The following is a 56,196-nucleotide window of genomic DNA, read 5'->3' as shown; positions in this document are numbered from 1 at the left end:
ATTCTCATTCCCCCATCGATTCCGATGGTTCTTTTCGCCGTCTCCACCAACACCTCCGTCGGCAAGCTGTTCATCGCCGGCATTGTGCCGGGAATGGTGCTCGCCATGCTGCTCGGCGCCACGACGTTCTATCGAGCCTGGCGTAACGACTATCCGAGGATGCCGAAAGCAACCCTCTACGAGCGCTTCGATGCGCTCCGCAAGTCGATCTGGGGTATCCTGCTGATCGTGATCGTGATCGGCGGCATCTACAGCGGCCTGTTCACACCGACCGAAGCTGCCGCCGTCAGCGCGGTGTACGCCTTCATCGTCGCAGTTTTCATCTACAAGGATTTGAAGCTGCGAGACGTGCCGCGCGTGCTGCTGTCGTCGGCAAATCTTTCGGCGATGCTGCTCTACATCATCACCAACGCCGTCTTGTTCTCGTTCCTGATGACTTACGAGAACGTGCCGCAAGCGCTGGCGCAATGGATGATCGACCAGGGCCTCGGCTGGATCGGCTTCCTGCTCGTCGTCAATCTCCTGCTGCTATTGGCCGGCAACGTGATGGAGCCGTCCTCGATCATCCTGATCATGGCGCCGATCCTGTTTCCGGTTGCGATCAAGCTCGGCATCGATCCGATCCATTTCGGCATCCTGATGACGGTCAACATGGAAGTCGGGCTGTGCCATCCGCCGGTCGGCCTCAATCTCTACGTCGCCTCAGGCATCGCCAAGATGGGCATCACCGAGCTCACGGTTGCGGTGTGGCCATGGCTGCTGACAATGCTGGGATTCCTGGTGGTCGTGACATACTGGCCCGGTCTGTCGCTGTGGCTGCCGAGGCTGCTCGGCATGTAGCCGAGCTCAGGCGATGCATGGCTAACGCGCGGTAAATCCGCTCGTTCAAATGCCACCGCTGTGCGATGCACACATTTTTACAGATGTGCGGTAGGACCATGCGAGCGGATGAGGCTGGCATGTTGTTCAATAGAATGGAATCCGGACGGGCGTCGATTTCCGATGCCGTCTACATGGAAGTGATCACGGGCCTGCACGGCACGACGATCCCTACTATTCTCGCCGCCGTCTGCCAGGTGATGGTCGGCGCGATCACAACCTACGAGACCGGTGACGCGGTCACGGCAGCCCTTACGGTCGCCGGTGTCGTCGTGGCCATGATCCGTCTGTCCGAAATCGCTGCGTTCCGCCGTCGCCTCACGCAGCCGTCGCGGCTGGATCGGGCCGAGGCCGCGCGCTGGGAACGGCGGTACATTGCCGGCACCGTCATCACCGCCTTGGTACTGGGCGTGTTTGCCGCGCGCAGCATCGTGCTCGGCGACGCGCTCTGCTGCGTGATGGCGGTCGGCATCGGTTTCGGCTTCGGTGCCGGCGTGGTGGCGCGGCTGGCACTGCGCCCGGTCGCAGCACTGCTCGATCAGGTCGCGATCGCCGCGCCCGCCGCGATCGTGACGTTCATGCAGCCCGATCTGCGCCATGTCGGGCTCGGGCTCCTCATCCTGAAGTATGTGGCCGCCAGCTTCGAGATGGTGCGGCTGAGCTTCAATGCCTCGATCAGCCAGATCACGCTCAAGCGACAGTTCGAGCGGCTCGCGCGCTCGGACTCGATGACCGGCGTCTTTAACCGCTCGGTGCTGGCGGAGGATCTGCCGCGAATGCTGGCGGACGGAAATTCCAGCATGATCGCCGTCCACGCGCTCGATCTCGACCGCTTCAAGGAGGCCAATGACCGGTTCGGCCATCCAGTCGGCGACGCGCTGCTCAAGTAGGTGGCCGGGCGGCTCAAGGCGCTTGCCGCAGCTCATGATCTCGTGGTCCGGATGGGCGGCGACGAGTTCATCCTGGTGCAGCGCGCGGCGACCGATGCGGAAGCGATGGCACGGCGGATCGTGCAATCGCTCAGCGCGCCCTATCATGTCGACGGGCAGGTGATCGGGCTCGGCGTCAGCGTCGGCGTTGCCGTCGCGCCGCAGGATGGGCGCACGGTGGAGGGGCTGTTGTCGCGCTCCGACCGGGCGATGTACCGCGCCAAGCAGGACGGCGGCGGCTACGTGCTGGCGCGGGAGCTGCGGACGGCGGACATGCGCGCCTCCGGTAAGCCGGTGGCCGGAGGTTTGGCTGCGTAAGGACTTGTTGGAACCGCAATCGAGATGCGGTTAGATGCCTCCCAAGGGACGAGCCGGGAGGGCAGTATGAGCAGCATCGAAGCCAGCAACGGGCCGAAGGGCGCAACGCCGTTCGTCATCGCGCAGCAAACAGCGATGCTGAACGCGCTGCCGTTCTCCGATACGCGGGATTTCGACGACGCCGCGCGCGGCTTCCTCGGCACGATCGAGAACGCGGAGATCACCAATCCGCAAGGGCGGACGGTCTGGAGCCTCGAGCCTTACGGCTTTCTCTCCGCCGAGCAGGCGCCGGCCACGGTCAATCCGAGCCTGTGGCGGCAGTCGCGGCTCAACATGCAACACGGCCTGTTCGAGGTCGTGCCCGGAATCTACCAGGTGCGTGGGCTCGACATCGCCAACATGACGCTGATCGAAGGCGACAGCGGCGTCATCGTCGTCGACACCCTGACCTCGATCGAGGGGGCGCGCGCCGCGCTCGATCTCTACTACAAGCATCGCGGCCAGCGACCGGTCGCGGCCGTGATCTTCACCCATACTCACACCGACCATTGGGGCGGCGCGCGCGGCGTGCTGGAGGAGGATGCGCTCGCGAGCGGCCGCGTCCCGATCATCGCGCCGAACTTGTTCATGGAGCATGCCGTCTCCGAGAACATCATCGCAGGACCTGCGATGCTGCGCCGGGCGCAATACCAGTTCGGGCCGCTCCTCGCCAAGGGCGTGCGCGGGCAGGTCGATTGCGGCCTCGGCAAGTCGATGGCGGCAGGTTCGGTGGCGCTGCTGCGGCCGACCGATTTGATCATGGCGACCGGCGACCGTCGCGTGATCGACGGTGTCGAATTCGAATTCCAGATGGCGCCGAACAGCGAAGCGCCGGCGGAGATGCATTTCTTCATCCCGCGTTACAAGCTGTTGAACCTCGCCGAGAACTGCACCCACAATTTCCACAATCTGCTGCCGTTTCGCGGCGCCGACGTGCGCGACGCGCTGGCCTGGTCGAAATATCTGGGCGAGGCCTTGCAGCTCTGGGACGGCAAGGCGGAAGCGATGTGCGGCCAGCATCACTGGCCGGTGTGGGGGCACGAACGCATCGGCACGATGATCCGGCAGCAGCGCGACCTCTATAAGTTCGCGCATGACCAGACCATCCGCCTGATGAACCACGGCCTCACCGCGGCCGAGATTGCCGAAACGATCCAGCTGCCCAACAGCCTGGAGGGCGCGTGGCACGGCCGCGGCTATTACGGCCACATCCGGCATAATGTGAAGGCGATCTATCAAAAATACCTGGGCTGGTACGACGCCAATCCGGTCAATCTCGATCCGTTGCCCCCGGTTGAGTCGGGCAAGAAATATGTCGAGTACATGGGCGGCGCCGACGCCATCCTCGCGCGGGCGCGTGTCGATTTCGACAAGGGCGCATTCCGCTTCGTGGCGCAGGCGCTCGGCCATCTCGTCTTTGCCGAGCCGGACAATCAGGCTGCGCGTGCGTTGCTGGCGGATACGCTGGAGCAGCTCGGCTATGCCGCCGAAAGCGCGACCTGGCGCAATGCCTATCTGTTCGGCGCGCAGGAATTGCGCCAGGGCATGCCGAAGGTGCCGGCGCGCCCGCCGATGCCGCGCGAGACGCTGTCGGCGCTGCGCACCTCACAGCTCTGGGACGTGCTCGGCATCCGCCTCAACGGACCCAAGGCGGAAGGAAAACACATCGTGCTGAACTGGAGCTTTTCCGACACGGGCGAGACGTTCGTGCTCAATCTGGAGAACTGCGCGCTCACCTACACAGAGGGCATGCAGGCGGACAATGCCGATGCCAGCTTCACGCTCGCGCGGTCGACGCTCGATGAGGTGATCGCAAAACTGACCAGCTTCCCGGAGGCCGTGGCCGCCGGCAAGGTCAAATTCGCCGGCAACCCGATGCGTCTTGCGGAGCTGATGGGCCTGATGGACGAATTCCCGCGCATGTTCGAGATCGTCGAGCCGAAGCGGGCGGTGGTGAGGTAGCGCAGCCGTCACCGCGTTCCCACTGTCATCGTCCGGCTTGACCGGACGATCCAGTACTCCGCGGCGGGAGTTGCGTGAACAAACTGCTGCCGCGGCGTACTGGATGCCCCGCCAGCGCGGGGCATGACAGGTTACTCCGCGCTGCTCACCAGCTTGATCCGCGGCGCCTGTTCCTCGCCAAGGCTGCGATAGGCCGCGAGATAATCCAGCGCCATGCGCCGCGCCGTGAAGCGCGTCTCGAACTGCTTGCGGATGACGGAGCGGTCGAGTTGCGGCAGGCGACCGACGACGCCGGCTGCGCTGAGGACGTCCTCGACGACGAAGCCGGTGAGGCCCTCGTCGATGATCTCCGGCACCGAGCCGCGATTGAAGGCGATGACCGGCGTTCCGCAGGCCATCGCTTCGATCATCACCAGGCCGAACGGCTCGGGCCAGTCGATCGGCAACAAGAGGCCGAGCGCGCCGCTCAAAAAGTCCGACTTCTCGTGATCGCTGATCTCGCCGATGAATTCCACCAGCGGATTGTTCTCGATCATCGGCCGGATCAGCTCGTCATAGTAATCCTGGTCGGCTCGATCGACTTTGGCGGCGATCTTGAGCGGAATGCCGCAATGCGTCGCGATCTTGATGGCGCGGTCGACGCCCTTTTCCGGCGCGATGCGGCCGAGCACGGCGAGGTATTCCTGTTTCGCCGGCTTCGGCGTCAGCAGGTTCTCGGGCAGGCCGTGGTGGATCGTCCTCACCCAATTCGCCTGCGGCACCGGCCGGCGCTGCGCGTTCGAGATCGAGATGACGGGGACCTTCGAGAAGGTGTTGAAGACCGGCTGATGCTCCGGCAGGTCGAGCCGGCCGTGCAGCGTGGTCAGGAACGGCGTCGGCTGCCGGTAGAACAGCGACCACGGATAATAATCGAGATGGAAGTGGAGGAAGTCGAACTCCTCGTCGTCACATTTCTGCCGCACCCGCTCCAGCATCACCATGTGCAGCGCATTGGGATCGCGCACGGAACCATCGAGGCGGAGCGCCCGCGGCCACAGCGCATCCAGCTTTGCCGAGGTTTGCGAGTCGCCGCTGGCGAACAGCGTCACATCGTGCCCAAGGGCCACCAGCTCTTCCGTCAACCAATGCACCACCCGCTCGGTGCCGCCATACAGCTTGGGTGGAACAGCCTCCGTCAACGGAGCTACCTGCGCGATGCGCATCTCACCATCTCCTCTGTGCGATCATGATTGTAGAAAGCCCCCGCCTGTTCAGCACCGGCACGCCAGACAAGGGAACGTTCCCGCACTTGCGAAGTTCCTCCTTCCGAACGTTACTTATTCGACACGTCGGATGCCCGTCGCGATGCTGCCATCACATCTTCGCAGAACGCCCGCATCCGCATGTCGTGATGAGTGTGCCCGGGAACCGAGGCGAAGTGGTCGATGTTCAGTCGGCTAACAACAAAAGTTTGAATCATCACGACGGGGTCAATAGTCACATGGATCATCTTTCTGGGTATGCGCACCGGCCGTTTGCCTTTGTTTTGCGCTATCTTCGGCGTCGGCTCGCGTCGCACCTCGTGATCCTGACGGCTGTGGTGGCGGCCGTTGCCTGCTCCGTAGGCACGCAGTACGGCGTCAAATCCCTCGTCGACAGTCTGTCGGCCGGCGCTTCGCATGGTGGGAACGTATGGCTGGCATTCATTTTCCTCATGGCGCTGATCGCCGCCGACAATTTCCTTTGGCGGATCGCGAGCTGGACGGCCAGCTTCACCTTCGTCCGTGTCACGGGTGATTTACGTCGTGACATATTTCGTCATCTGACCGGCCACGCGCCGAGCTACTTCTCCGACCGCATGCCCGGCATGCTGACGAGCCGCATCACGGCGACGTCGAATGCGGTGTTCACGGTCGAAAACATGTTCGTCTGGAATGTGTTGCCGCCGTGCATCGCGACGGTTGCGGCCATCGCGCTGATTGGAACCGTCAGCCCTTACATGGCACTCGGCCTGATGGTGATTGCCGGCGGTATGGTGCTTGCGATGTTCCGCCTTGCGGCCGCAGGGAAACCGCTGCATGACGACTTCGCCGACAAGGCCGCCGTCGTGGACGGCGAGATGATCGACGTCATCAGCAACATGCCGCTGGTGCGCGCGTTCTGCGGCATCGGGCACGAGCATGAGCGGTTCGACGCGACTGTGAACCGGGAGCTCACCGCCCGCGGCCGCAGCCTGCGCTATCTGGAGAAGCTGCGGCTTATCCATGCCGGCGTCACTGTCGTGCTCACGATTGCCCTGATGGCCTGGGCGATCATGCTCTGGCAGGATGGCCGGGCGACCACGGGCGACGTCGTGCTGGTCTGCACCCTCGGTCTCTCAATTCTGAACGCGACGCGCGATCTCGCGGTGGCGCTGGTCGACGTCACCCAGCACGTTGCGCGGCTGACCGAGGCGATCGCCACGCTGCTGGTGCCGCATGAATTGCGCGACCACCCCGAGGCCGAACCGCTGGTGAAGAGCGGCGCCGCGATCGCGTTCAACAATGTCACCTTCGGCTATCCCGGCGGCGAAAAGATCTTCGAGCGCTTCAGCCTGCGCCTGCAACCCGGCCAGCGCGTCGGCCTGGTCGGCCAGTCCGGCGGCGGCAAGTCGACGCTGTTCACGCTGCTCCAGCGCTTCTACGATACCGACGAGGGCAGCATCACCATCGACGGCCAGGACATTTCCAAGGTGACGCAGCAGAGTCTGCGCGAGGCGATCTCCGTCGTGCCGCAGGACATCTCGCTGTTCCACCGCTCGATTCGCGAGAACATCCGCTATGGTCGCCCGAACGCGACCGACGACGAGGTGCTGCGTGCCGCGATTGCGGCGCGCTGCGATTTCGTCGAAAGCCTGCCTGGCGGTCTCGACACCATGGTCGGCGACCGCGGTGTCAAGATGTCCGGCGGTCAGCGCCAGCGCATCGCGATCGCGCGCGCCTTCCTGAAGGACGCGCCGATCCTGCTGCTGGACGAGGCGACCGCCGCGCTCGACAGCGAATCCGAGGAGGCGATCCGTGAGGCGTTGTCGCGGCTGATGCGCGGCCGCACGGTCATCGCGATCGCCCATCGCCTCGCGACCCTGCGCAATTTCGATCGCGTGGTCGTGTTGAGGGGTGGTAAGATCATCGAGGACGGGTCGCCCGAGCGTCTGATGCAGGGCCACGGTCCCTATCGTGAGCTGGTCACGCAGGAAATGAGCCGGCTCGCCCAAGCCGCCGCGTAAACCAACAGTCGCGTTCGAGTCGGTTGCGTGTCGAAACAAGCGCAGGGGAGCTGCTGATGTCGGCTGAAGCCGTTACCCAATTCGTCTCCGTGACGCGGACCGTGGACCAGGTCGCGGAGCAGCCTTTCTATATTCCGATGACGGGACCGTCGGCGCGGCCGCGGCGTTCGCTCAAGCACGACGACACCTTTATCGTGCTCGACAGCCATGGCGACATCGGCGCTTCGGCCGGCGGGCCCGATGGCCTGTTCCATCACGACACGCGCTACCTTGCGAGGCTCGAGCTCGTGCTCGACGATCTCCAGCCGTTGCTGCTGGGCTCGAACCTGCGCGACGACAATTCAGCCCTGACCGTCGATCTCACCAATCCGGACATCTACCGGCAGGGCAGCCTCGTGCTGCAAAAGGACCTGCTGCACATCGTGCGCACGATCTTCCTGTGGCGCGGCACCGCCTATCAGCGCATCGGCGTGCAGAACCACGGCGACCGCCCGGCCGGCTTCGCGCTGACGCTGCTGTTCGATAACGACTTCGCCGATCTGTTCGAAGTCCGCGGCGAGCGGCGCCCGCGCCGCGGCATCGGCTCGAGCCGGCTGTTGGCACCGACCGACGTGCTGTTCGACTACCGCGGTCTTGATGACGCCGAGCGCACCACGGGCCTGCATTTCGATCCGCGCCCGACCAAGTTGTCGGTGAACGCCGCGACCTGGCAGCTCGAACTCGACCCGCATGAGTCGAAATCCCTGTTCGTGGCCGTGTCCTGCAACCGGCCGGTCGCCGAGAAGCCGGCGCGCTTTTTCAGAAGCCTGCTCGCCCACCGCCGCGAGATGCGCCGGTCGACGATGGGCGCTGCCAGCATCGAGACCTCCAACAACATCTTCAACGAGGTGCTGTGCCAGGCCATGGCCGACCTCAACATGCTGATGACGGAGACGCCGCAAGGCCGCTATCCCTATGCGGGGATTCCCTGGTACTCGACGACGTTCGGCCGCGACGGGCTGATCACCGCGTTGCAGATGCTGTGGGTCGATCCGCGGATCGCCAAGGGCGTGCTGCGGCGGCTCGCCCATTTCCAGGCCAAGGCAGTCGATCCGCTCGCCGACGCCGCGCCGGGAAAGATCCTGCATGAGATGCGCGGCGGCGAGATGGCGGCGCTGCGGGAGGTACCGTTCGCGCAATATTACGGTAGCGTCGATTCCACGGCCTTGTTCGTCCTGCTGGCAGGAAGCTATTTCGAACGCACCGGCGACGAGAAGACATTGACCGAGCTGTGGCCGGCCATCGAAGCGGGGTTGGCCTGGATCGACGGCCCCGGTGACCCCGACAAGGACGGCTTCGTCGAATATCAGCGCGCCACGGAAAAGGGCCTCGCCAACCAGGGCTGGAAGGATTCCTACGACGCGATCTTCCATGCCGATGGCCAGCTTGCGGAAGGCAATCTCGCGCTGGCCGAAGTGCAAGGTTACGTCTTTGCCGCCAAGCGGCTCGCCGCGCGCTGCGCGCTCCGGCTCGGCAAGCCTGATCTCGCCAGGAAGCTCGAGGCCGAAGCCAAGGCGCTGGCCGAGCGTTTCGAGACCGCGTTCTGGTGCGAGGAGCTCGGCACCTATGCGCTTGCGCTCGATGGCAAGAAGCGGCCTTGCAAGGTGCGGACCTCGAATGCCGGCCAGATCCTGTTCAGCGGCATGATTCGCGAGGACCGCGCGCGGCTCGTCGCCGCCGATTTGATGCGGCCGCATTTCTTCTCGGGCTGGGGCATCCGCACCGTCGCTGTCGGCGAGGTGCGATACAACCCGATGTCCTATCATGACGGGTCGATCTGGCCGCACGACAATGCGCTGATCGCGCTCGGGCTCGCGCGCTACGGGCTCAAGCATTCGGTCGCGCATGTCTTCAAGGGACTGTTCGACGCCGCGACCTACATGGACCTGCGCCGCTTGCCCGAATTGTTCTGCGGCTTCCGGCGCGAAAAGCGGCGCGGCCCGACGCTCTATCCGGTCGCCTGCGCGCCGCAGGCCTGGGCCAGCGCAACGGCGTTCACGCTATTGGAGGCGGCGCTGGGCATCGAGTTCGACGTTGCGCGCGGCGAGATCCGGCTGCGCAATCCGCATCTGCCGGCGTTTCTGCACGAGGTGATCTTGCGCGATCTGCGCCTGGGCGAATCCAGCGTGGACCTGCGCGTCAGCCGCCATGGCGACGACGTGGCGCTGGAAGTGTTGCGCACGCGTGGCCAGATCCAGGTCTCGATCGTGCTGGCGCGCTAGCGGCGCGCCGGGAGGAGGGTGCATGCGTACCGCCGGATGGTTGGCCCTGGGCGTCGTGATCGTCTGCGGGATGACGCTCGCCGTGTCACGTGCCGCGGAGGAGTCGCCCGCACCCGCGACTGAAGCGAATGCACCGCCGACGGCGCAGCCGCCGGCGTCATCGGTCCCCGTCACGCCCAAGAATGCCGCGCCACCACCGTCGGTCACGATCATCGGCGCGAGCGATGCGCACGGTGTGCTTGGCCGTGACGTGCTCAGCGCGGCGAACGAGGACATGGGCCGCATCGTCGACGTCATCGTCGATCGGAGCGGGCACGTGCGCGCCGCCGTGATCGATTTCGGCGGCTTCCTCGGCGTCGGCAGCCGCAAGATCGTGGTGGACTGGAACGCGATGCGGTTCGGCAAGATCGTCAACAAGAAGGACAGCATCACGCTGGAATTGACCAAGGCACAGGTCGCAGCCGCGCCGGAATACAAGGAGGACACGCCGATGGTGGTGCTCGGCGCGTCCGGCAGCCTGCAGCCGCTGCAAGCTGTTCAGTGAGGCGCGGGGAGGGATGGCCGCCGGTGCTGTTGTCAAGGAAGCCGAATCATGCGGATCGCAAGGACCGCGTTGAGCAGGACAACGTTTCCACGCCGTCGCCTGCCGGCATTCCGGCGCCGTCGCGCCAGAGCCTGCGCGGCCTCGACTGGTTCATCTTCTTCCTCGCCGACGTGCAGACCGGATTCGGGCCGTTCATCGCGGTCTATTTGACGACCCAGAAATGGACCCAGGTCGAGATCGGCCTCGTGCTGTCGATCGGCGGCATCGTTGCCCTGATCGGCCAGATGCCGGGCGGCGCCATCATCGATGCTGCGAAATCCGAGCGTCTGGTCGCCGGCCTCGCCATCGCCACCATCGGCTGCTGCGCGCTCGCCTATGCGGCGATGCCGATCTTCCCCGTGGTGGTGGCTGCGGCCACCTTGCACGCCGCCGCGAGCTGCGTGCTCGGACCGGCGATCGCGGCAATCAGTCTCGGTCTGGTCGGCCCGCTCGCGATCGGCGAGCGTCTCGGCCGCAACGCGCGCTTTGCCTCGCTTGGCAACGGTGTTGCGGCCGCGGTGATGGGAACGGCCGGCTATCTGCTGTCGAGCCGCTCGGTGTTCCTGGTCACCTTCCTGCTCGCAATCCCCACCTTGATCGCCCTCTCTCGCATCCGCGAGCACGAGGTCGACATCGCACGCTGTCACGGCGAGATGCCGCGCGAGGCGGAGGATCGCGGCGACACCAATATCTGGCACTTGATCCGGCAGCGGCCGCTCATTGTCTTCGCGCTCAGCGTGCTCTTGTTGCAGCTCGCGAACGCCTCGATGATGCCGCTGATGGCAAGCGCGGTGACGGCGCGATCGAGCGAGTGGGCGACGGTGCTCGTCGCGTTTTGCATCGTCGTGCCGCAGGCGATCGTGGCGCTGCTGTCGCCGAGCGTAGGGCGCAAGGCGCAAGCATGGGGCCGCAGGCCGCTGCTGCTGATCGGATTCGCGGCGCTGACGATTCGCGGTCTCTTGTTCGCGACCGTGCGCGATCCGTATCTGCTGGTGCTGGTGCAGGTGTTCGACGGCCTCACCGCGGCGGTGTTCGCGGTGATGATCCCGTTGATCGTGGCCGACGTCGCCTTCGGCAGCGGCCATTTCAACCTCGCGCAGGGCATCGTCGGCACGGCGATGGGCATCGGCGCGTCGATGAGCACCGCGCTTGGCGGCTATGTCAGCGATAAATTCGGCAATGCCATGGCGTTCACCGGATTGTCCGGCGTCGCGGCGACGGGACTTCTGCTTATTCTGCTTGTGATGCCGGAGACGCGGCGCAAGGGCATGATCGCAGCAAAAGAAATGGCCGGCTGAACCAATTCAGCCGGCCATGAGCGGGTGGGAGAGGGGAGATCAGGCGTCGAGATTGTGCAGGCGTGCGCGGTTGCGCAACACGATCTGGCGGGCGCCGGAGAAGCCGAGAATGCCTTGGGCGTGAAGCTGTGACAGCGCGCGCGAGACGGTCTCGAGCGTGAGACCGAGATAGTCGCCGATGTCGCGGCGGCACATCGGCAGCGCCATCATGCCGGCAACCGCGAGGCGGCGGTCCATTTCGAGCAGGAAGGTTGCGACGCGCTCCATCGCGGTCTTGCGGCCCAGCAGCAGCATGTGGTCTTCGGCGTGGCGAAGCTCACCGGCGGTCATGGCCCAGAGCTTGCGGGCGACCTGGACGTCGGTGGCTGCGGCCTTCTCGAGGCTCGCGCGCTTCACGAGGCGCACCGTGGTGTCGATGATAGCTTCAGCAGCGAGGCGGTGGGTGGTGCCGGATTCGAGGCCGAATACGTCGCCGGGAAGGTGGAAGGAGCCGATCTGGCGGCGGCCATCGGAGAGAAGCTTGTAGCTGCGCACGGCGCCGGTGACGACCTGATAGACATACTCGGCCGGCTCGTCCTCGCCATAGATCTCCTCTTCCTTGCGGTAGGAGAACTCGGTGGCAACGAGGCCGACATGGCCGGCAATCGCACCGAACTGGTCGGAGACGGGATGGCCCGGGGCGATCTTGCTGCCGTTGATCTGGGTCTTGATCGCCTGGGTGTTGATCGTCTGGGTCAGCATCTGCGCCATCTCCGTTGTGATGACGCTTTGGTACGCGGTATCGGGTGCCTCGAAAATTTCGCGAGATATCTTAAGGGGGGCGCCTTACGTAGAATCCCGTAGGTCAGCTATGGACCCGGTTCTGGATGGCGTGGCGAATGCGTTTGACCAGGTTTTCGTCCAGAAGCGGCTTCAGAATTACCTCGTTCACGCCTGCGGCCGCCGCCCGGGCCGAGATATTCGGGTCGGGATAGCCGGTGATCAGGATCACCGGGGTACCGCCTTCGGAAAGGCGCAGCCGCCCGGCCAGCTCGATACCGTTGATATCGGGCATCTTGTAGTCGATCACGTAACAGTCTGCACCGGACGGGCTCGCCGCATTGAGCAGCGCCGTGGCGTTCCTGAAGGTCCGCACGGCAAAGCCGTCGGTTTCCAACAGGAAGCGCAGGGAGCCCAGCACGGCAGCGTCGTCGTCCACCACATAGACGGTTGGTTTCGCGGGTGACGACATCGGGAGCCGCTCAGGATGGGAGCTGATCGCAATCATTCCGATCTGGTAGCACAGGGCGAGCGACCGGTTTTGACTTGCCTCAATCCTGGTGACTTCAATCGTTGAGCATTCCGGCGCGCATCGCCAGCCGGACCAGCTCCGACAGGCTGTTGGCCTGCATCTTGGTCATCACGTTGGCCCGGTAGACCTCGATGGTGCGCGGGCTGATGTCGTACTCGCGGGCGATCAGCTTGTTGGAGAGGCCTGCGATCAGCCCCTCCATGACCTGGCGCTCCCTGGGGCTTAGGGAAGCGACGCGAGCGGCGAGGTCCTGAGCCACGGCCTCGTTCCTGGCCGCCGGCTCGCCCTCGCGGATCGCGGATTCGATCATGGCGACGAGGCGGTCATCTTCGAACGGCTTTTCCAGGAAATCCATGGCACCGAGTTTCATCGCCTCGACCGCGAGCGGCACGTCGCCATGTCCGGTCATGATCAGGATTGGAAACCGGCTGCGCTGCGCCTTCAGGCGCTTGAGAAGCTCGATCCCGTCGATACCGGGCATCCGCACGTCGGAGACGACGCAGCCGAAGGCGAGGCCGGGCAGGGCGTCGAGAAAACTCTGCGCGTTGTCGAACAGTGTGACGCCGAAGCCAGCTGAATCCAGCAGGAAATTCAGCGAATCCCGCATCGCCTCGTCGTCGTCAATGACGTAGATGATTCCCTTGGTCGTCATGGATCAGTTCTCGTCGGCTGCCGGCAACGTGAAGCGGAATGTCGCCCCACCCGATGCGTTGCTCTCGGCCCACATCCGGCCGCCGTGAGCCTCGATGATCGAGCGGCTGATGGACAGTCCCACGCCCATACCGGTGTCCTTGGTTGTGAAAAAGGTCTGAAACAGGTTTGGCATGACGTCGTCCTGGAAGCCGGAGCCGGTGTCGGAGACCTCGATCTCGATCATGTCGTCGGCGGCGCGGGTGTTGGTGACGACGAGCTCGCGCCGTGGCGACTGCGCCATCGCTTCCAGCGCGTTGCGGAACAGATTGACCAGCACCTGCTGGATTTGCACCCGGTCGGCGAGCACGAGATCGGCATTTGGATTGAGGCCGAAACGGAGCTGCACATCCTGCTCGCGCGCGCCTGCCAGCCCGAGGGCGCCGGCCTCTTCGATCAGTCTGGACAGACTCTCGACCCGTTTCTCCGACTCGCCGCGGGAGACGAAGTCGCGCAAGCGCCGGATGATCTGGCCGGCGCGCAGCGCCTGTTCGGCGGCGCGGTCCAGCGCGCTCTCGATCTTCGGCGCATTCGGATCCTGGCTTCCGGCGAGCAACCGCCGCGACCCCTTCATGTAGTTGCTGATCGCTGCCAGCGGCTGGTTCAGCTCGTGGGCGAGCGCGGACGCCATTTCGCCCATCGCGCTCAATCGCGAGACATGGACGAGCTCGGATTGCAATTCCTGGAGCCGCGTCTGGGTTTTCTGATGCTCGGTCAGATCGCGGACGAAGCCGGTAAAATAGGGCTCGCCGCCCGACTGCATCTCGCCGATCGACAGGTGCATCGGAAAGGTCGTGCCGTCGCGGCGCTTGCCGGTCACGATGCGACCGATGCCGATGATGTGTGGGTCGCTGGTGGTCCGGTAGCGCGCGATGTAGCCGTCGTGACGTGAGCTGTCGGGCTCCGGCATCAGGATGCGGACGTTCTGCCCGATCGCCTCCGACTCGACCCAGCCGAACAGGCGCTCCGCCGCCGTGCTGAAGAGCTGGATGATGCCATGGCCGTCGATGACGATCATGGCATCGGGAATCGTCTGGAGGATCGAGCGGAGGTGACTCTCGCGGGTGCGCAGGGTTTCCTCGACCTGCTTCTCCTCATCGACGTCAAGAAAGATGCCGCTGAGATGTCGAGCGGCGCCGGCGTCGTCTCGAATCAGCCCCGCGCGGGCGCGAATCCACTGCGCTCTGCCCGACGCCCCCGCGACCCTGAACGACACGTCGAAGCTGCCGCCCCGTTCGGAGACGCGCCGGATCGCGATCTCGATCCGCTCGCGGTCGTTCGGCTCCAGCCGGGACAGGAACAGCGCGTAACTCACCGATTGGCCAGATTCGATTCCGAACAGGCTTCTGGCCGTCTCCGACCACTCCAATTCCAGTGTCGTGAGATCGAGATCCCAGGTCCCGACGCCAAATCCTTCGATTCGAACGCGGAAATGTTCGCCCCGGCCGTCATCTTGCGGATGAATCACACGGGTCGGCGCCAAACGATCACTCCCATTCTGATGCGGGGAACCGCACAGCGTTACCGTCGGCAATGTACCCAAGGAGGGGCCAGAGGCAAGTTCCGATGTCTTATACCATTGGCAGATTTCCGGCCGGCGCGGTGATCCAAGGTTTTGATCTATCTCATCCTGCCAGGCAGCGGCCGGCTTACGATCGGATCAAAGCCCATTGCTTCGGAGAATCTCGATGACATACGCGACCGTGATGGTCAGCCTGGCGCTCGATCAGCCCAACGAGGCGCGGCTTCAGGTCGCGGGCGAGCTTGCCGAACGATTTGAGGCGTCGATCATCGGCCTTGCTTCGGCGCAGTTCGCCCCGCCGCTCTATTTCAGCGATGGCACTGCAGCGCAGGCACTGATCGATGAGGGAGAAGCCTCGGTCAAGCGACGCCTGGGCGAGCTCGAGGCGCAATTCCGCGCCGCGATCCGGAATCGCGGCGGACATGTGGAATGGCGCAGCGCCATGGATTTCCCGGCGCGCTTTACGTTCACTCAGGCGCGTTGCGCCGACATCGTCGTCACCGGCGGCCAGAGCCCGGCCTTCTCCGACGCCTTCGCGCTCGCGAGCCCCAAGGATCTGGTGATGCAAGCCGGCCGGCCGATCCTGGTCGTGCCTGACGGGGTCAACTGGCTCGATCTGCGCAGCGTCCTGGTCGCGTGGAAGGATACGCCGGAAGCGCGGCGGGCGCTCGCCGATGCGCTGCCGATACTACGCAAGGCCAGGGATGTCACCGTCCTCGCAATTCCCGAAGGCGACGACGACCGCCCTGCCGCGGTCGCTGGCGTAACCGACGTGACGGCGTGGCTTGCCCGCCACGGCGTGACCGCGATCGCGCGCGTTTCCGAAGCGGCCCGGAACGAAACCGTCGCCGGGCAACTGGAGAAAATTGCCGGCGATGTCGGCGCCAGTCTGATTGTCGCCGGTGCCTACGGTCATTCGCGCTTCCGCGAACTGATCCTCGGCGGCGTCACCCAATATCTGGTCACTCAATCTGCCCGCTGCGTGCTGCTGTCGCACTGACGCGGGAGCGATGCAAGACGAATCAAAGAGGACGCGCCGTGTACAGATTCCTTGAACAGACCGTCGACGGCTACATGACGCACGACGTCAGGACGGTGAGGCGCGACCTCGACCTGCTCGCGCTCAGCGAGATGTTCGAACGCGATGATTTCAATTCCTATCCCGTCGAGGACGACGGGCAGGTCGTCGGCATCGTCACCAAGTTCGACATCCTGAAGTGCTTCGCCTTCACGCCGAGCCAGATGCTGCCGCGCTACCACGACCTGATGAGCCGCAAAATCGGCGACGTCATGACGCCCGACTTTATCTATGTCAGCCCCGACACGCGGCTGACGCGCGTGCTCCAGATCATGGTCGAGCACCGCATCAGGAGCATCATCGTGCTCGACGGCGCGCAGAAGCTGGTCGGTATCGTCGCGCGCGAGGACGTCATCACGGCACTCAAGGCGACGGCGCGGGAGTGAGAATTGTCGGCTCCATAATTACGGGAGAGTCTTTTTCTTCCCTTCTCCCCTTGTGGGAGAAGGTGGCATAGGCGGCCTTCGGCCGCCGTTCTTAAGAACGCCGAAGCGAAGCTTCGGCTATGGCGCCGGATGAGGGGTTTTTCTCCACCGAAAGAGTCTTCGTGCGGGACCAACCCCTCACCCAAGTGAGTGCGCGGCATGGTCCTCGCTGCCCTCTCCCACAAGGGGAGAGGGCACTTTAACAACCGCCTCACATTAACAGAAATCCACATAGCTTGATTTCAATCAATTCCCCGCGAGGGCGAATGTGGTTTCTGGCCCTGTGTTCTTTCAGAGAGAATCCGCATGAGCCAGCCCTCCATCTCCAAGTCCATGACGTCAGGTGAAAGCGGCCTGGCTGTCGTGTTCGCGGTCACCGCCTTCCTCTGCGTGATTGCCTCGGCCAAGGCGCTCGATGCGCCCTTCGCCTTCCATGCCGCGCTGAGCGCGGCGGCCAGCCTCGCGGCGGTCTTCTGCATCATCAACCGTTATCTCGATCGACCGGCGGCGTTGCCGCCTGCAGAGATCAGCGGCCGGCCCAATTACAACATGGGCCCCATCAAGTTCTCCTCCGTCATGGCGATGTTCTGGGGCATTGCCGGCTTTCTCGTCGGCCTCATCATCGCCTCGCAACTGGCGTGGCCGGCGCTGAACTTCGATCTGCCCTGGACCAGCTTCGGCCGCCTGCGTCCGCTGCACACGTCCGCAGTGATCTTTGCCTTCGGCGGCAACGTCCTGATCGCGACCTCCTTCTACGTCGTCCAGAAGAGCTGCCGCGTTCGGCTTGCAGGCGATCTCGCGCCATGGTTCGTCGTCGTCGGCTACAATTTCTTCATCCTGATCGCCGGCACCGGCTATCTGCTCGGCGTCACCCAGTCGAAGGAATATGCCGAGCCGGAATGGTACGCCGATCTGTGGCTGACCATCGTCTGGGTCACCTATCTGCTGGTCTTCCTTGCCACGATCATCAAGCGCAAGGAACCGCACATCTTCGTCGCGAACTGGTTCTATCTCGCTTTCATCGTGACGATTGCGGTCTTGCATCTCGGTAACAACCCGGCTCTGCCAGTTTCGGTGTTCGGCTCGAAATCCTACATCGCCTGGGGCGGCATCCAGGACGCCATGTTCCAGTGGTGGTACGGCCACAACGCGGTCGGCTTCTTCCTGACCGCCGGCTTCCTCGCCATCATGTACTACTTCATCCCCAAGCGTGCCGAGCGGCCGATCTACTCCTACCGTCTCTCGATCATCCACTTCTGGGCGCTGATCTTCCTCTACATCTGGGCCGGCCCGCACCATCTGCACTACACGGCGCTGCCAGACTGGACCCAGACGCTCGGCATGACCTTCTCGATCATGCTGTGGATGCCGTCCTGGGGCGGCATGATCAACGGCCTGATGACGCTGTCGGGCGCCTGGGACAAGCTGCGCACCGATCCCGTGCTGCGCATGCTCGTCGTCTCCGTGGCCTTCTACGGCATGTCGACCTTCGAAGGCCCGATGATGTCGATCAAGGTGGTCAACTCGCTCAGCCACTACACCGACTGGACCATCGGCCACGTGCATTCCGGCGCGCTCGGCTGGGTCGGTTTCGTCTCCTTCGGCGCGCTCTACTGCCTGGTGCCCTGGATCTGGAATCGCAAGGGCCTCTACAGCCTTAAGCTCGTCAACTGGCACTTCTGGATCGCGACGCTTGGCATCGTCCTCTACATCTCGGCGATGTGGGTGTCCGGCATCCTCCAGGGCCTGATGTGGCGCGCCTACACCTCGCTCGGCTTCCTCGAATATTCCTTCATCGAGACCGTCGAAGCGATGCATCCCTTCTACATCATCCGCGCTGCCGGCGGCGGGCTGTTCCTGATCGGCGCGTTGATCATGGCCTACAATCTCTGGATGACCGTTCGCGTCGGCGAACAGGAAGTCCAGATGCCCGTCGCTCTTCAGCCGGCGGAATGAGGAGTTTTCCATGTCGTTCTGGACACGCCACCAAATCTTCGAAAAGAACTCGATCATCCTGATCGTCGGCATCCTGCTGGTGATCGCGATCGGCGGTCTCGTCGAGATCACCCCGCTGTTCTACCTCAAGAGCACGATCGAGGCGGTCGACGGGATCAGGCCGTATACGCCGCTGGAGCTCGCCGGGCGCAACGTCTACATCCGCGAAGGCTGCTATCTCTGCCATTCGCAGATGATCCGGCCCTTGCGCGACGAGGTCGAGCGCTACGGCCATTTCTCGCTGGCCGCCGAGAGCATGTACGACCATCCGTTCCAGTGGGGCTCGAAGCGCACCGGTCCCGATCTTGCCCGCGTCGGCGCCAAATATTCCGACGACTGGCACGTCACCCATCTGACCAACCCGCGCGCAATCGTGCCGCAATCGGTGATGCCCGGCTACCCGTTCCTGAGCCAGACCGAGGTCGATCCGGACACGATCGCCGACCACATGCGCACGCTGCGGACCGTCGGCACGCCCTACACCGACGACCAGATCGCCAATGCGGGCGCCGACATGAAAGCCCAGGCCGATCCTGACAATGCCGGCTCCGACGCTTTCACCAAGCGCTACGCAAAGGCCGTGGTGCGCAACTTCGACGGCAAGGCCGGCACGCCGACCGAGATGGACGCGCTGATCGCCTATCTCCAGATGCTCGGCACGCTGGTCGACTTCAAGATCTACAACGAGAAAGCCAATCTTCGCTGAGAAGGCACAACGATGAAAGCCATCCTGACCCTCGACAATCTCGCGTCCGGTCTCGTGACCACGATCTGGACGCCGGTGTTCGTCGCGATCTTTGTCGCGATCATCGCCTACGCATTCTGGCCCCGTAACAAGGCAGCTTTCGACGAAGCGGCACACCTGCCGTTGCGGGAGGAGTAAGAGATCATGACCGATCATCATAGCGACATCGATCCCGTCTCCGGCAGGTCCACGACCGGACATGAGTGGGACGGCATCAAGGAGCTCAACACGCCGCTGCCGCGCTGGTGGGTAATCACCTTCTACCTCACCATCGTCTGGGCGGTCGGCTACTGGATCGTGTATCCGGCCTGGCCGCTGATCTCGGGCAATACCACGGGCCTGTTCGGCTACTCGACACGCGCCGACGTCGCGGTCGAGCTCGCCAACCTCGAGAAGATCCGCGGAGCCAAGATGGTTGCCTTGGGCGCGGCCTCGCTCGTCGAGATCGAGAAGGACCCGGCGCTGCTCGCGCTCGCCCGCGCCAAGGGTAAGACCGTGTTCGGCGACAATTGCGCGCCGTGTCACGGCTCAGGCGGCGCGGGTGCCAAGGGCTATCCGAACCTGAACGACGACGACTGGCTGTGGGGCGGATCGCTCGACCAGATCATGCAGACCATCCAGTTCGGCGCACGTTCCGGCCACGCCAAGACGCATGAAGGCCAGATGCTCGCATTCGGCAAGGACGGCGTGCTGAAGCCGGAGGAGATCGTCACGGCCGCCAACTATGTCCGGGCACTGTCGGGCCTTCCGACCCGCAAGGGCTATGACGCGGCCAAGGGCGAGAAGATCTTCGCGGAGAATTGCGTCGCCTGCCATGGCGACGGCGGCAAGGGCAACCCGGAGATGGGCGCCCCCAATTTGACCGACAAGATCTGGCTCTATGGTTCGGACGAGGCGACGCTGATCGAGACCATCAGCCAGGGCCGCGCGGGCGTGATGCCGGCCTGGGAAGGGCGGCTCGATCCCGCCACCATCAAGGCGATGGCAGTTTACGTCCACTCGCTGGGCGGCGGAAAATAGCCAATTGGGAACAAGCGGGGGCGAACAAAAAACGCTCCCGCTTGCGCTGGATCAACTGACGCGGCGGCGTCGGGTCTAGGTTTTATCGCACCTCCCGAAAAGCTGCAGGCGATGAACAGGACCGTGAACCCAAAAGAGCTCCCATTAGACGATGACAACGGGCCGCTCTATGTGGCCCAGAAGAAAGTCTATCCCCAGAGCATCTCCGGCACCTTCCGCCGGATCAAATGGGGCCTGATGGCGTTCTGCCTCGGCGTCTACTACTTCCTGCCGTTCGTGCGCTGGAACCGCGGCCTCGGTGCTCCGAGCCAAGCGGTGCTGATCGATCTTCCCAACAGCCGCTTCTATTTCTTCTTCATCGAGCTGTGGCCGCAGGAGGTCTACTACTTCACCGGCCTGCTGATCGTCGCCGCGGTGGCGCTATTCCTGATGAACTCGGTCGGCGGCCGCATCTGGTGCGGCTATCTCTGTCCGCAGACCGTGTGGACGGACCTGTTCTATGCGGTCGAGCGTCTGATCGAGGGCGACCGGCGCGAGCGGATGAAGAAGGACAAATCGTCCGACCCGATGAAGCTGGAGCGCATCTCCGAGATCGTGCTCAAGCATTCGATCTGGCTCTTGATCGGGTGGTGGACCGGCGGCGCATGGGTGCTCTATTTCAACGACGCACCGACGCTGGTCAGGGAACTCGTCACCTTCCAGGCGCCGATGATCGCCTATATCTGGATCGGCATTCTCACCGCGACGACCTACGTGCTCGCCGGCTTCATGCGCGAGCAGGTCTGCACCTATATGTGCCCGTGGCCGCGGATCCAGGCCGCGCTCACCGATGAATGGGCGCTCAACGTGACCTATCGTTACGATCGCGGCGAGAAGCGTACGTCGGTCAAGAAGGCGGCCGAGCTGCGCGCGCTCGGCGAGCAAGTCGGCGACTGCGTCGACTGTTATCAATGCGTCGCCGTGTGTCCGACCGGCATCGACATCCGCAATGGACCGCAGCTCGAATGCATCCAGTGCGGGCTCTGCATCGACGCCTGCGACAACGTGATGACCAAGATCGGCCGGCCGAAGCGGCTGATCGGCTACGACAACGACGTCAACATCCAGCGCCGCCAGGAAGGCAAGGCGCCGGTCTACCGCATTGTCCGGGCTCGCACCGTCGCCTACAGCGCGATCATCGCGGCGGTCGGTGGCATCATGATCTATACGCTGGCGACCCGCAGCCTGCTCGACGTCAACGTGCTGCACGACCGCAACCCGGTCGCGGTCAGGCTCAGCGACGGCTCGGTCCGCAACGCCTACACGGTGCGGTTGCTCAACAAGAGCGGCTACGACCGCGTCATTGCGATCGACGCGAGCGGTCCGGTTAATGCGACGATCCATGTCATCGGGATCGATTCCGTGACGCAGGACCGGCCGATGATCGTGGTTCCGCGCGACTCCACCAGCGAGCTGCGGGTGCTCGTGACCGCGCCGGTCGAGGGCAATCCGGAAAAGTCGATCCCGGTTCGCTTTCACGTCACCGATATCGGTCTCGGCGAAGTCGCCAGCGCCACCGACAATTTCGTCGCGCCCTAGGATCAGGAGTTCGCCATGGCAACCAAGCCGCTGACCGGAACCAAGGTGTTTCTGATGCTGGTCGCCTTCTTCGGCGTCGTGATCGGCGTCAACGTGACCATGATGAAGCTCGCGATCGCGACGCTGCCAGGCACGGACGTCGACAGCCCCTATGCCGCGGGCCTCGCCTATGATCGCGAAATCTCGGCGGCGCAGGACCAGGCCGCGCGCAAATGGAAGGTCAACGCCCATGTCGAGCGCCGCGCCGATGGTGGCGCCGTGCTTCAGGTCGAGGCGCGCGACGCGAGCGGCCAGCCGATCGCCGGACTGAAATTTGGCGGCCGCCTGGAGCGGCCGACCGACAAGCGCGCCGATCTCGCAATCGAGCTCTCGGAGGCCGGCATCGGGCTCTATCGCGGCAATGCCGCATCGGTCGCACCGGGCCAGTGGGACCTGGTGATCGAGGGCGAGACGCGGGGAGCGCGCGTGTTCATGTCGCGCAACCGCGTGATCCTGAACTGAAGGATTTTGCCATGCACGTCTCGCGCGACTTTTCGCATTACGTCCGGACTGCGGGGGAGGGCGTCCAGCACATCGATCTCGCGGTCGAGGGCGTTCACTGCGCCGGCTGCATGGCCAAGATCGAGCGCGGGCTGTCCGCGATTCCCGACGTCACGCTGGCGCGCGTGAACCTCACCGACCGGCGCGTTGCGCTGGAATGGAAGGCGGGCACGCTCGATCCGGCACGCTTCATCGATCGCCTCGAAGAGCTCGGCTACAAGGCCTATCCTTACGAGACCGAGAGCGCGGAGGCGACCGAGGTCGCCGAATCGCGCTTCCTGCTGCGTTGCCTCGGCGTCGCCGCGTTCGCCACCATGAACGTGATGATGCTGTCGATCCCGGTGTGGTCCGGCAACGTCTCGGACATGCTGCCGGAGCAGCGCGATTTCTTCCACTGGCTGTCGGCGCTGATCGCGCTGCCGGCGGCGGCCTATGCCGGCCAGCCGTTCTTCCGCTCGGCCTGGCGCGCGCTGTCGGCCAAGACCACCAACATGGACGTGCCGATCTCGATCGGCGTGACACTGGCGCTCGGCATGTCCGTGGTTGAGACCATCAACCACGCCGAGCACGCCTATTTCGACGCGGCGATCATGCTGCTCACTTTCCTCCTGGTCGGCCGCTTTCTCGACCAGAATATGCGGCGGCGGACCCGCGCGGTCGCAGGCAATCTCGCCGCGCTCAAGGCGGAGACCGCGGCCAAGTTCGTCGGGCCTGGCGAGATATCTCAAGTGCCGGTGGCCGCGATCTATCCCGGCGACATCGTGCTGCTGCGGCCCGGCGAGCGCTGCGCGGTCGACGGCACCGTGATCGAGGGCCGTTCCGAAATCGACCAGAGCCTGATCACCGGCGAGACGCTCTACGTCACGGCAGGCCAGGGCACGCCGGTCTATGCGGGATCGATGAACATCTCGGGCAGCTTGCGGGTGCGGGTCTCGGCGGCCTCCGAGGCGACGCTGCTCGCCGAGATCACGCGGCTGCTCGACAACGCGCTGCAGGCGCGCTCGCGCTACATGCGGCTCGCAGACCGCGCCTCGCGACTCTATGCGCCCGTGGTGCATGCCACCGCGCTCGTCACCATCCTCGGCTGGGTCATCGCGGGCGCCGGCTGGCATGATGCGATCGTGACCGGCGTCGCGGTGCTGATCATCACCTGTCCCTGCGCGCTCGGGCTCGCCATTCCGACGGTGCAGACGATCGCCTCGGGCGCAATGTTCAGATCGGGCGTACTGCTCAATTCGGGCGATGCCATCGAGCGTCTCGCAGAAGCCGATCACGTCATCTTCGACAAGACCGGGACGCTGACGCTGCCCGATCTCGACGTGATGAACGCCGCCGATATCCCCGCTGATGTCTTCGAGCTTGCCGGACGGCTCGCGCTGTCGAGCCATCATCCGGTCGCCGCCGCCGTCGCGCAGGCCTCCGACGCCAGATCGCCGATCGTCAGCGCGGTAGAGGAAGCCGGCCAGGGCGTGCGCGCTGTGGTCGATGGCATCGAGATTCGCCTTGGCCGTCCGTCCTTCTGCGGCGCCGAGACGCTGGTGTCCGACGTGACAAATCTCGATCCCGAAGCCTCCGTCGTGGCTTTCAGCAAGGGCGGCGATAAATTCATCCTCTCTGTGCGCCAGGGCCTCCGTCCCGATGCGCAGGCTGTGATCGCAGCGCTGAAGGCGCGCAATATCGGCATCGAGATTCTCTCCGGCGACCGTGAACCGGCGGTGATCGCGGCGGCCCACGCGCTGGGCATCTCGGAATGGCGCGCCGGGGTGACCCCAGCCGACAAGATCGCGCGGATCGAGGTCTTGAAGCAGAGGGGCATGAAGGTCCTGATGGTCGGCGACGGCATGAACGATGCGCCCTCGCTGGCGGCAGCGCACGTCTCGATGTCGCCGATCTCGGCCGCGCATTTGAGCCAGGCGACCGCCGATCTCGTCTTCCTCGGCCGGCCGCTGGCCCCGGTCGTCGCCGCCATCGACGCTTCGCGCAAGGCGCTGCACTTGATGCGGCAAAATCTCTGGCTTGCGATCGGCTACAATGTCCTCGCGGTGCCGGTGGCGATCAGCGGCGTCGTGACGCCCCTGATCGCGGCTGCCGCCATGAGCGGATCGTCGATCCTGGTGATGGTGAATTCGCTGCGCGCGCGCGGCGCCTCGCGGGAGATCGCGTGATGGAAATCCTGGTCATCCTGGTGCCGCTGGCGCTGATGCTCGGTCTCGCCGGTCTCGCCGCCTTCCTCTGGTCGCTCCGGAGCGGCCAGTACGACGATCTCGACGGCGCCGCCTGGCGCGCCATCGCCGACGACGAGCCGCCGCAGGAAGCGCCGGCCAAGCGCTAGCGCTTCAAGGCGAGCGTCAGCAGGGCCGCGACCGCGAGCGCCAGGCCCACCCCGGCCACGCAGGCATGCCAGCCATACGCGTCGAACAGCCGGCCGAGGACGGCGGTGCCGATGAGCCCGCCGCAGAAATAGCAGGCGAGATAGGTGCCGCTGGCGATGCCGCGGTTTTCAGCCGCAGCCTGTCCGACGAATCCTGTCGCAGCCGCTTGCGCGGAAAAGGTGCCGATTCCGACCAGAACCATCCCGGCGAGGACCGCGCCCAGGTGTGGGGCCAGCATCAGCGGCAAGCCGATCCCGGCGGTCGCGAGCGAGCCCCAGATCGTCGGACGCGTTCCGAGGTGCGACGCCACTTTGCCGGCCAGCAACGTCGTGACCACCGAAGGCAGGAAGACGAAGTAAACGAAGCCGAGGTCCATCATGCCCAGCGACAGCGGTGGCCGAACCAGAACGAAATTGACGAATGTGAAAGTGCCGATGAATGCGAACAGGATGCAGAAGCCGATGCCGTAGGCGGCACGCAGCCGTGAATCCCGCCACTGCGCGATCGTCGCGCCAAGCGGCGACGCCTTCGGCGTCGTTGCACGCGTCGGCTGTACGCGCGCAATGGTGAAATAGACCAGTGCGGCGCCGGCCAGATTAAGGGCTGCAAAGAAATAGAAATTCCATGCCAGGCCAAGGCTATCGGCGATCGCGGCCGAGACCAGCCGGCCGACGAGATTGCTGGCGACGTTTCCCGTGATGTAGGCGGCAAAGGCGCCGCCGGAATCCATTGCGCTGCATTGCTCGCCGAGATGAGCCAATGTCAATGCGAAGGCGGATGCCATGCAGAGGCCCTGTGCCACCCGCAGGCCCGTGAAGATGGCAAGATTGGGCGCAGTCGCCAGCAGGCTCGTCGGAATCGCGAGCAGGGTCAGGCTGAGCAGGATGCCGATCCGCCTGTCGATGTGCGGGCTGAGAAAGCCGACGACGAGGCCTGCGACGGCCATGCCGAACGTGCTGGCGTTGACCGCCAGGCTCATCGCCGCTGGTGCGACACCGTAGTGACGTGTCAGCGAAGGCAGGATTGCCTGTGTCGCGAACAGGTCGACGACGGTGAGGAAGGCAGTGAGGCCGATCACGAGGGAGCGAAGCGCGAGACCTGGTGAATGCGCGTCCATCGTCATCGCGGTCGGTTTGATCGGCGCGGAAAGATCGGTCATGGCAGGCCTTCCTTGTGATGAATGTGGCGCCCGCATGCGGGGCAGCATGCGGATCCCGGGCGCCACATTCCGTCACGCGTGCGCTGGGGTCGCGCACCCGTTACATGTTGTGGTCGTGCGGGTCCTTGCGGACGTCGCCGACATAGAGAATGACCGTTTCCTTGCCGAGGTTCTTCCACCAGTGCGAGGTGCCGTAGACCTCGGGGCGGATGTCGCCGGCCTTGTGCACGATCGGATCGACGCAGTTGGACGCGTGTTCGACGATCTCGCCCTGCTGCACGAAGATCAGGGCAGGGCGGTCGTCATGGCTGTGCCAGGGCACGATGCCGCCGGGCTCGATGGTCAGCTTGCGGAAGCGCAGCTCGCGGCCTTCGATATGCGCCGGCTGTTTGCCGAGGTCGATGGCGCCGAGCGTGACGTCGGTGACGCCGACCGGCTTGTAGTCGACCATCTGCTGCGCGTTCGGCTTGATCTTGTCGGCCGGGCATTCGCCGGCGGAGACTGGCTGCGCCGAGAGTGTCAATACGCCGAGGATGGCAAGGCCGGGCCAGACCGCGCGCGACAAGGTGTGATGCTTGAACATCGGGACGTCTCCTGTGTTGGCCGCAACCGCAATGGTCGCCGGCTATGTCGGGACTTTCGTCGAAAGAGTGCTCGTTCTGAAATGCTCTTTCGCTCTCGCTGCGATAGACCGGCGCTATCGGGCCCGATACGCGCTCGCTATCGAACCGATTGGGGATCGGCATTTCCGCTTTCCCAGCGATTGGCGTTCGATGGCAGGGCGCCCGATTGGCGGGCGTTCACGTCAATCCGGAGAAGCATCTCATGACGACATTGTCCAAGACCTTGATTGCCACGGCTGCGTTCGCGGTCATCGCCACATCGGCCTTCTCGGAGGCCACATGGGACTTCAAGGCCGGCATGGCCTACATGTATGGCGGACCCGGCAAGATGTCGGCGATGGCCATGGCCCCGGCGGAGAAGAACCACGAGGCCATGATGAAGAGCGCCAAGAAGGTTCCCGACAACACCGTCTTCTTCATGGACAACGGATCGCTGTATTCCACCTCGGGGCGGTTGGACCCGACCGGCAATTTCTACGTGAACTGATCGCGTGCGCATGACGGCCGCCCCTTGCGGGCGGCCGGATCGGGCACCTAATATTCGTCCCCTGAACGCTGGAGCGCAAGATGACCTCTCTCTCGCCGGCCGATGCCGAGCGGCTCAAACTCGCCTTCCAGCGCTGCCGTGACATGGATGGCACGCTGAACGAGCAGCTCCGCGCCTATGCCGACGCCAGCCGCGACGTGTTCCCGGCCTATGGCGAGGCAGTCGATCATCTGGTGACCAGGTTGAATGGAAACGGCGGCGGCGACACCGCGCCGCGTCCGGGCGAGGCGATGCCGCCGTTCATGTTGCCGGACGAAAGCGGGCGTCTCGTCGCGCTGTCCTCGCTGCTGGAGAGCGGCCCGGTCGCCGTGATGTTCTTCCGCGGCCATTGGTGCCCCTATTGCCGGCTGAATGTTCGCGCGGTGGTCCAGGCGCTTGATCGCATCGAGTCCATGGGTGCGCGAATCGTCGCGGTCATGCCGGAGACGCAGGAATATACCCAGCAGCTCAAAGCGGAAGCTGATGCGCCATTTCCGATCCTGACCGACCTCGACAACGGCTATGCGCTGTCGCTCAATCTCGCGATCTGGCTAGGTGCCGAGATCCAGAGCCTGTTGTCCTACCAGGACATGGCGAAATTCCACGGCAATGATGGCTGGATGCTGCCGATCCCGGCCGTGTTTGTCGTTGGTCGCGACGGTCTCGTGAAAGCCCGCTTCGTCGATCCGGACTTCCGCAAGCGGATGGAGATCGATGATCTGCTTGAGGCGTTGGAAGGCGCGAGCAGGGAAGCCTAAAAGGGTCGGCAGCGAGCGTCGCCGCTAACCCGCAATCTCCCGCCAATCCGCACCGCGCAGCATGCGCATCACGGCGTTGGCCACCGCCGTACGCTGCCGGCCGGCCACCCCGTAGAGGCTGACGGTGCGACGGGCGTCCAGCCCGGCGACCGCAGCGCGCGTCAGCGTCTCCGGAACGGGCGAGGTGTGCGGCACCATGGCGATGCCGATGTCGGCCTCGACCAGCTCGATCAGGTCGCGCTCGTTCGAGATTTCGTGACCCTGTTCGACCGCGATGCCGTGCTCGCGCAGGCTCGCCGAGATACGGGCGGAATGCTCGCAAAACGTCCGGCTCAGCAGCTGCTCCGCGCGCAAATCGTCCAATTCGATGCGGCTGCGGCCTGCGAGCCGGTGTCCGTCGCTGACCACGAGCTCGAAGCTCTCGGTGAACAGCGGCCAGACATCGAGCCGCTCCCAGGCCTCGTCGATGTCGGCGGCAATCCCGAGCTCGGCCTCGCCCTTCTTCAGCAAGTCGGCCACTTCACGACTCGAGCCGCGCAGGAAGCGGAATTCGAGCCGGTTGAACTGCCGTTTGATCTGGTTGAGATGCGGGATGAGGAGCGAAAGATCGATCGAATGCGTCAGCGCGACGCGAAGCGCGCCGATCTCGCCGCTGCGGAAAGAGGAGGCCAGCGAGCGTGCGCCGGTGGCCGCATCAAAACACTGCTTCAGCAGCGGATGCATGCGCTGGCCGAGCTCGGTCAATTGTGCCGCAGGCCGTTCGCGGCGAAACAGATCGCCGCCGAGTTCGGCCTCGAGCTGCTTGATCGCGCGCGTCAGCGAAGGCTGCGTCACGTTGCAGTCCTCGGCGGCACGCGTGAAGTTCAAGAGCTGCGCCACCGCGAGGAAATAGCGGACCTGGTGCATTTCCATGGATCGGCTCTCCAGGAAGACTAGGCGGAGGCTAACCGATCGGGGCGGAGAATGACATCCCGGCCGCAATAGCGCACGGGCATGGTTTCGGAAGCCAACGGGCATTTCCGTCTAACCGGGCGATGCTTCACAGTCGGCTTAACACCAGTCGTCATGTCGGAGGATTTGCCAGTGAATATGTCCGTCAAGCCGCAGACGTCCGCCGCCCGGGCGCTCGCCGGCAAGGTTGCCCTGGTCACGGGCTCAACCAGTGGCATTGGCCTCGGTATCGCGCGGGCACTTGCCGCGGCCGGCGCCGACATCGTGCTGAACGGTCTTGGTGTGGCGGCCGAGCTCGATCGGACGCGCGAGCAGATCGCGACGGAGTTCGGCGTCAAGGCAAGCTTTTCGCCGGCCGACATGACCAGGCCGAATTCGATCGCCGAGATGATCACGGCGACGGTTGCGCAGGCCGGCCGGCTGGATATCTTGATCAACAATGCCGGCATCCAGCACGTTGCGCCGCTGGAGCAGTTTCCGGTCGAGAAATGGGACCAGATCCTCGCGATCAATCTGTCGTCGGCCTTCCACACCACGCGGCTCGCGCTGCCCGCAATGCGACAGAACGGGTTCGGGCGGATCATCAACATCGCCTCCGCGCACGGCCTGGTCGGCTCACCGTTCAAGGCGGCCTATGTCGCGGCCAAGCACGGCATCGTCGGGCTCACCAAGGTGACTGCGCTGGAGACAGCAGAAGAGGGCATCACCTGCAACGCGATCTGTCCCGGGTATGTCTATACGCCGCTGGTCGAGGCGCAGATCGACGGACAGGCCAAGGCGCACGGGATCTCGCGCGACCAGGTGATCCGCGACGTGCTGCTGGCGCAACAGCCGAACAAGCGCTTCTCGACCGTCGAGGAGCTCGGTGCGCTCAGCGTATTCCTGTCGACCGACGCGGCGGCCACGATCACCGGGATTGCGTTGCCCGTCGACGGAGGCTGGACCGCGCATTGAAGGCGAGCGCGTAACAAAACATCGCGAGGAACGAACATGGCAAGGATACGGGCTCTCAGGGAGCAGGATATGAACGGCGTAAAGCGCGATACCAGCGTGTCGAAGGATCTGCCCGGCCAGGTGGTGCTGGTGCTTCAGGGCGGCGGTGCGCTCGGGTCCTATCAGGCCGGGGTGTACCAGGCGCTGCACGAGGCCGGCATCGAGCCGGACTGGATCATCGGCACCTCGATCGGCGCCATCAATGCCTTCCTTATTGCGGGCAACGCGCCCGACCAGCGGCTGCAGCGCCTGAAGGAGTTCTGGAAACGAATGGAGCAGAATCCGGTCTGGAATCTGCGCACCGCGTTTCCCGACTTCAACGAAAAGCTCGCCTATTGGTCGACCGTGACCCACGGCATTCCCGGCTTCTTCCGTCCGAATCCATTGGCGCATGCGGGCGATTCCTATCCGCTGGGAGCCGATCACGCCGGCTTCTATTCGACGGCCCCGCTGGAGCGGACGCTGCTCGAGCTCGTCGATTTCGGCCGGATCAATCGCTGTGCGCCACGGTTGACGGTCGGCGCCGCTCACGTCCGCAACAGCCAGATGCGCTATTTCGACAGCCGCGACGGTGAGCTGACGGTGAAGCATGTCATGGCGTCAGGCGCGCTGCCGCCGGCGTTTCCGGCCGTGCGGATCGATGGCGAGCTCTATTGGGACGGCGGTATTTTGTCGAACACGCCGACCGAGGCGGTCTTTGATGATAATCCGCGTAAAAATTCGCTGATCTTCGCCGTGCATTTGTGGAATCCCGTCGGCGCCGAGCCAACCACGATGGCGGAGGTCTTGAACCGGCACAAGGACGTGCAGTATTCCAGCCGCATCGCGAGCCAGATCACGCGCCAGCAGCAAGCCCATCGCCTGCGCCATGTCATCAACCAGCTCGCCGCGCGACTGCCCGAGAGCGAGCGCAGCGATCCGGCGGTTCGTGAATTGGCGAGCTATGGTTGCCCGACACGCATGCATGTCGTGCGCCTGCTTGCGCCGCAGCTCGATCGCGAGAACCACACCAAGGATATCGACTTCAGTCCGTCCGGCATCATGCGGCGCTGGGATGCCGGCTATTCGCACACAAAGTCCGTGCTGGAGCGAAGGCCCTGGGTTGGCGAGTTCGATCCGCTTGCGGGCGTGGTGCTGCACGAACATATGGACGTCATGCCGATTGCGGCGGAGTGAGGGCTCGGTCCGTCATTGTTTCTCGCAGTGACGATTTCACGGGAAGGCCGTCCGGGTTATTGTCGCCCGCTGTCTTCGTCGCGAGGCCTTGCAATTGGTCGCTGAGAGAGATCTGGAATCTGCCCTCGATCAGGTTCGTGCTGATATGGCGGGACCGGTTGCTGGTGTGTTCGGCCCTGACACGATGACCTGGCAGATCGACCGCGAGGCCGTGATCTTTCTCGGCGCCGGTCGTGCGCTGTTGCTGCAGCTGGCGCATCCCTGGGTCGCTGCTGCCATCGCCGAGCATTCGAAAACCTTGGCCGATCCGATCGGACGATTTCATCGCACCTTCGACATCGTCTTTGCCATGGTGTTCGGCTCGCTCGACCGCGCGCTGTTGTCGTCGCGGCAACTGCACCGGCGCCACAGCATGATCGTCGGCGAGATGCCGGAGACCGTCGGTCCGTTCGCGGCAGGCTCGCGCTACTGTGCCAACGACATCCCGTCGCTGCGCTGGGTTCATGCCACGCTGGTCGAGACCGCGCTGATGTCGCATGATCTGGTTTTGCCGCCGCTTTCGGCGGAGGAACGCGAACGCTACTGGGCCGAGAGTCGGTTGTTCGGTGCCCTGTTCGGGTTGACGGCACACGATCTGCCCGCGGACTGGTCAGGCTTTGCGGCCTACACCGCGGCAATGACGCACTCGGATACGCTGACTGTCAGTCCGGCGGCGCGCGAGATCGCCGCGCAAATCTTTGGTGGCGCGCGCCCGTGGTTGCGTCCGCCGCGCTGGTATCGCGCGCTCACGGCAAGCCTGCTGCCGGAACGCCTGGGTGTGGGATTTGGGTTCGAGCTTGATGAGCGCGAGAAGAGGTCAGCCGACAACGCGCTGCAATGGATCCGACGCGTCTACCCGAAGTTGCCGGATCGCTTGCGCTATGTCGGTCCCTACCAGGAAGCGCAGGCGAGGCTGCGCGGCGAGCTGCAGCCGGACTGGATGACGCGGTGCCTTAACCGTGCCTGGATCGGACGGTCGCAGATGGATCAGCGCCGGAAGGGGTGAAGTCCTCCGCCGTTGCCACAAACCACCGTCATTGCGAGGAGCCCTTGCGACGAAGCAATCCAGGCTGCTGCCACGGAAACAGTCTGGATTGCTTCGCTACGCTCGCAAGGACGGAGCGCGAAGGACACGCCGTCGCCGCGCGCTCACACCGCCGCCAGCTTCCGGTACAGCGCGTTGTAGCTGCCGGCCGGGATGCTCCAGGAGAACGACCGTCCCATCGCGCTGCGACGCATGGTGTCGAGCTGGTCCTGTGCCACGAAGGCGGAGAACGCCCGGCGGACGCCGCCGAGGAAGGACTCGTGCGAGGGTTTTGAGAACAGGAAGCCGGTTTCGCCGTCGGTAATGGTCTCGGCGAGGCCGCCGGTCTGGTGGCCGATCGGCAGCGAGCCGAAGCGCTGGGCGTACATCTGGCTGAGCCCGCAGGGCTCGAAGCGTGACGGCATCAATGTGAAATCGCTGCCGGCGAAGATGCGGCGCGCCTGGGCCTCGTTGAAGCCGATCACGACCCCGATCGCGTCAGGGCGCCGGCGATGCGCGTCGATCAGCGCCTGCTCGAGCGCCGGCTCCCCGGAGCCGGTGACCACGATCTGCCCGCCGGCATCGACGATCTCGTCGGCCGCCGCCAGCACGAGATCGATGCCCTTCTGGTGCACCAGCCGGGCGACGATGCCGAACATCGGGCCGCGCGACACCGCAAGCCCGAACTGCTTGCGCACATAGTCCGCATTGGCCTTCTTGCCTATCCAGTCGCCGGCGCCGAACTGCTGGGCAAGCTGGGCGCAGGAACGCGGGTCCCAGCTCTCGTCGATGCCGTTGAGGATGCCGGTGAGCTCGGCCGCGTCGGAGCGGACTCGAAGCAGGCCTTCGAGACCGCAGCCGAATTCATCCGTGGTGATCTCCCGCGCATAGGTGCCGCTGACTGTCGTGAGATGCGAGGCGTAGACCAGCCCGGCCTTGAGGAAGGAGAGCTGGTCGTAGAACTCGACGCCGTCGATATGGAAGGAGCTCTCCGGTGCGCCGATCCGCCGCAGCGAGTCCTTCGGGAAGAGGCCCTGATAGGCGAGGTTATGAATGGTCAGGATCGACGGCAGCTTGGAGCCGCGCCAAGCGAGGTAGGCCGGCACGAGCGAAGCCTGCCAGTCATTGGCATGGATCAGGTCTGCTGCCCAATCCTTGTCCAGCGTGCCCATCGCGAGCTCAGCGGCGGCCGAGGCAAAGCGAGCGAAACGGATGTCGTTGTCGGGCCAGTCGCGCCCGGACTCGTCGCCATAGGGGTTGCCGGGCCGGTCGTAGAGTTGCGAACACAACAACACATAGACCGGCAGACCGTCCTTGGTCGCGGCGCGGCCGAGCGAGCAGGCCGGCATCTCCGCGAACGCCGGACAGCGGCCAACGATCTGAATATGCGTGAGTTGTTCGATGATGTCGCGATAGCCAGGCAACATGACCCGGATGTCGGCGAAAGGACGGAGGGCTCGGGGGAGTGCAGCGGAAACGGCTCCAAGTCCGCCGACGCGGACAAAGTCGTCCATTTCTGTCGTAACGAACAAGACCCTCAAGAACTGCTGCCCTCTGCCGGAGCCCGATTGCTGCTATGCAAGAACGGGTCCAGTTGCCCCGGAATTCCCAAAGCCGCCCGCGAGACGTGTCTGTTCGGTAAAGACTTTCCTACTCAGCCGCCGCCCTCTAGGGTCGGCGCACCAACAACAGAGAACTTCGATAAGTTCCTAAGTGACTCAAGGACGCAAGCAGGCATGCAGCTATCAGATAAGCATGAGGGGACCACGACAAAGGCCTTCGCCGGCCTCCGTGTCCTGGATTTTTCGACCACCATCGCCGGTCCCCATTGCGCGCGGATGCTCGCCGACATGGGCGCCGAGGTCATCAAGATCGAGACCGACGGCGGCGAGACGATGCGGACCCGGCCGCCGCTGCGCAAGGGCTGCAGCACCGTGTTCGGCCAGCTCAACGTCGGCAAGAAGAGCGTCGTGCTCGACCTCAAGTCCGAGGACGGCAAGGAGGCGGTCCGCCGGCTGGCCGCGACTGCTGACATCCTGGTCGAGAACTTTCGCCCCGGCGTGATGCATCGGCTGCGGCTCGACTATGACAGAATACGCACCGTCAATCCGAAGCTGATCTACTGCTCGATCTCCGGCTACGGCCAGAGCGGCCCGTCGGCCGAGCTGCCGGCCTATGCGCCGGTGATCCATGCAGCCTCCGGTTACGACATGGCGCATCTCGCCTACCAGCCCGGCCGCAGCCGCCCGGATTATTGCGGCATCTACCATGCCGACGTCGTCACCGGCACCTACGGGTTTGGCGCGATCGCGTCGGCGCTCTACCAGCGCACCTTGACTGGGCTCGGCCAGCACATCGACGTTTCCATGCTGGAATCGATGCTGACGCTGACGCTGACGGAGTTGCAGAGTTCGCAATTCGCGGTGAAGCCGCCGCCGCGCCCGATGTTCGGGCCGACCGAGACGGCCAATGGCTATGTCATGATCACGGTCGCGAGCGAGAAGACGTTTCAGGGACTGATGGGCGTGATCGGCCGCCCCGACTGGATTTCCGATCCGCGCTTCGCCGCCTACGCGGCGCGCCGCGATCATTGGGCCGACTTGATGGACGGTGTCGAGGCCTGGTCGCGGCAGCTCTCGACCGATGTCTGTCTTGTCGCGCTAGGTGCGGCCGGCGTGCCGGCCTCGGCCTACCGCACTGTGTCCGAAGCACTGGCCGATCCGCAGCTCGCGCACCGTGAGGCGCTCTCGTCTGTTGAGGATGAAGGCGGTTCGTTCCAGGTCCTCAATCTGCCGTTCCGGATGACCGGTGCCGACACGACACCGGGCACGACGATGGCCGTGCTTGGAGAGCACACGGACCGGCTGCGCGCGGAGATCGGGCTCATCGACGGTGGACCAATTCCGTCGGGCAAAACAGCCGTGCAAGGCTGACGATAAGGCTGACGGCAGTCTGACAGGCAGCATCCTGCAGCAAGCAATCCGGCTTTGCGCGTGGCCGGCTTGCCATCATCCGTCAGCCTCAACTAGACAGGTCCGAGTTTGTCTCGTCCTGTCGCCCATGCCATGGTGGCGACGACAAGAAAAGTATCCGGGAGGACGCCAATGAAAAGTTTCAAGGTCGCCGACTTCAAGGCGCCGCTGCAGGAGTTCGACGAGGCGACGCCGCAGCCGTCCGGCACGCAGGTGCTGATCAAGGTAAAGGCCGCCGGCGTCTGCCATAGCGACCTTCACATCTGGGAAGGCGGCTACGATCTCGGCCACGGCCGCAAGCCGCTCTCGCTGAAGGACCGCGGCATCAATTTGCCGCTGACCATGGGGCACGAGACGGTCGGCGAGGTCCTCGCCTTCGGCCCGGACGTGAAGTCGTCGGACCAGGGCGACGTGAAGATCGGCGATGTCGGGCTGGTCTATCCCTGGATCGGTTGCGGCAAATGCGCGACCTGTCTCGCCGGTGACGAGAACATGTGCCTGACGCCGCGCTCGCTCGGCGTCTATTGCGACGGCGGCTATTCCGACCACATGCTGGTGCCGCATCCGCGCTATTTGCTCAATCTGAGAGGCCTCGATCCCGCGTCGGCCGCACCCTACGCCTGCTCGGGCGTCACGACCTATAGCGCGCTGAAGAAGCTCGAGCAGCACTTCGACACGCCGATCGTGATGTTCGGTGCCGGCGGACTTGGCCTGATGGCACTGTCGCTGCTGAAGGCGATGGGCGGCAAGGGCGCGATCATGGTCGACATCGACGCGAAGAAGCGCGAAGCCGCGGAGCAAGCCGGCGCGCTCGCGACCGTCGATCCCAAGACGCCCGACGCGCTGGAGCAGCTTGCCAAGAAAGCCGGTGGTCCCATCCGCGCCGTGCTCGATCTCGTCGGCAACGCCGCCACCACCCAACTCGGCTTCGACTGCCTGACGAAGGGCGGCAAGCTCGTGCTCGTCGGCCTGTTCGGCGGCGGCGCGACCTGGGCGCTGCCGCTGATTCCGATCAAGGCGGTGACGATCCAGGGCAGCTATGTCGGCAATTTGCGCGAGACGCAGGAGTTGCTCGACCTCGTGCGAGCGAAGAACATAGCGCCGATCCCCGTGACGCGGCAGCCGCTCGCCAAGGCCAACGACGCGCTGGTGCAGCTGCAGCAGGGCGCGGTGGTTGGCCGCACGGTGCTGACGCCGTAGCCTCGGTCTATCCTCCGTCATTGCGAGCGCAGCGAAGCAGTCCAGAATCCCTCCGCGGAACAGTCTGGATTGCTTCGTCGCAAGAGCTCCTCGCAATGACGAGTCTCTCTCTCCTTCATTCGGAAGCCCCATGTCCGCAAATAACGCCTTCCACATTGCCGTGCTCGCCGGTGACGGCATCGGTCCCGAAGTCATGGCGCCGGCCATCGAAGTCCTGCGCAAGATCGAGACGAAATCCGGCCTGAGCTTCCGCTTCACCGAGGCGCCGGCGGGCGCCAATCATTATCTCGCCACCGGCAAGTCGATGCCCGACACCACGATCAAGCTGTGCGAGGATGCGGACGCGATCCTGCTCGGCGCCTGCGGTCTGCCGTCGGTGCGCTACCCTGACAACACCGAGATCGCGCCGCAGATCGAGCTGCGCTTCATCTTCGATCTCTATGCCGGTGTGCGCCCGGCGCGGCTCATTCCGGGCGTACCGAGCCCGATCGTCGGCGCCGACCAGCGCGGCATCGATCTCGTCGTGATCAGGGAGTCTACCGAAGGCCTGTTCGCCTCGATGGGCAAGGGCGTCGTCACCCATGAGGAGGCGCGCGAGACCATGGTGATCACGCGCAAGACATCCGAGCGCCTGTTCGAGTTCTCGTTTCGCCTCGCCGAACGGCGCAAGGCGCGCGGCAAGCCCGGCGCGCTCGCCTGCGTCGACAAGGCGAACGTGTTCAAGGCCTTTGCGTTCTTCCGCGGCATCTTCGACGACATCGCCAAGCGTCATCCGGAGGTGAAGACCGACCGGCTCTATGTCGATGCCTGCTCGGCGATGCTGGTGAAGCGTCCCTGGGATTTCGACGTGATGGTGATGGAGAACATGTTCGGCGACATCGTCTCCGACATCACCGCGAGCCTGATCGGCGGCCTCGGCATGGCGCCGTCGGCAGACATCGGCGACAAATACGCCGTGTTCCAGCCGTGCCACGGCACCGCGCCCGACATCATGGGGCAGGGCAAGGCCAATCCCACCGGGATGATCCTGTCGGCCGCGATGATGCTGGACTGGCTCGCCGACAAGCACGGCGTCGAGGGCGCGGCTGAGGCCGGCGAACAAATTGAGCGCGCCGTGGACAAGGTCTATGCCGGCGGCCTGAAGCCGATGGAATTCGGCGGCAGCAACGGCACCGCCGACATCACGAAGGCGGTGCTCGCGGCTTTGTAGGAAGAGAGGCCTCGCGGCCCCTTGCAGTTCACCAGCGACGCCAGTGGCGATGGCCCCAGCCCCACGGACGGCCGCCGTAGAAGCGTCGCGGGCCGCCGTAAAAGCCGTAGGCGCCATAATAGTTCGGACGCCAGAAGCAGCGACCCCAGGGGTTGCAGACCCAGCGCACCTGATCGACGTCGGCTGCCGGGCCGCTCGCGATACGGTCGGCCTGCGGAATGCCGTTCGGCATCGCTGCGAGCGCCTGTCCTGATGCGAGCGTTGCGCCGCCCAGGGCAGCCAGACCAACAACAGCAAATTTGAGTTTCATCGCAATCTCCCTCGTTTGATGGCGAGAGAACTTCCAGCAAATCAGCTGGTTGCTATGGTGTTGCAGCGGCGTGGGAATTTAATCTTCGTGAATGCATGTTCACGTTGGCGGCCGTCATCGCGAAGAGCCAAGCGACGAAGAGGCAGAGGCACTCTGGATTGTTTTCATTTTGCTCGCTGACGACGGAATCACCGTCCCTGGAACTGCGGCTTGCGCTTCTCCATGAAGGCCTGCCGGCCCTCGCGAAAATCCGCGCTGTCCATGCAGGCCGTGCCGGCCGCCTTGATCGCGTCCATGTCGCGCCCGCTTTCGTCCTTCAACACTTGCGCGATGGTGAGCTTGGCAGCCTTGATCGCGAGCGGCGCATTTTGCGAGATCGTCTCGGCGATGGCCATGGTCTCGCCCCAGAGCTGATCCTCCGGAACCACGCGCTCGACCAACCCGATGCGCAGCGCTTCCGACGCATCGATGCGCATGCCCGTATACATCAGGAGCCGGGCCCAGGACGGGCCAACCAGCGACACCAGGTGCTTCAAGCCGTCATAGCCATAGGCGATGCCGAGCTTCGCCGCGGGAATGCCGAACTGGCTGCCATGGGAGGCAATGCGGATGTCCGCGAGCATCGCCACTTGCATGCCGCCGCCGAGACAAAAGCCCTGGATGCAGGCAATGGTCGGCTTGGGATAATCGGCGAGCAGCGCGCGCTGGGCGGCGCTGCGTTTGCCATATTCCTCGGAAGCGGCGGCGTTATGGCGTGCCTTCTCGAACTGGCTGATGTCGGCGCCCGACACGAACGCCTTGCCGCCGCCGCCGCGCAGGATCACGACGCGCACGGCAGCGTCATCGCGTAAGGTTGTCAGCGCCTCGCCAAATCCCTCCCACATCTCCAGCGACATCGCATTGCGCTTGTCGGGATTGTTGAAGGTGATCACGCCGACGCCACCGGCTATGTGCTTGAGGATCTTGCCGTCGGCGTAAGGAATTTCGGTCGTGCTGGACATGTCGGACATCGCGCTCGCTTTCGTTGGCGAAGCGCAATGTTCGGCCGGGGCGAGGCCAGGGTCAACCGCGGCAACGGAGGTGGCTGTGCAGCCGCCTGTGCCGCGATTGCATGGCGCGATCTATCTCGTCATATGCGCGGTCAGCGGATGGCTGCCGGCATTGCTGAAGAAGGCCGCCTCTTCGGCGGTCGCCTCCAGCAGCTGCTCGTCCTGGCTATAGACGTCGTTGCGGAACTGGACGGTCTGGTCCTTGGTCATCCACGCCGTGAGATAGATCCAGGCCACCGGCACTTTCTTCACCATGGCGACGTCGAGATGCTGGCCGCTGGCGATTTCCGCGTCGATCGCGGCGCGGCTCCATTTCGGCTGGTCCTTCAACAGCCACGCGGCGAGATCGCGCACATTGTCGACGCGCGAGCAGCCATGGGAATCGAAGCGGTAATCATCGCTGAACAGATTGCGCTGGTTGGTGTCGTGCATGTAGACCGAATAGGAATTCGGCATGTCGATCTTGACCGCGCCGAGCGCGTTGAACGTGCCGTTGTGCTGGCGCACGGTGAAATTCGGCGTATGCGTGCCCGACCAGTCAACCGAATTCGGATCGATCGGATTGTCGTGGGCGTCGAGCACCTCCATGTGCATGCGCGACAGATAGGTAGGATCCTTGCGCATATGCGCGGAGATCTCGGTCTTGGCGATCGAGGAAGGCACCGTCCAGGTCGGATTGAGGACGACGCTGCTGATCTGGGCCGTCAGCGTCGGCGAGGGCTTTTCGGTCTTGCCGACGATCACGCGATAACGCCTTACCACGACGTCGTTCTCGACCGCTTCGGCGAAGGCGGCGGGGATGTTGACCACGACATAGCGCTGGCCGAAGCCGAAATTCATGTTCTCGAGCCGCTGCAGCGAAGCCTCCAGCTGCCGGATGCGCGTCTGCACCGGCACGTTCATCGCCGCGATCGTGCGTGGCGTCATCGTTCCGGTCGGTGCGAGGCCGTGGCGGGCCTGGAAGCGTTTCACGGCATCGGCGAGATCCTGGTCGAAGGCGCCGCTTGCCCTGTCGGCGGCAAGGTCGCCGGAGACGATCAGCCGCTTGCGCAGGAGATCGTCATTGGCGCCCTGGGCGCCGGGCGCGAATTTGGCGTCTACCGGGATCGCCGGCCAGCCGCCGCGTACGGCCAGATCGGAATAGCTCAGCGCCGCATCCTTGATGCGCTGGGCGGATCCTTCGTCATAGGTCGGCTCATGCGTCAGCGCGAGCGCCGCCGCCGAGCGGCTCTCTGCCGTCGAAGCGGACGCCGGCGCGGCAGTTTTCGGGGCGGCTGCGTGGGCCGGATTGGCGGCTGCCGGCACCGTGCCAGCCGCAGTCGCCGGCCTGGGCCCGGCCTGCCCAATGGTCTCGGTCTGCGCAAGCGCGGAGGCGCTCGCAAGCATGCCGACGGCAATGATCATCGCATGGCGTTTCGACATGTGTCCCATATTCCCCATGAGAGCGAGGCCCGGACGGGCGATCGCGTCGGAAATTCCGGTGGTCGTGCTGATTCGAGAAATCGGCGAGAGGCTAGCGCCTCCCGGTTGCGGCTCCCTTAAGCACGGCGCATCACGAGCCCCGCACGTCGGACGGCGGTCTCTGGATTGAGTCGCGACAGGGCCGGAATCGGTTCGCGAAAACCGCGGGCGACGGCGGGAAAAATGGTCAACAAAAAGGGGCGGTGATGCCGCCCCGAGAAGTCTGCGCGAGCGCGCGGGCCGGATAGATCTCGTCCGGGTCTCGTCCAATCCAGCCGCGTCCCCGTGACGCGGCGGATTGAACATCGGGCGGAAAGGCGCGAACGCCGATCGGCTCAGGCTTCGTTCGCCGCGATCGATTCCATCAGAGAGACGAGCTGACGCTGCACCGTCTGGTCCTTGATCTTGCTGTAGGCGCGCAGCAGGCGGAGGCTGAAGGCCGAGTCCAGGAAGAGCAGGCTCTCGACTTCGCGCGCCTTGTTGTCGCCGTCATAGAAGAAGGTCACCGGCACATCGAGGGCGGTGGCGATCTGCTGAAGCCGGGCCGCGCCGACGCGATTGACGCCCTTCTCGTACTTCTGGACCTGCTGGAAACTGACGCCGAGCTTCTCGCCGAGCTCCGCCTGCGAGACCTTCATCTCGACGCGCCGCAGACGGATTCGCTTGCCCAACTCAATGTCCGGCTTGCCGGCACTGCGCTGCTTCATTCTCTTCGCCGCTGTCTTCATCTTTTTTCTCATCGGTCTTCGGTTGAAAACCCCCCGAAGAGGTGGGTCAGGGGTTCGCCCATATACTCGTCCTTGAATTCATGCGGGTGCACGAACTCTTCCTTAAACCACGGGAAACGCGCCGGATTGAAGGCTTCGATCAGCCAGTCAATCATGTGCCGCACTCGCGGAATCCGGCCGCTACCAGCGTGGTAGGACAACCAGATATCCAGCGATCTGTTCAGCTCGACCTCCAGTGGAATCAACTTCCCGCCAAGCGCAACGGCGTAGCTCGGGAATACGCCAATTCCGGCACCATTCGCGACCGCCCAGTAATTGGCGCTTGAGACGTTGGTCTTCATGACCAGAAGGTCACGCTCCGGAACGCCGGGGAAGAAGCTCTCGAAAGTTTGCTTGGCGTCGAGCTGGTCGGCGAACTGCAGCACCAGGCGGTGCCTGATCAACTCCATCGCCGAACGCGGCGCGCCATGTTTTGAAATGTATTTCTCGGAGGCCCAGAACATCAGATGCATGCGGCCGAGGCGCACCAGCTTGACGTCGAGTGCGGAGGGCCGCGACAGGTGAATGGCGACATCGGCCTCATGGCGAGAGACGTCGGCCGAGCGCATCGCGCAGTGCAGGTCGACCAGGATCTTCGGAAAGGCCTGCTGGAATTCGACCAGTCGCGGGGCGAGCCAGAATGTGCCCAGTCCCTCGGTGACGGCGACGCGGACCTCGCCGGACAGGGCGTTCGCCGTCGAATCGCTGGTGCGCAGCACGTCGAACGCGGCCGCCTCCATTTGCTCGACGGCGGAGACCACCAGCGCGCCTTCGTCGGTCAGATGAGTGCCGTGGACGTCGCGGGTGAACAGGGTGGTGCCGGTCTGGCGTTCGAAATCATCGATCCGGCGGCGGACGGCATTGATCGACAGCGACAGGCGCTCGGCCGCCGAACGGAAACTTCCGCATCGGACGACTTCCAGGAAAATGCGCGCCGCATCCCAGTCCGAGAGGCCGCTGATGTTTGTCTTTGGGCGTTCCTGCAGTGGAACGCCCCTTTCCGCCAAGGAGTGCATACAAGTCCCTTCGGGTCGCTAAACTGGCAGAATCTGGCGCAAACCACAACCACTGCGGGTTGGGGAACGACGAGTTTTGAACGTCATCCTTACTACGCCGCAGGTGGTATTCGGGTGCTGCCAGGGCTGGGAACAAGGGCTGGGAATCGGGCAAACCATCGCCCGTATGAGGGGTGTGGCGTGAGTTCCGTTGTGAGCCGTGACATGGCTGCGGGATCGTCGGCGCTGTCCGCGATGAACGTCCATGGGCGAGAGCCGGCGCCGCGTTCCGCGATGGATCAATTGCAGCACGCCAGGCGTTTTACGACTGAGCGTTTCGACGACGGTCGGCGGGGCGACGCGATACGCGCGGGAACCGCGGTTTCAAGGCAGAAACACACTGAAATCATGTTCGGGGGCGCAGCGGCCTCGTGTTATCCTCAACGCTCCATGGGGGCCAAAAGGGTCGTCACAACCACGTCTCACAGGCCGAATTAGCGGAAAGAACGCCGTGTCGCATTCAGACGAACAGTTGCAGTCGGTGCTGGAAACGCTCGAAGAGTGCCGCAGGGTGCTCAACGAGAGCAACAGCCGCGAGTCGGCCGAGCTGCTGTCCATTGTCATCCTGGACGTGCGGATGAAACTCAAAGGAATTGATAGTGCCGATCTCAAGGCACTGTGCGACGAAATGCTGCGGACGGCCACGAACGAACCGCAGCCCCCCTCCAAGCAGACGCAGGACCAGCCCCGGCGTCCGCTGCTCCGCGTGGTGAAGTAGCCGCGCCGCCGAGTTTCGCTTTTTGGCGAGATTTGTGCGTGTCCCGGTGCCGCATCTGTGATCACAGACGGCACCGGGAGGAGCCCTGGTTTTGTGCGCCTCTGTTGCGCATTCGCTGGCATCGGCTACACCAGAGCCGGTTCGGCTCCGGGCCGCGCGCATTCCCCGCGCGCCGCACCGGCGCCTGAGATGGCTCCGACTGCATCATGCAAAACGTTTCGATCCCGGCGGCGCTGATTGCCGGCCTCGTCAGCTTCCTCTCCCCTTGCGTCCTGCCGCTGGTTCCGCCCTACCTGATCTATCTGACGGGCGCGACGATCGAGCATGTCGAAAGCGAAGAGCCCGCATCGGCCTCCAAGCGCGCCATCATGATGTCGGCGCTCCTGTTCGTGCTCGGCTTCTCCACGGTGTTCGTGGCGCTCGGCGCCAGCGCCTCGCTGATCGGCGGCCTGATCCGCGCCTGGTCGGCCGAACTCTCGATCCTCGCCGGCATCGTTATCATCGTCATGGGCCTGCACTTCCTCGGCCTGACGCGCATCGGCCTGTTGATGCGCGAGGGACGCTTGACCGCGCCCAAGCCCGTTGGCCTCTGGGGCGCTTATGTGATGGGGCTGGCCTTTGCCTTTGGCTGGACGCCCTGCATCGGCCCGATCCTCGCCGCGATCCTCTCGGTCGCCGCGGCCGAAGCCACGGTGACGAAGGGTGCCGGCCTGCTCGCGGTCTATTCGGCCGGCCTCGGCATTCCCTTCCTGATCGCTGCCCTGATGATCGAGCAATTTTCCACCCTGTTCGCGCGCATGAAGGGCCATCTCGTCAATGTCGAGCGCGCCATGGGCGTCCTGATGGTGATTACCGGCATTGGATTCCTCACCGGCGCGGTCTCGAACGTGAGCATCTGGCTGCTGGAGACGTTTCCGGCGTTGCAGACGATCGGCTAGGCCTCCGCCGCAAAGCGCGCCAGCGCCTCGCGGTCGATCTCGATGCCGAGGCCAGGCCCCTCGGGCACCCGCACGACGCCTCTCTCATGCTCGATCGGTTCCTTCAAAATCGCCTGCCGGATCGGATGTTCGGTGCGGTCGAATTCAAGCATCGGCTCGAGCGAGGACAGCGAAGTCGGCGTGTGCGACGGCAGCACGGCGAGGAGCTGAAGCGAGGCCGCGATCGCGATGCCGGTGCCCCAGACATGCGGATTGTAGCGGATGCCGAACGCCTCGCTCATGTCGGCGATCTTCTTGCATTCACTCAAACCACCTGCCGCGCAGGTGTCGGGCTGGGCGATGTCAAGTGCGTGCGAGACGAACAGCTCGCGAAAGCCGAAGCGCGTGAATTCGCACTCGCCGCCGGCGACCGGAATCGTGAGCGCGGATTTCACCGCGCGATAGCCCGCGACATCCTCCGGCGGCACCGGCTCCTCGAACCATCCGATGTCATGGCGCTCGATCAGGCGGCCGAGCCGGATCGCCGCGACCGCGTCATAGGCGTGGTTCGCATCGACCATCAGCGCGACATCGGCGCCGATCGCCTCGCGCACCGCGCGGGTGACTGCGGCATCCTCGGCGATGCCGAAACCGACCTTCAGCTTCACGGCGCGGAATCCTTCGGCGGCATAACCGGCCGCTTCCTCCGGCAGATAGGTCAGCGGATCGCCTGACTTGCGCCGGTAGAGACCGGTCGCATAGGCCACAACCTGCTTGCGCGCGGCACCGCCGAGAAGCTGATGCACGGGTACGCCAAAATGCTTGCCCTTGATGTCCCATAACGCGATGTCGATGCCGCTCATCCCCTGGATCACGACGCCCTTCTGGCCATGATCGCGCAAGCGCGCATAGACCATCTGCCACAGCACGTCGGTGCGCAACGGATCTTCGCCGATCAGCCATGGCTCGATGCTGCGAACCACCGCCGCCGTCATTCGTGCCGGGCCGTAGCATTCACCCCAGCCGACAAGGCCGTCGTCAGTCTCGATTTCGACCAGCATCGCGGTGCGCGTGTCGTACCAGGCGCGCGAATAGGCGAAGGGCTGCGACAGCTTTGCTTCGAGGATGTGCGTGCGAACGCTTGTGATCTTCATTGCCGGCCTCCGTTCATCGCGCCTCATCCAGCGCGCAAATCACCGTGCAGACCACGCCGCGCGGCAGGAAGTCGACCGTTGCCTCGCCGCCGAGCTGGTCGCGCGCGCTGCGTTCGATCAGGCGTGAGCCGAAGCCGCGTTGCACCGGCGCCGTCACCGGCGGTCCGCCGATCTCGGTCCAGATCAGGCGGAGCCGCGGCTTCGGCGCCTCAGCAACGACCTCCCACTCCAGCGTCACCCGGCCGGTCTCATTGGACAGCGCGCCGTACTTTGCAGCGTTGGTGGCGATCTCGTGCACGATCATCGACAGCACCACGGCGAGCCGCGGCGACAGCGGCACTGCGGGTCCGGCCATGCGGATGCGCTCTGGATTGTTCAGCAGGAACGGCTGGAGCGCGCGGGTGATCACGTCCCGCAGCTCGGAGCCCGCCCATTTTTCCTGGCTCAACAAATTGTGCGCTTCGGCCAGCGCGCCGAGCCGCCCCTCGAACTTCGTCCGCTCGTCCCGGCTGGCGCTGCGGAAGGTCTGCACCGCGATCGCCTGCATCAAGGCGAGCGTGTTCTTGACGCGATGGTTGAGCTCGTCGATCAGGAGATCGTGCAGCATCTCGCCGCGCGCGATCGTGGTCGCCATCCTGACCGCGAAGGTCAGGCCGGTCAGCAGCAGGATGCCGCCGATAAAACTGGTGATCGCGATGTTGCGCCAGAGCGGCGCGATCAGCGAGCTCTCGGCGACGCCGGCCACGATGGTCCAGCCAGTGAGCCGCGACCTCGTATAGACGGTGGACAACGCAACACCATCGAGCGAAACGGTCGAGAGTGCGGCCTCCGGTGTGCGCAATATACTCTCATACAGCGTGCCGGTAGCCCGTTTGCCGAACGTCTCCGTAGGGTTCGGCGTGCGCGCGAACACGAAAGCCTTGGTGTCGAGCAAGGAAACCGTCCAGTTCTGGTCGGGCCGTTGCTTCTCGACCAGGTCCTGAAAGGTGCTGACCGGCGGACTGAAGCAGAGGTCGTAGATCACTTCGCCATCGCGGAGCACCGGAACCTCGACCGTAAGCACCTGTCGGCCGTTGATCGCGCCGGTGAACAGGTCGGAATATTGCGGCGACCTGGTCGCAAACACCTTCTCGATGATCTCGAGATGACCGCGCGGCGGCAGGCTTGCGGTGTCCTCGGTCGCGGAGGAAAACAACAGCCGGCCTTTGCGATCGGAGATCAGCACCAGGCCGCCCTTGCCATATTGGTCGACGAAGCCGAGGGCCATGCGGCGGAAGCTCTGGAAGTCGTCATTGCGCAGCGAATTGGTCAGCGCAAGCACTTGCAGGCCGCCGGTCATCCGCTGCACCTCGGAGTCCAGCACGAGGCGCATGCTGCGCACGTTCTCCAGCACGCGGCGGGTCGCGTCGTTGCGGTCCTGCTTGTAATTGTAGACGGCAATACCGACCGCGAAGACGATCAGCGGCAACATCGTTCCCGTGACCAGAAGAGCGAGCCGGACCGGCAAAGTGAGCTTTGACAAACGCGGGCGTCCCGGTTCCAGCGCAAGGGAGCGCCGGATTTATGATTTTGGGAGACCATAGGGGCGGGATTTGCGCCGCGCCATAATTTTCGCGTCCGGACGAGCCGCCCAGAAGATTTTGCATCGCAGTCGGCGGCTGTGCCTCAGCTCATGCTGATTGCGGTTAGTAGCAGGCACATGGCGTACACGGCCGCCAGGCTGAGCCCGGCGATCCGGGCCTCTCGATGCGATCTCATAACGTCAACTCCCAGAGAGGGAGGCCGCCTTCAAGGCGGCCCCCTTACACCTGGATCAATCAATTTCCTGAACGACCGTACGCGAGCCGGGATCGACGAGCATCACGCGATCGCCGGAGTAGACGTAGCGATACTTCGTGAGGGACGGGCCCCAGTCGGCCGGAACGGCCTCGAGCTCGACGTCGCTCGGCACCTTCGCGCCGACGATAATCTTCTCCTTCGTCGTGACCGGGCGAATGCGATGCTCGGTGACGTAGGATTTGATCCTGGTCCGGTATTGCGGCTCGATCTGAACGGCCGCCGCGTGACCGGTTCCGGTCGTCGTTACGACGGTCGATTGCGCGAAAGCACCGGTCGAAATCAGGACCGCGGCGGCGGAAAGCAGGAACAACTTCTTCATCTCGTTCTCCTCATTCGAATATGCGCCGCAACAACCCCTCATCGCCGACAGCGTTCCCGGCTCTGGGAACCAATTGCCATTTTTTCCCGTTTGTAGATGACCGGGCTGAACGGCTCGGGTTCTGGAGGAGGACGACCAATGAAGTTGAAGATAGTAACTGCAGCACTGATGCTTGCCGCGTTTTCCCTGCCGGCGTTCGCTGCCGACGAGTTCTATGTCGTGCAGGACGTCAAGACCAAGAAGTGCACGATCGTCGACAAGAAGCCGACGGACACGTCCATGACCGTCGTCAGCCCGTCGGGCACGATCTACAAGTCGCGCACCGAGGCTGAAAGCGGCATGAAGACCGTCAAGGTCTGCACGTCGAACTGAGGAGGATGACAAATGCCAGTTCTGATTCTCTGGGCCGTTCCTGCCGTGCTGGTGATCGGCGGCGGCATCTATCTGATCGGCCATTTGCATTAAAGCACAGTAGAAGGCGAGCGGATCTGTGCGTGCAGCGCACAGGTCCGCAAGCCTGTCTCCCCTCAGCCTGCCACGCGTCGCCAGGAGCGCAAGTTGCAGTGCAACAGTTCGCGCGAAGAGTGGCCCTGCGACGAAGAGGACCTCCCGCGCACGCGAAATGACTTCCGTCCCGCCGACGTTTTCCATACGCTTCCCACTCGCAAGCCGCATACCGGCTGCGCTCACGGCCCGGCGACGGGGCCGGAGCATCAAAGGGAGGGGAGACGATGAAGCGAAGATCATTTCTCGCTGGGCTCGGTGCGACCACTGCGGCGGCCGCGATTGGCATGCCGTCAATCGTCAGGGCACAGTCGCCGATCACGCTGAACGGCGCGGTCCAGTTCAACGACGACCACGCCTTCAACCGGGCCCTGCTCCGGTTCGAAGAGCTGGTGAAGAAGTATTACGGCAAGCCAGTCAACTTCACGCTGCACAGGAATTCCTCGCTTGGCCTCGAAAAGCAGTATTTCGAGTACATGTCGCAGGGCAAAGCCGTCGATTACGGCATCGTCTCGCCGGCTCACATGTCGACCTTCGCCAAGGCGGCTCCGTTCATCGACGCGCCCTTCGTGTTCAAGGGCATCGAACACATGAACAAGGTCGTCGAAGCCAATATCCTGGCGCCGATCGCTGACGAAGTCGCGGCCAAGGCCGAGGTCGTTCTGATCGGCTATTCCGGCGGTGGCATCCGCAATATCTTCGCCAACAAGCCGCTCAAGACTCTTGCCGATCTTAGGGGACTCAAGGTGCGCGTACAGGGCGCGCCGATCTGGTCCAAGACCTTTGCGGCCGTGGGCATGAGCCCGACGGTGATCGCCTATAACGAAATCTACAACGCGATCCAGAACGGCGTGATAGCGGCCGGCGAGAACGAGGCGGCCGGCGTCGAGGCGATGAAGTTCTACGAAGTGGCCCCACATCTCAACCTGACCCAGCACGCCGTGTCGATCCGGCCGATCTGCTTCTCGGTGAAGACGCTGAAGACCCTGCCGAAGGATTTGCAGGACGCGATCATGAAGGCCGGCAAGGAGGCCGGCGACTACGGCCGTCAGCTGGAGTCGAGCGAAGAGGTCGTCAAGCTCGACACGCTGGAAAAGGCTGGCAAGCTCAAGCGCGTTCCCTTCGAAGAGCGCGACGCCATGAAGAAGCTCGCCGATCCCGTGATGGCCACCTACGCCAAGGAAATCGGCGCGGAAGGCATTTTCGAGAAGATCAACGTCGTCTGAGAACTGTCGCCGCCCACGCGACAGCGGGGCAAGCCAGACGGCTTGCCCCATTGCGTGATTGTGATCCCCCGGAGTCGTAATGACCGAAATATCGATGCCGCCGAACCCGTCGCCATGGCGCCGAGCAACGGCGGCCTATGCAAAACTGCTGGAAATCCTGCTCGCCGCCTCTGTCGGCCTTCTGGTCATTCCAGTCACGTTGCAGATCATCTCGCGCTACACGCCTTTGATTCCGTCCTACATCTGGACCGAGGAGATGGCGCGGTTCATGTTCATCTGGACGATCATGATCGGTGCCATGGTCGGCATCAGAGAGTCGCAGCATTTTGAAGTCGACGTCTGGCCTGACCTGTCACGCCGAAGCGAAGCCTTGGTGCGGATTCTTGCGCGGCTCGGCGTGCTGGTGCTGGCGCTGGTGTTCGTATCCGCCGGCATCGAGTTCACCCGCTTTGCCTGGAACAGAACTTCGGAGCTGGCCGATCTGCCGCTTTGGCTGATCCACGTCGCCTGGCCGGTTGCCGGCGTGACCTGGATCGTGTTCGCCGGTGAACAGATTGTCGACGAGATCCGGATTCTGGTTGGGGCAAATCAATGAGCGGCAATGTTCTTTCTGCCGGGCAGGCCGCGATGGTCCTGTTCGGTACTTTCGTTGGCCTGCTCATCATACGCGTGCCGGTCGCCTTCGCGCTTGGTCTGGCCTGCGTGCCGATCCTGCTGATCGAACCGCATCTGTCGCTGATGACGCTCGCGCAGGAAACCTTCAACGCCTACAATTCGTTCATCCTGCTGGCGGTGCCGTTCTTCCTGCTCACCGCCAATTTGATGAGCATTGGCGGCATCACCGATCGCCTGGTGGCGTTGTCGCGCTCGATGGTCGGGCACTGGCCGGGGTCGCTGGCGCAAATCAACGTCGTGCTGTCGGTGTTCTTTGCCGGCATCTCCGGCTCCTCCACCGCGGACGCGGCGAGCCAGTCCAAGATATTCATCGATGCCCAGACCAAAGAGGGTTACGACCTCTCGTTCTCCATCGCCATTACAGCGGTGTCGGCCGTGCTCGCCGTCATTATCCCGCCCTCGATCCTGATGATCGTGTGGGGCGGACTGATCTCGACTTCGATCGCCGCGATGTATCTCGCGGGCATCGTGCCGGGCTTGCTGATCGCCGGCGCGCAGATGGCAACAGTGCATGTCTATGCCGTGCGGCGTGGTTATCCGACCTATCCGAAGGACACCTGGAGGGAGATGTGCTGCGCCATCTGGCGCTCGATACCGGCGCTGCTGACGCCGTTCATCATCGTCGGCGGCATCCTGCTGGGGTGGTTCACCGCGACCGAATCCGCCTGCGTCGCGGTGCTTTATTCCGTGGCGCTATCGACATTCTTTTACCGTGAAACCGGCGCGCGCGAACTCTACAAAGCTTTGCTCGACACCGGCCGTCTCGCGGGTGTCGCGCTGTTCTGCGTGGGCACCGCCAGCGCGTTCGGCTGGCTGCTGGCCTACTACAGGATTCCGCAGGAATTGCTGGCCAACGTCTCGACCTGGGGCATGGGTGCGATCGGGGCCGGCTTCTTCATCGCGTTCTGCTTTCTGGTGGTGGGCTGCTTCCTCGACGCCATTCCGGCGATCATCATCGTCGGCACCGTTCTCGAACCGCTGGCGAAATCGGTGGACCTTCATCCGGTGCAGTTTGCGATCATATCGATCGTCTCGCTGGCCTTCGGGCTGGTGACGCCGCCCTATGGCCTGTGCCTGATGATCGCCTGCTCGATCGCCGGGGTGCGGTTGCGCTATGCGCTCAAGGACACGGTGATCATGCTGATTCCGATGCTGCTCGTGCTGGCGGCGGTCATCATCTGGCCGAGCGTTTCGCTGTTCCTGCCGCGCCTGATCGTGCCGGAGATGTTGAAATGAACGGGGCTTGATCCCGCGGTTCTGATGCCGCGGGACCGGTGATTTTGTCTAGAGATTGCTCTCGGTGATCGCGGCGTAGACCATGCTGCGCAGCTCGCGCCGGAGCGGATAGGCGCTGGACGGCAGCACCTGCGTCATGAAGATGGTGATCAGCTCCTCGGCCGGATCGATCCAGAACGAGGTCGTGGCCGCGCCGCCCCAATTGTATTCACCGGGGCTGCCGGCGACCAGTGTCTCGGCCGGGCGCATGGTCACGGCGAAGCCGAGGCCGAAGCCGATGCCGTTATATGTCGCTTCGGAGAACAGCGAGCGCGACACCTCGGGGAGGAAGCGGCCGCCCGGAATGTGGTTGGTCGTCATGAGCGCCAGTGTCTTCGGCCCGATCAACCTGACGCCGCCGAGCTCGCCGCCGTTGAGCAGCGCACGGCAGAAGGTGAGATAGTCGGCCGTCGTCGAGCACAGCCCGCCGCCGCCCGAGATGAAGGAGGGCGGCGACAGGAACGAGCTCTTGGTTGGATCGTCCTGCAATGTCAGTCCCTCGCGCCGCTGGCCGGCATGGAAGGTCATGCCGCCACCCGGGTCGGCCGAGTAACAGGCAGCGAACCGGTGGGCCTTGGAAGCAGGCACGTGGAAATCAGTGTCGGTCATGCCGAGTGGATCGAGGATGCGTTGTTTCAGGAACTGCTCGAAGGGGATCCCGGAGATCTTGCCGACGAGGTAACCGATCACGTCGGTCGAAACCGAGTAGTTCCAGGCCTCGCCCGGCGAGAACTCCAGCGGGATTTTCGCGAGGCTCTCGATCATGGTCTGCAGCGTGCCTGATTTCTCGACCTCGCCGATCTTTTCAGCGCGGTAGGCGGCATCGACATTCGAGCGCTGCTGGAAGCCATAGGTGAGGCCGGAGGTGTGGCGCAGGAGGTCGACGATCAGCATCGGGCGCGACGGCGGCCGGGTCAGGAAGGACGGCGCGGTGCCGGCGACGAACACGCCGAGATCCTTCCATTCCGGAATGTACTTGGCGACCGGCTCATCGATCGCGACGAGGCCTTGCTCGACCAGCATCATGAAGGCGACGCTGGTGAGCGGCTTGGTCATGGAATAGATGCGGTAGATGGTGTCGTCCTTGACCGGCGCCTTGCGCTCGATATCGGCAAAGCCCTGCAGAGAGCTGTGGGCGACCTTGCCACGGCGATAGACCAGGAGATGCGTGCCCGGGAAGCGGCCGGCATCGATGTACCGGCTCTTCAGATGCGCATTGACGCGGTCGAGTGCCGCCTTGGACATGCCGACGGATTCGGGCGAGGCGGGGGTGGGGGCGAGCATCAGTTCCTCCGGGCAGCTTTGTCCGACGTTGATAGCCGATATGGCGGTCTCATTCCAAGCCGGTCGCGCTTAACGCCGGCCGGCTGTTTGGTGTAGGCTTCGCCTTGGAACGCCTCCAAGCAGCCCAAAAGATCCCCAACGGGCCAATGAGAAAACGCAGGCAAACGCACCATGACCCAGTTCAACGAGACCGAACTCACTGAAGCCGTCGTCCGGAGCTTTGACCAGACACCCGACCCGCGCGCGAAATTCCTGCTCCAGGAACTGGTGAAGTCGCTGCACGATTACGTGAGCAAGACCGGCCTCACCTTTGAGGAGTGGGAATACGCCATCGATTTCCTGACCCGCACCGGCCAGAAATGCACGGACACCCGGCAGGAATTCATCCTCCTGTCCGACGTGCTCGGCGTCTCCATGTTGGTCGACGCGGTCAACCATCGCGAGCGCGAGGGCGCTACCCAGACCACCGTGCTCGGGCCGTTCTATGTCGGCGAGCACAAGGTGACGGCGCACGGCACCGACATCTCTCCGAACAATCAGACCGGCGAACGGATGTTCGTGCAGAGCCGTGTCACCGATCTCAAGGGCAAGCCGCTCGCGAATGTCCCCGTTGACGTCTGGCACGCCGACGATGACGGCTTCTACGACTCGCAGAAGCCGAACTATGATGAGGTCGGCGCCTCGGCGCGGGCGCGCTTCATCACCGATAGCGATGGCCGCTTTTTCTTCCGCACCATCCTGCCTTGCAGCTACCCGATCCCGACTGACGGCCCGGTCGGCGAGATGATCGTGCAGACCAACCGCCACCCGATGCGCCCGGCGCATGTGCACTTCCTGGTCAATGCCAAGGGCTACGAGCCGCTGATCACCCACGTCTTTATGGACGGCGACAAATATCTGGATTCCGACGTGGTGTTCGGCGTGAAGGACGACCTCGTCGCCAAGGTCGAGCCGCGCAGCGACCCGGAGATGCCCGACGGCTCCAGGGCAAGCGGGCAGTGGCACCTGATGACCTACGAATTCCACCTCAAGCCCGGCGGCGGCATGGCGCCCAAGCCGCTGGGGATGAAGGCGGAGGAGCCGGCCTGACCGTCAGGCGCGAGAGCGCGCGCCGCCCTCTCATCTCCCGATGAAGGCCGCCAACTCGTCGGGCGTCCCCATCGGAAAGGCTTCTTTCATGAAGTCGAGGAAGGCGGACACGCGCGCGCTCAGGAGCCGGCGCGATGGATAGAGCGTCCACAATGCGATCTCCGGTCCGTCGATGTCGCCCCAAAGCACCAGCGTGCCGGCAGCCAGGTCGTGACCGACCAGCGACACCGGAAGGCGCGCGGCGCCGACGCCCGCCCGGACCGCATCGCGGACCATGACGAGCGATGACAGGCGAAGGACCGGATCAATCGCGATGCGCGATCTTCCGCTTGGCACGGTGACTTCCCAGCTTGTCAGCTGATCGCCCGCGCCGCGCATGACAGCCGGCACAGCGATACCGTCCCTCGGTGGTTTCAGGTCCGGGCTCGCCACCACCACCAGCCGATCGCGCAAGAAGATTCGTCCGACCAGGTTTTCATCCGGATCGGGATTGACTCGGATCACCAGATCATACCCTTCCTCCACCATGTCGACGGAGCGATCTTCCGTCGTGACCTCAAGACGGATCTCCGGATATCTGAGCGCGAACCCGGCCGCGAGATTTCCCATTGCAGTCTGCGAGAACAGCATAGGCGCGCTGATCCGCAAGCGCCCGCGCGGCCTGTCTCCACCCGAGGCGATCGCTGTCGCCGTCTCGTCGAGCTCGGTGAGCAAGGCCCCCGTCCGCTCGTAAAGGGCGCGTCCTTCCTGCGTGAGTTTCAGGGTGCGCGCTCCCCGTTCGAACAGGCGCAGGTCGAGCGCGGCTTCCAGCTCCGCGACCCGCCGGGACAGGGTGGCTTTCGGGCGGCCGGCGGCCCGTGCGGCCCGTCCGAACCCGCCGTGCCGGGCGACGAGATTGAAATCGGCGAGTGCGAGCAGGTCCATTGTTCCACCAGTGAGACAGTCTGTCCAGATATAGCGGCTATCGGTCCGAATGTGGATCAGTAATTTCCGGGATGTCTTCTGACCCCAACCCCGGAGTGATCCCCATGACCATCCTCGTTACCGGCGCAACCGGCACCGTCGGCCGCCATGTCGTCGAACAGCTCGTCAAGCGCGGCGCCGATGTCCGCGCTCTTGCCCGCGATCCTGCCAAGGCAAACCTCCCGGCAGGCGTCACCGTCGTGCAGGGCGATCTGCTCGACGTCGACTCGATCCGCAGCGCATTCAAGGGCGTCTCGACCCTGTTCCTGCTCAATGCAGTGGTGCCGGATGAATTCACGCAGGCACTGATCGCGCTCAACGTCGCCCGCGAGGCTGGCGTCGAGCGGGTCGTCTACCTCTCGGTGATCCACAGCGATCGCTACGTGAACGTCCCGCACTTTGCCGGCAAGTTCGGCGTCGAGCGGATGATCGAGCAGATGGGCTTCAACGCCACCATCCTGCGCCCGGCGTACTTCATGAACAACGACGTCACGATCAAGGACGTGGTGACCGGATACGGCATCTATCCGATGCCGATCGGGAGCAGGGGGCTCGCCATGATCGATGTACGCGACATCGGCGAGATCGCGGCCCTTGAGCTCATCCGTCGTGAGCGCGCCGCAACACCGCTTCCGCTCGCGCGCATCAATCTCGTCGGTCCTGATACGCTGACCGGCGCGAAAGCCGCCGCCGTCTGGTCGGAGGTGCTGGGCCGCACGATCGCCTATCCCGGTGACGATACCGCCGGCTTCGAGAAGAACCTCAGGCAGTTCATGCCGAGCTGGATGGCTTATGACATGCGGCTGATGAGCGAGCGTTTCCTCACCGAGGGAATGGTCCCCGAGGCCGGCGACGTCGAGCGTCTGACCGCGCTGTTGGGCCGTCCCCTGCGCTCCTATCGCGACTTCGTCTCCGAGATCACGGCCACTGCCTGACGGCAGGGGCACGTCCCCATCACGACAACGAGGACTCCTATCATGACCTCTTCAATCGCCACTGTTCCGGAGAATCCGGAAGGCGCAACGAAGATATTGGTGCTTGGAGCGACCGGTGCCACCGGTCGCCTGATCGTCAACCAGGCGGCGGCGCGGGGCTACGACGTCACCGTGCTGGTGCGCTCCGCCGGCAAGGCAAGTGACATCACGGGGGCGAAGCTCATCGTCGGAGATGCCCGCGATGAAACAGCCCTGCGCGAAGCCCTCAAAGGCCGTGAGGCCGTAGTCAGCGCGCTGGGTACACCGGTAAGCCCGTTCCGCGAGGTGACGCTGCTCTCGACCGCGACGCGCGCGCTCGTGAGCGCGATGAAGGCCGAGCAGGTCTCGCGGCTGGTTTGCATCACGGGAATGGGCGCCGGCGACAGTGCCGGGCACGGCGGCTTTGTCGCCGACAACGTGATCTTTCCGCTTCTCCTGAAGAAGGTGTACGCCGACAAGAACCGGCAGGAGGCGATCGTCAGAGACAGCGGGCTGGACTGGGTCCTGGTTCGCCCCTCGATCCTCAATAACAAGCCCGGCCGCGGCTCGGTCCGGGCGCTGACGGATCTTTCGGGCTTCCATGGTGGCAGCATCGCGCGCGAGGACGTTGCTACATTCGTGCTGGATCAAGTGCGCGCCGATACCTGGCTGCATCGGTCTCCGCTGATCACGTGGTGACGCTTTGCGTGGCTAAACCCCTGATCAGCGCGCGTGCAACATCGCAAGCAGGACCACGACGACGCACGCGAGCGCCGCCGTGGTCAATTTCCAGAACATCAGCGGGCTGCGCTCTAGAAGCGGCGTGATCCGCGTGTCGAGATAGGCCGGATTGGGCGTGCGAAGCTCAAAGACGAATTCGGACAGATCCTCGTGCCGCTTGTAGGGATCCGGATGGAGCGCACGTCTGAGCGCGCCGTCGACCCAGGCAGGCACGTTGCTGTCGTCGTCGGCCGGGCGATATTTGAGCCTCCGCACGTCCGCCTTGCGCCGGATCCTGGCGATTTGCGTGCCATAGGGAAGCTTTCCCGTCAGCATCTGGTAGCAGATCACGGCCAGCGAAAACATGTCGGAGCGCGGCGAACCGACTTGCCCAAGAAAATATTCCGGCGCCGTGTACTGGACCGTTCCCAAAATTTCGTCGGCCTCGTCCTGTGGCGCTGCCTCCGCGACGCCTGCCACCTTCACCGATCCGAAGTCGATGATCTTCGCGGTGCCGG

The 56,196-nt window shown here is 64.2% G+C and carries 54 protein-coding genes and 1 pseudogene (2 of these 55 running past the window's edge); 34 read left to right on the top strand and 21 right to left on the bottom strand.

Going from position 1 to position 56,196, the window contains the following annotated elements; all coding sequences use genetic code 11:
* The 3 genes and pseudogenes from ABIB80_RS14770 to ABIB80_RS14760 all read left to right on the top strand — a co-directional run.
* Positions 1-840, top strand: partial view of a TRAP transporter large permease gene (locus ABIB80_RS14770; protein ID WP_311985860.1) — the 3' portion only. 453 nt of this gene lie to the left of the window's left edge; only the last 840 of its 1,293 coding nucleotides appear in the window; its start codon lies off the left edge, out of view; the stop codon is at positions 838-840.
* A 65-nt stretch (positions 841-905) separates the two neighbouring features.
* A pseudogene (locus tag ABIB80_RS14765) lies at positions 906-2,126 on the top strand (diguanylate cyclase domain-containing protein).
* Between the two features lie 66 nt (positions 2,127-2,192).
* A complete protein-coding gene (locus ABIB80_RS14760) occupies positions 2,193-4,127 on the top strand; it encodes an alkyl/aryl-sulfatase (protein WP_354127776.1) in 1,935 nt (644 codons plus the stop codon).
* Positions 4,128-4,258: 131 nt separating this feature from the next.
* On the opposite strand, the gene ABIB80_RS14755 is transcribed toward ABIB80_RS14760, so the two are convergent.
* The gene (locus tag ABIB80_RS14755) at positions 4,259-5,329 is read right to left on the bottom strand and encodes a glycosyltransferase family 4 protein (RefSeq protein WP_027516640.1); all 1,071 of its coding nucleotides are present in this window, start codon (positions 5,327-5,329) and stop codon (positions 4,259-4,261) included.
* A 110-nt stretch (positions 5,330-5,439) separates the two neighbouring features.
* A complete protein-coding gene (locus ABIB80_RS14750; RefSeq protein ID WP_354127791.1) occupies positions 5,440-5,685 on the bottom strand; it encodes a hypothetical protein in 246 nt (81 codons plus the stop codon).
* Between ABIB80_RS14750 and ABIB80_RS14745 the strand changes: the two genes are divergently transcribed.
* Genes ABIB80_RS14745 through ABIB80_RS14730 form a run of 4 tightly spaced genes read left to right on the top strand, consistent with a single transcriptional unit; the run spans position 5,608 to position 11,513 of the window.
* Positions 5,608-7,371, top strand: a complete 1,764-nt coding sequence (locus ABIB80_RS14745; protein ID WP_354127775.1) for an ABC transporter ATP-binding protein — start codon at positions 5,608-5,610, stop codon at positions 7,369-7,371. The genes ABIB80_RS14750 and ABIB80_RS14745 overlap by 78 nt on opposite strands.
* Positions 7,372-7,427: 56 nt before the next feature.
* Positions 7,428-9,632 (top strand): amylo-alpha-1,6-glucosidase, encoded by a 2,205-nt coding sequence (locus ABIB80_RS14740; protein WP_354127774.1) that lies wholly within the window; start codon positions 7,428-7,430, stop codon positions 9,630-9,632.
* Positions 9,633-9,654: 22 nt separating this feature from the next.
* A complete protein-coding gene (locus tag ABIB80_RS14735; protein ID WP_219682761.1) occupies positions 9,655-10,176 on the top strand; it encodes a PRC-barrel domain-containing protein in 522 nt (173 codons plus the stop codon).
* A 23-nt stretch (positions 10,177-10,199) separates the two neighbouring features.
* Positions 10,200-11,513, top strand: a complete 1,314-nt coding sequence (locus ABIB80_RS14730; protein WP_007594030.1) for an MFS transporter — start codon at positions 10,200-10,202, stop codon at positions 11,511-11,513.
* A gap of 39 nt (positions 11,514-11,552) precedes the next feature.
* Here ABIB80_RS14730 and ABIB80_RS14725 read toward each other — a convergent pair whose 3' ends face one another.
* From ABIB80_RS14725 to fixL, 4 genes are all read right to left on the bottom strand, one after another.
* On the bottom strand, positions 11,553-12,254 hold the full coding sequence (locus ABIB80_RS14725; protein WP_007594028.1) for a helix-turn-helix domain-containing protein: 702 nt from the start codon (positions 12,252-12,254) through the stop codon (positions 11,553-11,555).
* Positions 12,255-12,357: 103 nt separating this feature from the next.
* Complete coding sequence (locus ABIB80_RS14720) at positions 12,358-12,780, bottom strand: response regulator (protein ID WP_035993149.1); 423 nt, start codon at positions 12,778-12,780, stop codon at positions 12,358-12,360.
* A gap of 58 nt (positions 12,781-12,838) precedes the next feature.
* Positions 12,839-13,456, bottom strand: a complete 618-nt coding sequence (gene fixJ, locus ABIB80_RS14715) for a response regulator FixJ (protein WP_007594024.1) — start codon at positions 13,454-13,456, stop codon at positions 12,839-12,841.
* 3 nt (positions 13,457-13,459) lie between these two features.
* On the bottom strand, positions 13,460-14,977 hold the full coding sequence (gene fixL / locus ABIB80_RS14710) for a sensor protein FixL (RefSeq protein ID WP_007594022.1): 1,518 nt from the start codon (positions 14,975-14,977) through the stop codon (positions 13,460-13,462).
* 205 nt (positions 14,978-15,182) lie between these two features.
* On the opposite strand from fixL, the gene ABIB80_RS14705 reads away from it, so the two are divergent.
* From ABIB80_RS14705 to ccoS, 10 genes are all read left to right on the top strand, one after another.
* Positions 15,183-16,016, top strand: coding sequence for a universal stress protein (locus ABIB80_RS14705; protein WP_219682757.1), 834 nt, complete (start codon positions 15,183-15,185; stop codon positions 16,014-16,016).
* A 38-nt stretch (positions 16,017-16,054) separates the two neighbouring features.
* Entirely contained in the window at positions 16,055-16,480 is a 426-nt protein-coding gene (locus ABIB80_RS14700) for a CBS domain-containing protein (RefSeq protein ID WP_007594019.1), read from the top strand.
* A 345-nt stretch (positions 16,481-16,825) separates the two neighbouring features.
* Positions 16,826-18,475 carry a cytochrome-c oxidase, cbb3-type subunit I gene (ccoN, locus tag ABIB80_RS14695; protein ID WP_007594018.1) on the top strand — a complete coding sequence of 550 codons (1,650 nt, stop codon included), beginning with the start codon at positions 16,826-16,828 and terminating at the stop codon, positions 18,473-18,475.
* Between the two features lie 10 nt (positions 18,476-18,485).
* Entirely contained in the window at positions 18,486-19,220 is a 735-nt protein-coding gene (ccoO, locus tag ABIB80_RS14690) for a cytochrome-c oxidase, cbb3-type subunit II (protein ID WP_007594017.1), read from the top strand.
* Positions 19,221-19,232: 12 nt separating this feature from the next.
* Positions 19,233-19,397, top strand: a complete 165-nt coding sequence (locus ABIB80_RS14685) for a CcoQ/FixQ family Cbb3-type cytochrome c oxidase assembly chaperone (RefSeq protein WP_007594016.1) — start codon at positions 19,233-19,235, stop codon at positions 19,395-19,397.
* A 6-nt stretch (positions 19,398-19,403) separates the two neighbouring features.
* Positions 19,404-20,279, top strand: a complete 876-nt coding sequence (gene ccoP / locus ABIB80_RS14680) for a cytochrome-c oxidase, cbb3-type subunit III (protein ID WP_007594015.1) — start codon at positions 19,404-19,406, stop codon at positions 20,277-20,279.
* Between the two features lie 111 nt (positions 20,280-20,390).
* Positions 20,391-21,857, top strand: a complete 1,467-nt coding sequence (gene ccoG, locus ABIB80_RS14675; protein ID WP_007594014.1) for a cytochrome c oxidase accessory protein CcoG — start codon at positions 20,391-20,393, stop codon at positions 21,855-21,857.
* Between the two features lie 15 nt (positions 21,858-21,872).
* Positions 21,873-22,358, top strand: coding sequence for a FixH family protein (locus ABIB80_RS14670; protein ID WP_354127773.1), 486 nt, complete (start codon positions 21,873-21,875; stop codon positions 22,356-22,358).
* Positions 22,359-22,369: 11 nt separating this feature from the next.
* The gene (locus tag ABIB80_RS14665) at positions 22,370-24,562 is read left to right on the top strand and encodes a cation-translocating P-type ATPase (protein WP_354127772.1); all 2,193 of its coding nucleotides are present in this window, start codon (positions 22,370-22,372) and stop codon (positions 24,560-24,562) included.
* Positions 24,562-24,729 carry a cbb3-type cytochrome oxidase assembly protein CcoS gene (gene ccoS, locus ABIB80_RS14660; RefSeq protein ID WP_007594007.1) on the top strand — a complete coding sequence of 56 codons (168 nt, stop codon included), beginning with the start codon at positions 24,562-24,564 and terminating at the stop codon, positions 24,727-24,729. The genes ABIB80_RS14665 and ccoS overlap by 1 nt, the downstream gene beginning before the upstream one ends.
* Here the strand turns inward: ccoS and ABIB80_RS14655 are convergent.
* On the bottom strand, positions 24,726-25,928 hold the full coding sequence (locus tag ABIB80_RS14655; RefSeq protein WP_354127771.1) for an MFS transporter: 1,203 nt from the start codon (positions 25,926-25,928) through the stop codon (positions 24,726-24,728). The genes ccoS and ABIB80_RS14655 overlap by 4 nt on opposite strands.
* A gap of 100 nt (positions 25,929-26,028) precedes the next feature.
* The gene (locus ABIB80_RS14650; protein ID WP_354127770.1) at positions 26,029-26,511 is read right to left on the bottom strand and encodes a cupin domain-containing protein; all 483 of its coding nucleotides are present in this window, start codon (positions 26,509-26,511) and stop codon (positions 26,029-26,031) included.
* A 242-nt stretch (positions 26,512-26,753) separates the two neighbouring features.
* Between ABIB80_RS14650 and ABIB80_RS14645 the strand changes: the two genes are divergently transcribed.
* Both ABIB80_RS14645 and ABIB80_RS14640 read left to right on the top strand, forming a co-directional pair.
* Positions 26,754-27,038: a hypothetical protein gene (locus tag ABIB80_RS14645; protein ID WP_007594003.1), complete on the top strand. Its 285-nt coding sequence runs from the start codon at positions 26,754-26,756 to the stop codon at positions 27,036-27,038.
* A gap of 80 nt (positions 27,039-27,118) precedes the next feature.
* Complete coding sequence (locus ABIB80_RS14640) at positions 27,119-27,835, top strand: peroxiredoxin-like family protein (protein WP_354127769.1); 717 nt, start codon at positions 27,119-27,121, stop codon at positions 27,833-27,835.
* A 24-nt stretch (positions 27,836-27,859) separates the two neighbouring features.
* Here the strand turns inward: ABIB80_RS14640 and ABIB80_RS14635 are convergent, their stop codons facing one another.
* On the bottom strand, positions 27,860-28,747 hold the full coding sequence (locus ABIB80_RS14635) for a LysR family transcriptional regulator (protein WP_354127768.1): 888 nt from the start codon (positions 28,745-28,747) through the stop codon (positions 27,860-27,862).
* Between the two features lie 177 nt (positions 28,748-28,924).
* On the opposite strand from ABIB80_RS14635, the gene ABIB80_RS14630 reads away from it, so the two are divergent.
* The 3 genes from ABIB80_RS14630 (at position 28,925) to ABIB80_RS14620 (ending at position 32,000) form a co-directional block, all read left to right on the top strand.
* The gene (locus ABIB80_RS14630) at positions 28,925-29,740 is read left to right on the top strand and encodes a 3-hydroxybutyrate dehydrogenase (protein ID WP_088940931.1); all 816 of its coding nucleotides are present in this window, start codon (positions 28,925-28,927) and stop codon (positions 29,738-29,740) included.
* A gap of 69 nt (positions 29,741-29,809) precedes the next feature.
* The gene (locus tag ABIB80_RS14625; protein WP_354127767.1) at positions 29,810-30,955 is read left to right on the top strand and encodes a patatin-like phospholipase family protein; all 1,146 of its coding nucleotides are present in this window, start codon (positions 29,810-29,812) and stop codon (positions 30,953-30,955) included.
* 94 nt (positions 30,956-31,049) lie between these two features.
* A complete protein-coding gene (locus tag ABIB80_RS14620) occupies positions 31,050-32,000 on the top strand; it encodes an oxygenase MpaB family protein (protein ID WP_354127766.1) in 951 nt (316 codons plus the stop codon).
* Positions 32,001-32,143: 143 nt separating this feature from the next.
* Here ABIB80_RS14620 and glgA read toward each other — a convergent pair whose 3' ends face one another.
* Positions 32,144-33,559: a glycogen synthase GlgA gene (gene glgA / locus ABIB80_RS14615; protein ID WP_219682748.1), complete on the bottom strand. Its 1,416-nt coding sequence runs from the start codon at positions 33,557-33,559 to the stop codon at positions 32,144-32,146.
* A gap of 195 nt (positions 33,560-33,754) precedes the next feature.
* Here glgA and ABIB80_RS14610 point away from each other — a divergent pair, with 195 nt between their 5' ends.
* The 3 genes from ABIB80_RS14610 to ABIB80_RS14600 all read left to right on the top strand — a co-directional run bounded on the left by ABIB80_RS14610 (position 33,755) and on the right by ABIB80_RS14600 (position 37,400).
* On the top strand, positions 33,755-34,951 hold the full coding sequence (locus tag ABIB80_RS14610; RefSeq protein WP_354127765.1) for a CaiB/BaiF CoA transferase family protein: 1,197 nt from the start codon (positions 33,755-33,757) through the stop codon (positions 34,949-34,951).
* A gap of 171 nt (positions 34,952-35,122) precedes the next feature.
* On the top strand, positions 35,123-36,190 hold the full coding sequence (locus ABIB80_RS14605) for an alcohol dehydrogenase (RefSeq protein WP_354127764.1): 1,068 nt from the start codon (positions 35,123-35,125) through the stop codon (positions 36,188-36,190).
* A gap of 130 nt (positions 36,191-36,320) precedes the next feature.
* Positions 36,321-37,400 carry an isocitrate/isopropylmalate dehydrogenase family protein gene (locus tag ABIB80_RS14600; protein ID WP_219682746.1) on the top strand — a complete coding sequence of 360 codons (1,080 nt, stop codon included), beginning with the start codon at positions 36,321-36,323 and terminating at the stop codon, positions 37,398-37,400.
* Between the two features lie 28 nt (positions 37,401-37,428).
* Here ABIB80_RS14600 and ABIB80_RS14595 read toward each other — a convergent pair whose 3' ends face one another.
* The 5 genes from ABIB80_RS14595 to ABIB80_RS14575 form a co-directional block, all read right to left on the bottom strand.
* Positions 37,429-37,710, bottom strand: a complete 282-nt coding sequence (locus ABIB80_RS14595; RefSeq protein ID WP_007593987.1) for a hypothetical protein — start codon at positions 37,708-37,710, stop codon at positions 37,429-37,431.
* A 188-nt stretch (positions 37,711-37,898) separates the two neighbouring features.
* Complete coding sequence (locus tag ABIB80_RS14590) at positions 37,899-38,720, bottom strand: enoyl-CoA hydratase (RefSeq protein WP_354127763.1); 822 nt, start codon at positions 38,718-38,720, stop codon at positions 37,899-37,901.
* A 111-nt stretch (positions 38,721-38,831) separates the two neighbouring features.
* Positions 38,832-40,181: a L,D-transpeptidase family protein gene (locus tag ABIB80_RS14585; protein ID WP_354127762.1), complete on the bottom strand. Its 1,350-nt coding sequence runs from the start codon at positions 40,179-40,181 to the stop codon at positions 38,832-38,834.
* A 374-nt stretch (positions 40,182-40,555) separates the two neighbouring features.
* The gene (locus ABIB80_RS14580; RefSeq protein WP_026233304.1) at positions 40,556-40,927 is read right to left on the bottom strand and encodes a helix-turn-helix domain-containing protein; all 372 of its coding nucleotides are present in this window, start codon (positions 40,925-40,927) and stop codon (positions 40,556-40,558) included.
* Between the two features lie 29 nt (positions 40,928-40,956).
* Positions 40,957-42,003, bottom strand: a complete 1,047-nt coding sequence (locus tag ABIB80_RS14575; RefSeq protein WP_354127761.1) for a LysR family transcriptional regulator — start codon at positions 42,001-42,003, stop codon at positions 40,957-40,959.
* 490 nt (positions 42,004-42,493) lie between these two features.
* Between ABIB80_RS14575 and ABIB80_RS14570 the strand changes: the two genes are divergently transcribed.
* Together ABIB80_RS14570 and ABIB80_RS14565 are read left to right on the top strand one after the other, a co-directional pair.
* Positions 42,494-42,760 (top strand): hypothetical protein, encoded by a 267-nt coding sequence (locus ABIB80_RS14570; RefSeq protein WP_007593979.1) that lies wholly within the window; start codon positions 42,494-42,496, stop codon positions 42,758-42,760.
* 206 nt (positions 42,761-42,966) lie between these two features.
* Complete coding sequence (locus tag ABIB80_RS14565) at positions 42,967-43,698, top strand: cytochrome c biogenesis CcdA family protein (protein ID WP_354127760.1); 732 nt, start codon at positions 42,967-42,969, stop codon at positions 43,696-43,698.
* On the opposite strand, the gene ABIB80_RS14560 is transcribed toward ABIB80_RS14565, so the two are convergent.
* The 3 genes from ABIB80_RS14560 to ABIB80_RS14550 all read right to left on the bottom strand — a co-directional run bounded on the left by ABIB80_RS14560 (position 43,695) and on the right by ABIB80_RS14550 (position 46,989).
* Positions 43,695-44,831 carry a mandelate racemase/muconate lactonizing enzyme family protein gene (locus tag ABIB80_RS14560; protein ID WP_354127759.1) on the bottom strand — a complete coding sequence of 379 codons (1,137 nt, stop codon included), beginning with the start codon at positions 44,829-44,831 and terminating at the stop codon, positions 43,695-43,697. The two genes, ABIB80_RS14565 and ABIB80_RS14560, sit on opposite strands and share 4 nt — an antisense overlap.
* Positions 44,832-44,844: 13 nt before the next feature.
* Complete coding sequence (locus tag ABIB80_RS14555; RefSeq protein ID WP_007593972.1) at positions 44,845-46,302, bottom strand: sensor histidine kinase; 1,458 nt, start codon at positions 46,300-46,302, stop codon at positions 44,845-44,847.
* Between the two features lie 342 nt (positions 46,303-46,644).
* Positions 46,645-46,989, bottom strand: a complete 345-nt coding sequence (locus ABIB80_RS14550) for a DUF1236 domain-containing protein (protein WP_007593970.1) — start codon at positions 46,987-46,989, stop codon at positions 46,645-46,647.
* Positions 46,990-47,127: 138 nt separating this feature from the next.
* Here ABIB80_RS14550 and ABIB80_RS14545 point away from each other — a divergent pair, with 138 nt between their 5' ends.
* The 4 genes from ABIB80_RS14545 (at position 47,128) to ABIB80_RS14530 (ending at position 50,630) form a co-directional block, all read left to right on the top strand.
* Positions 47,128-47,361 (top strand): hypothetical protein, encoded by a 234-nt coding sequence (locus tag ABIB80_RS14545; protein WP_219682739.1) that lies wholly within the window; start codon positions 47,128-47,130, stop codon positions 47,359-47,361.
* A 359-nt stretch (positions 47,362-47,720) separates the two neighbouring features.
* A complete protein-coding gene (locus ABIB80_RS14540; protein WP_219682738.1) occupies positions 47,721-48,719 on the top strand; it encodes a TRAP transporter substrate-binding protein in 999 nt (332 codons plus the stop codon).
* A 79-nt stretch (positions 48,720-48,798) separates the two neighbouring features.
* Positions 48,799-49,314 carry a TRAP transporter small permease gene (locus tag ABIB80_RS14535; protein ID WP_007593965.1) on the top strand — a complete coding sequence of 172 codons (516 nt, stop codon included), beginning with the start codon at positions 48,799-48,801 and terminating at the stop codon, positions 49,312-49,314.
* Positions 49,311-50,630: a TRAP transporter large permease gene (locus tag ABIB80_RS14530; protein WP_007593964.1), complete on the top strand. Its 1,320-nt coding sequence runs from the start codon at positions 49,311-49,313 to the stop codon at positions 50,628-50,630. The genes ABIB80_RS14535 and ABIB80_RS14530 overlap by 4 nt, the downstream gene beginning before the upstream one ends.
* Positions 50,631-50,678: 48 nt before the next feature.
* On the opposite strand, the gene ABIB80_RS14525 is transcribed toward ABIB80_RS14530, so the two are convergent.
* The gene (locus ABIB80_RS14525) at positions 50,679-51,953 is read right to left on the bottom strand and encodes a serine hydrolase domain-containing protein (RefSeq protein ID WP_354127758.1); all 1,275 of its coding nucleotides are present in this window, start codon (positions 51,951-51,953) and stop codon (positions 50,679-50,681) included.
* A gap of 171 nt (positions 51,954-52,124) precedes the next feature.
* On the opposite strand from ABIB80_RS14525, the gene ABIB80_RS14520 reads away from it, so the two are divergent.
* Positions 52,125-53,042: an intradiol ring-cleavage dioxygenase gene (locus ABIB80_RS14520; RefSeq protein ID WP_007593962.1), complete on the top strand. Its 918-nt coding sequence runs from the start codon at positions 52,125-52,127 to the stop codon at positions 53,040-53,042.
* 30 nt (positions 53,043-53,072) lie between these two features.
* On the opposite strand, the gene ABIB80_RS14515 is transcribed toward ABIB80_RS14520, so the two are convergent.
* Entirely contained in the window at positions 53,073-53,966 is an 894-nt protein-coding gene (locus ABIB80_RS14515) for a LysR family transcriptional regulator (protein ID WP_354127757.1), read from the bottom strand.
* Positions 53,967-54,070: 104 nt separating this feature from the next.
* Between ABIB80_RS14515 and ABIB80_RS14510 the strand changes: the two genes are divergently transcribed.
* Together ABIB80_RS14510 and ABIB80_RS14505 are read left to right on the top strand one after the other, a co-directional pair.
* Positions 54,071-54,940 (top strand): SDR family oxidoreductase, encoded by an 870-nt coding sequence (locus ABIB80_RS14510; protein WP_219682736.1) that lies wholly within the window; start codon positions 54,071-54,073, stop codon positions 54,938-54,940.
* A 42-nt stretch (positions 54,941-54,982) separates the two neighbouring features.
* Positions 54,983-55,657: an NAD(P)-dependent oxidoreductase gene (locus ABIB80_RS14505; RefSeq protein ID WP_354127756.1), complete on the top strand. Its 675-nt coding sequence runs from the start codon at positions 54,983-54,985 to the stop codon at positions 55,655-55,657.
* 24 nt (positions 55,658-55,681) lie between these two features.
* Here the strand turns inward: ABIB80_RS14505 and ABIB80_RS14500 are convergent, their stop codons facing one another.
* A protein-coding gene (locus tag ABIB80_RS14500; RefSeq protein ID WP_354127755.1) for a bifunctional protein-serine/threonine kinase/phosphatase crosses the window boundary here: on the bottom strand, positions 55,682-56,196 show its final stretch. 1,222 nt of this gene lie beyond the right edge of the window; 515 of the gene's 1,737 nt are visible here — the last part of the coding sequence; its start codon lies off the right edge, out of view — the gene reads right to left on this strand; its stop codon occupies positions 55,682-55,684.

Origin of the sequence: Bradyrhizobium sp. i1.15.2 (assembly GCF_040548425.1) — a bacterium.
Taxonomy (GTDB): domain Bacteria; phylum Pseudomonadota; class Alphaproteobacteria; order Rhizobiales; family Xanthobacteraceae; genus Bradyrhizobium; species Bradyrhizobium canariense.
This window is presented reverse-complemented; position numbering and strand designations above follow the sequence as displayed.

Bases quoted from the DNA above. Each gene is read 5' to 3' on its own strand.
- ABIB80_RS14760 (WP_354127776.1), top strand. From the start codon at position 2,193: ATGAGCAGCATCGAAGCCAGCAACGGGCCGAAGGGCGCAACGCCGTTC.
- ABIB80_RS14755 (WP_027516640.1), bottom strand. From the start codon at position 5,329: ATGCGCATCGCGCAGGTAGCTCCGTTGACGGAGGCTGTTCCACCCAAG.
- ABIB80_RS14745 (WP_354127775.1), top strand. From the start codon at position 5,608: ATGGATCATCTTTCTGGGTATGCGCACCGGCCGTTTGCCTTTGTTTTG.
- ABIB80_RS14740 (WP_354127774.1), top strand. From the start codon at position 7,428: ATGTCGGCTGAAGCCGTTACCCAATTCGTCTCCGTGACGCGGACCGTG.
- ABIB80_RS14735 (WP_219682761.1), top strand. From the start codon at position 9,655: ATGCGTACCGCCGGATGGTTGGCCCTGGGCGTCGTGATCGTCTGCGGG.
- ABIB80_RS14725 (WP_007594028.1), bottom strand. From the start codon at position 12,254: ATGCTGACCCAGACGATCAACACCCAGGCGATCAAGACCCAGATCAAC.
- ABIB80_RS14720 (WP_035993149.1), bottom strand. From the start codon at position 12,780: ATGATTGCGATCAGCTCCCATCCTGAGCGGCTCCCGATGTCGTCACCC.
- fixJ (WP_007594024.1), bottom strand. From the start codon at position 13,456: ATGACGACCAAGGGAATCATCTACGTCATTGACGACGACGAGGCGATG.
- ABIB80_RS14705 (WP_219682757.1), top strand. From the start codon at position 15,183: ATGACATACGCGACCGTGATGGTCAGCCTGGCGCTCGATCAGCCCAAC.
- ccoN (WP_007594018.1), top strand. From the start codon at position 16,826: ATGAGCCAGCCCTCCATCTCCAAGTCCATGACGTCAGGTGAAAGCGGC.
- ccoO (WP_007594017.1), top strand. From the start codon at position 18,486: ATGTCGTTCTGGACACGCCACCAAATCTTCGAAAAGAACTCGATCATC.
- ABIB80_RS14685 (WP_007594016.1), top strand. From the start codon at position 19,233: ATGAAAGCCATCCTGACCCTCGACAATCTCGCGTCCGGTCTCGTGACC.
- ccoP (WP_007594015.1), top strand. From the start codon at position 19,404: ATGACCGATCATCATAGCGACATCGATCCCGTCTCCGGCAGGTCCACG.
- ccoG (WP_007594014.1), top strand. From the start codon at position 20,391: ATGAACAGGACCGTGAACCCAAAAGAGCTCCCATTAGACGATGACAAC.
- ABIB80_RS14670 (WP_354127773.1), top strand. From the start codon at position 21,873: ATGGCAACCAAGCCGCTGACCGGAACCAAGGTGTTTCTGATGCTGGTC.
- ABIB80_RS14665 (WP_354127772.1), top strand. From the start codon at position 22,370: ATGCACGTCTCGCGCGACTTTTCGCATTACGTCCGGACTGCGGGGGAG.
- ccoS (WP_007594007.1), top strand. From the start codon at position 24,562: ATGGAAATCCTGGTCATCCTGGTGCCGCTGGCGCTGATGCTCGGTCTC.
- ABIB80_RS14655 (WP_354127771.1), bottom strand. From the start codon at position 25,928: ATGACCGATCTTTCCGCGCCGATCAAACCGACCGCGATGACGATGGAC.
- ABIB80_RS14650 (WP_354127770.1), bottom strand. From the start codon at position 26,511: ATGTTCAAGCATCACACCTTGTCGCGCGCGGTCTGGCCCGGCCTTGCC.
- ABIB80_RS14645 (WP_007594003.1), top strand. From the start codon at position 26,754: ATGACGACATTGTCCAAGACCTTGATTGCCACGGCTGCGTTCGCGGTC.
- ABIB80_RS14640 (WP_354127769.1), top strand. From the start codon at position 27,119: ATGACCTCTCTCTCGCCGGCCGATGCCGAGCGGCTCAAACTCGCCTTC.
- ABIB80_RS14635 (WP_354127768.1), bottom strand. From the start codon at position 28,747: ATGGAAATGCACCAGGTCCGCTATTTCCTCGCGGTGGCGCAGCTCTTG.
- ABIB80_RS14630 (WP_088940931.1), top strand. From the start codon at position 28,925: ATGTCCGTCAAGCCGCAGACGTCCGCCGCCCGGGCGCTCGCCGGCAAG.
- ABIB80_RS14625 (WP_354127767.1), top strand. From the start codon at position 29,810: ATGAACGGCGTAAAGCGCGATACCAGCGTGTCGAAGGATCTGCCCGGC.
- ABIB80_RS14610 (WP_354127765.1), top strand. From the start codon at position 33,755: ATGCAGCTATCAGATAAGCATGAGGGGACCACGACAAAGGCCTTCGCC.
- ABIB80_RS14605 (WP_354127764.1), top strand. From the start codon at position 35,123: ATGAAAAGTTTCAAGGTCGCCGACTTCAAGGCGCCGCTGCAGGAGTTC.
- ABIB80_RS14600 (WP_219682746.1), top strand. From the start codon at position 36,321: ATGTCCGCAAATAACGCCTTCCACATTGCCGTGCTCGCCGGTGACGGC.
- ABIB80_RS14595 (WP_007593987.1), bottom strand. From the start codon at position 37,710: ATGAAACTCAAATTTGCTGTTGTTGGTCTGGCTGCCCTGGGCGGCGCA.
- ABIB80_RS14590 (WP_354127763.1), bottom strand. From the start codon at position 38,720: ATGTCCGACATGTCCAGCACGACCGAAATTCCTTACGCCGACGGCAAG.
- ABIB80_RS14585 (WP_354127762.1), bottom strand. From the start codon at position 40,181: ATGTCGAAACGCCATGCGATGATCATTGCCGTCGGCATGCTTGCGAGC.
- ABIB80_RS14580 (WP_026233304.1), bottom strand. From the start codon at position 40,927: ATGAAGCAGCGCAGTGCCGGCAAGCCGGACATTGAGTTGGGCAAGCGA.
- ABIB80_RS14575 (WP_354127761.1), bottom strand. From the start codon at position 42,003: ATGCACTCCTTGGCGGAAAGGGGCGTTCCACTGCAGGAACGCCCAAAG.
- ABIB80_RS14565 (WP_354127760.1), top strand. From the start codon at position 42,967: ATGCAAAACGTTTCGATCCCGGCGGCGCTGATTGCCGGCCTCGTCAGC.
- ABIB80_RS14560 (WP_354127759.1), bottom strand. From the start codon at position 44,831: ATGAAGATCACAAGCGTTCGCACGCACATCCTCGAAGCAAAGCTGTCG.
- ABIB80_RS14555 (WP_007593972.1), bottom strand. From the start codon at position 46,302: ATGTTGCCGCTGATCGTCTTCGCGGTCGGTATTGCCGTCTACAATTAC.
- ABIB80_RS14550 (WP_007593970.1), bottom strand. From the start codon at position 46,989: ATGAAGAAGTTGTTCCTGCTTTCCGCCGCCGCGGTCCTGATTTCGACC.
- ABIB80_RS14545 (WP_219682739.1), top strand. From the start codon at position 47,128: ATGAAGTTGAAGATAGTAACTGCAGCACTGATGCTTGCCGCGTTTTCC.
- ABIB80_RS14540 (WP_219682738.1), top strand. From the start codon at position 47,721: ATGAAGCGAAGATCATTTCTCGCTGGGCTCGGTGCGACCACTGCGGCG.
- ABIB80_RS14535 (WP_007593965.1), top strand. From the start codon at position 48,799: ATGACCGAAATATCGATGCCGCCGAACCCGTCGCCATGGCGCCGAGCA.
- ABIB80_RS14530 (WP_007593964.1), top strand. From the start codon at position 49,311: ATGAGCGGCAATGTTCTTTCTGCCGGGCAGGCCGCGATGGTCCTGTTC.
- ABIB80_RS14525 (WP_354127758.1), bottom strand. From the start codon at position 51,953: ATGCTCGCCCCCACCCCCGCCTCGCCCGAATCCGTCGGCATGTCCAAG.
- ABIB80_RS14520 (WP_007593962.1), top strand. From the start codon at position 52,125: ATGACCCAGTTCAACGAGACCGAACTCACTGAAGCCGTCGTCCGGAGC.
- ABIB80_RS14515 (WP_354127757.1), bottom strand. From the start codon at position 53,966: ATGGACCTGCTCGCACTCGCCGATTTCAATCTCGTCGCCCGGCACGGC.
- ABIB80_RS14510 (WP_219682736.1), top strand. From the start codon at position 54,071: ATGACCATCCTCGTTACCGGCGCAACCGGCACCGTCGGCCGCCATGTC.
- ABIB80_RS14505 (WP_354127756.1), top strand. From the start codon at position 54,983: ATGACCTCTTCAATCGCCACTGTTCCGGAGAATCCGGAAGGCGCAACG.